Annotated in this window: 54 protein-coding genes and 3 pseudogenes (1 of these 57 only partly in view); 34 read left to right on the forward strand and 23 right to left on the reverse strand. The window is 66.2% G+C overall.

Annotated features, from left to right (window positions below; genetic code table 11):
* The coding region (locus RAH32_RS12140; protein WP_306608210.1) for a transposase at positions 1-315 on the reverse strand (315 nt) is incomplete at its 3' end.
* Between the two features lie 60 nt (positions 316-375).
* Between RAH32_RS12140 and RAH32_RS12145 the strand changes: the two are divergent.
* Positions 376-492 (forward strand): annotated as a pseudogene (locus RAH32_RS12145) (IS6 family transposase); the annotation flags it as partial.
* Between the two features lie 248 nt (positions 493-740).
* Here the strand turns inward: RAH32_RS12145 and RAH32_RS12150 are convergent.
* Genes RAH32_RS12150 through RAH32_RS12160 form a run of 3 tightly spaced genes read right to left on the reverse strand, consistent with a single transcriptional unit; the run spans position 741 to position 4,386 of the window.
* Positions 741-1,340, reverse strand: a complete 600-nt coding sequence (locus RAH32_RS12150) for a response regulator (protein WP_306608211.1) — start codon at positions 1,338-1,340, stop codon at positions 741-743.
* A 59-nt stretch (positions 1,341-1,399) separates the two neighbouring features.
* A complete protein-coding gene (locus RAH32_RS12155) occupies positions 1,400-3,913 on the reverse strand; it encodes a hybrid sensor histidine kinase/response regulator (RefSeq protein WP_306608212.1) in 2,514 nt (837 codons plus the stop codon).
* Positions 3,910-4,386, reverse strand: a complete 477-nt coding sequence (locus RAH32_RS12160) for a putative pterin-binding protein (protein ID WP_306608213.1) — start codon at positions 4,384-4,386, stop codon at positions 3,910-3,912. The genes RAH32_RS12155 and RAH32_RS12160 overlap by 4 nt, the downstream gene beginning before the upstream one ends.
* Positions 4,387-4,682: 296 nt before the next feature.
* Here RAH32_RS12160 and RAH32_RS12165 point away from each other — a divergent pair, with 296 nt between their 5' ends.
* From RAH32_RS12165 to RAH32_RS21710, 5 genes are all read left to right on the forward strand, one after another.
* Positions 4,683-5,357 carry a hypothetical protein gene (locus tag RAH32_RS12165; RefSeq protein ID WP_306608214.1) on the forward strand — a complete coding sequence of 225 codons (675 nt, stop codon included), beginning with the start codon at positions 4,683-4,685 and terminating at the stop codon, positions 5,355-5,357.
* Between the two features lie 207 nt (positions 5,358-5,564).
* Complete coding sequence (locus RAH32_RS21665) at positions 5,565-6,089, forward strand: DUF6878 family protein (RefSeq protein WP_425589725.1); 525 nt, start codon at positions 5,565-5,567, stop codon at positions 6,087-6,089.
* Between the two features lie 26 nt (positions 6,090-6,115).
* Positions 6,116-6,259, forward strand: a complete 144-nt coding sequence (locus tag RAH32_RS21670; RefSeq protein WP_425589728.1) for a DUF6915 family protein — start codon at positions 6,116-6,118, stop codon at positions 6,257-6,259.
* 160 nt (positions 6,260-6,419) lie between these two features.
* Positions 6,420-6,620 (forward strand): hypothetical protein, encoded by a 201-nt coding sequence (locus RAH32_RS12175; RefSeq protein ID WP_306608497.1) that lies wholly within the window; start codon positions 6,420-6,422, stop codon positions 6,618-6,620.
* A 150-nt stretch (positions 6,621-6,770) separates the two neighbouring features.
* Positions 6,771-6,938: a hypothetical protein gene (locus RAH32_RS21710; RefSeq protein ID WP_489681444.1), complete on the forward strand. Its 168-nt coding sequence runs from the start codon at positions 6,771-6,773 to the stop codon at positions 6,936-6,938.
* Between the two features lie 118 nt (positions 6,939-7,056).
* On the opposite strand, the gene RAH32_RS12180 is transcribed toward RAH32_RS21710, so the two are convergent.
* Together RAH32_RS12180 and RAH32_RS12185 are read right to left on the reverse strand one after the other, a co-directional pair.
* Complete coding sequence (locus tag RAH32_RS12180; RefSeq protein WP_306608215.1) at positions 7,057-7,308, reverse strand: PIN domain-containing protein; 252 nt, start codon at positions 7,306-7,308, stop codon at positions 7,057-7,059.
* Positions 7,309-7,428: 120 nt separating this feature from the next.
* Entirely contained in the window at positions 7,429-7,569 is a 141-nt protein-coding gene (locus RAH32_RS12185; RefSeq protein ID WP_306608216.1) for a hypothetical protein, read from the reverse strand.
* Positions 7,570-8,180: 611 nt separating this feature from the next.
* Between RAH32_RS12185 and RAH32_RS12190 the strand changes: the two genes are divergently transcribed.
* Together RAH32_RS12190 and RAH32_RS12195 are read left to right on the forward strand one after the other, a co-directional pair.
* Positions 8,181-8,543: a DUF736 domain-containing protein gene (locus RAH32_RS12190; RefSeq protein WP_425589726.1), complete on the forward strand. Its 363-nt coding sequence runs from the start codon at positions 8,181-8,183 to the stop codon at positions 8,541-8,543.
* A 386-nt stretch (positions 8,544-8,929) separates the two neighbouring features.
* On the forward strand, positions 8,930-9,202 hold the full coding sequence (locus tag RAH32_RS12195; protein WP_306608217.1) for a PIN domain-containing protein: 273 nt from the start codon (positions 8,930-8,932) through the stop codon (positions 9,200-9,202).
* Here RAH32_RS12195 and RAH32_RS12200 read toward each other — a convergent pair.
* The 6 genes and pseudogenes from RAH32_RS12200 to RAH32_RS12225 all read right to left on the reverse strand — a co-directional run bounded on the left by RAH32_RS12200 (position 9,189) and on the right by RAH32_RS12225 (position 22,678).
* A complete protein-coding gene (locus tag RAH32_RS12200) occupies positions 9,189-9,470 on the reverse strand; it encodes a hypothetical protein (protein WP_306608218.1) in 282 nt (93 codons plus the stop codon). The genes RAH32_RS12195 and RAH32_RS12200 overlap by 14 nt on opposite strands.
* A gap of 146 nt (positions 9,471-9,616) precedes the next feature.
* On the reverse strand, positions 9,617-9,868 hold the full coding sequence (locus RAH32_RS12205) for a hypothetical protein (protein ID WP_306608219.1): 252 nt from the start codon (positions 9,866-9,868) through the stop codon (positions 9,617-9,619).
* A 136-nt stretch (positions 9,869-10,004) separates the two neighbouring features.
* A complete protein-coding gene (locus tag RAH32_RS21675; RefSeq protein WP_306608220.1) occupies positions 10,005-10,214 on the reverse strand; it encodes a hypothetical protein in 210 nt (69 codons plus the stop codon).
* Between the two features lie 767 nt (positions 10,215-10,981).
* Positions 10,982-18,643, reverse strand: a complete 7,662-nt coding sequence (locus tag RAH32_RS12215; protein ID WP_306608221.1) for an RHS repeat domain-containing protein — start codon at positions 18,641-18,643, stop codon at positions 10,982-10,984.
* Positions 18,640-20,583, reverse strand: coding sequence for a SpvB/TcaC N-terminal domain-containing protein (locus RAH32_RS12220; RefSeq protein ID WP_306608222.1), 1,944 nt, complete (start codon positions 20,581-20,583; stop codon positions 18,640-18,642). The genes RAH32_RS12215 and RAH32_RS12220 overlap by 4 nt, the downstream gene beginning before the upstream one ends.
* Positions 20,584-21,527: 944 nt before the next feature.
* A pseudogene (locus RAH32_RS12225) lies at positions 21,528-22,678 on the reverse strand (IS3 family transposase).
* Between the two features lie 66 nt (positions 22,679-22,744).
* Here RAH32_RS12225 and RAH32_RS12230 point away from each other — a divergent pair.
* From RAH32_RS12230 to RAH32_RS12255, 6 genes are read left to right on the forward strand one after another with little or no spacing between them, the layout of a single operon-like run.
* The gene (locus tag RAH32_RS12230; protein ID WP_306608223.1) at positions 22,745-23,068 is read left to right on the forward strand and encodes a hypothetical protein; all 324 of its coding nucleotides are present in this window, start codon (positions 22,745-22,747) and stop codon (positions 23,066-23,068) included.
* A gap of 2 nt (positions 23,069-23,070) precedes the next feature.
* A complete protein-coding gene (locus tag RAH32_RS12235) occupies positions 23,071-23,460 on the forward strand; it encodes an oligopeptide/dipeptide ABC transporter ATP-binding protein (protein WP_306608224.1) in 390 nt (129 codons plus the stop codon).
* Positions 23,457-24,086 (forward strand): oligopeptide/dipeptide ABC transporter ATP-binding protein, encoded by a 630-nt coding sequence (locus RAH32_RS12240; RefSeq protein WP_306608225.1) that lies wholly within the window; start codon positions 23,457-23,459, stop codon positions 24,084-24,086. The genes RAH32_RS12235 and RAH32_RS12240 overlap by 4 nt, the downstream gene beginning before the upstream one ends.
* Positions 24,064-24,405 carry an ABC transporter substrate-binding protein gene (locus RAH32_RS12245; RefSeq protein ID WP_306608226.1) on the forward strand — a complete coding sequence of 114 codons (342 nt, stop codon included), beginning with the start codon at positions 24,064-24,066 and terminating at the stop codon, positions 24,403-24,405. The genes RAH32_RS12240 and RAH32_RS12245 overlap by 23 nt, the downstream gene beginning before the upstream one ends.
* Positions 24,366-24,893: an ABC transporter substrate-binding protein gene (locus RAH32_RS12250; protein WP_306608227.1), complete on the forward strand. Its 528-nt coding sequence runs from the start codon at positions 24,366-24,368 to the stop codon at positions 24,891-24,893. The genes RAH32_RS12245 and RAH32_RS12250 overlap by 40 nt, the downstream gene beginning before the upstream one ends.
* Complete coding sequence (locus tag RAH32_RS12255) at positions 24,890-25,357, forward strand: periplasmic substrate-binding domain-containing protein (RefSeq protein ID WP_306608228.1); 468 nt, start codon at positions 24,890-24,892, stop codon at positions 25,355-25,357. Before RAH32_RS12250 ends, RAH32_RS12255 begins: the two co-directional genes overlap by 4 nt.
* Positions 25,358-25,747: 390 nt before the next feature.
* Here RAH32_RS12255 and RAH32_RS12260 read toward each other — a convergent pair.
* From RAH32_RS12260 to RAH32_RS12300, 9 genes and pseudogenes are all read right to left on the reverse strand, one after another.
* Positions 25,748-26,198, reverse strand: a pseudogene (locus RAH32_RS12260) (transposase); the annotation flags it as partial.
* A gap of 211 nt (positions 26,199-26,409) precedes the next feature.
* A complete protein-coding gene (gene adh / locus RAH32_RS12265; RefSeq protein ID WP_306608229.1) occupies positions 26,410-27,936 on the reverse strand; it encodes an aldehyde dehydrogenase in 1,527 nt (508 codons plus the stop codon).
* 130 nt (positions 27,937-28,066) lie between these two features.
* Complete coding sequence (locus RAH32_RS12270; RefSeq protein WP_306608230.1) at positions 28,067-29,017, reverse strand: helix-turn-helix domain-containing protein; 951 nt, start codon at positions 29,015-29,017, stop codon at positions 28,067-28,069.
* 79 nt (positions 29,018-29,096) lie between these two features.
* Entirely contained in the window at positions 29,097-30,236 is a 1,140-nt protein-coding gene (locus tag RAH32_RS12275) for an ABC transporter ATP-binding protein (protein WP_306608231.1), read from the reverse strand.
* 21 nt (positions 30,237-30,257) lie between these two features.
* The gene (locus RAH32_RS12280; protein WP_306608232.1) at positions 30,258-31,793 is read right to left on the reverse strand and encodes an alpha-amylase family glycosyl hydrolase; all 1,536 of its coding nucleotides are present in this window, start codon (positions 31,791-31,793) and stop codon (positions 30,258-30,260) included.
* A gap of 3 nt (positions 31,794-31,796) precedes the next feature.
* Entirely contained in the window at positions 31,797-32,930 is a 1,134-nt protein-coding gene (locus tag RAH32_RS12285) for a carbohydrate ABC transporter permease (protein ID WP_306608233.1), read from the reverse strand.
* Positions 32,930-33,925 (reverse strand): carbohydrate ABC transporter permease, encoded by a 996-nt coding sequence (locus RAH32_RS12290; RefSeq protein ID WP_306608234.1) that lies wholly within the window; start codon positions 33,923-33,925, stop codon positions 32,930-32,932. Before RAH32_RS12290 ends, RAH32_RS12285 begins: the two co-directional genes overlap by 1 nt.
* A gap of 53 nt (positions 33,926-33,978) precedes the next feature.
* A complete protein-coding gene (locus RAH32_RS12295; RefSeq protein WP_306608482.1) occupies positions 33,979-35,316 on the reverse strand; it encodes an ABC transporter substrate-binding protein in 1,338 nt (445 codons plus the stop codon).
* Positions 35,317-35,412: 96 nt separating this feature from the next.
* Positions 35,413-36,465 (reverse strand): quinoprotein relay system zinc metallohydrolase 2, encoded by a 1,053-nt coding sequence (locus tag RAH32_RS12300; RefSeq protein ID WP_306608235.1) that lies wholly within the window; start codon positions 36,463-36,465, stop codon positions 35,413-35,415.
* 138 nt (positions 36,466-36,603) lie between these two features.
* Between RAH32_RS12300 and pqqA the strand changes: the two genes are divergently transcribed.
* The 12 genes from pqqA (at position 36,604) to RAH32_RS12360 (ending at position 45,551) form a co-directional block, all read left to right on the forward strand.
* A complete protein-coding gene (pqqA, locus tag RAH32_RS12305; RefSeq protein ID WP_076522366.1) occupies positions 36,604-36,696 on the forward strand; it encodes a pyrroloquinoline quinone precursor peptide PqqA in 93 nt (30 codons plus the stop codon).
* 71 nt (positions 36,697-36,767) lie between these two features.
* Positions 36,768-37,649: a pyrroloquinoline quinone biosynthesis protein PqqB gene (gene pqqB, locus RAH32_RS12310; protein ID WP_306608236.1), complete on the forward strand. Its 882-nt coding sequence runs from the start codon at positions 36,768-36,770 to the stop codon at positions 37,647-37,649.
* Positions 37,646-38,398 carry a pyrroloquinoline-quinone synthase PqqC gene (pqqC, locus tag RAH32_RS12315; protein ID WP_306608237.1) on the forward strand — a complete coding sequence of 251 codons (753 nt, stop codon included), beginning with the start codon at positions 37,646-37,648 and terminating at the stop codon, positions 38,396-38,398. Before pqqB ends, pqqC begins: the two co-directional genes overlap by 4 nt.
* On the forward strand, positions 38,395-38,712 hold the full coding sequence (gene pqqD, locus RAH32_RS12320; protein ID WP_306608238.1) for a pyrroloquinoline quinone biosynthesis peptide chaperone PqqD: 318 nt from the start codon (positions 38,395-38,397) through the stop codon (positions 38,710-38,712). Before pqqC ends, pqqD begins: the two co-directional genes overlap by 4 nt.
* Positions 38,709-39,845, forward strand: a complete 1,137-nt coding sequence (pqqE, locus tag RAH32_RS12325; RefSeq protein ID WP_306608239.1) for a pyrroloquinoline quinone biosynthesis protein PqqE — start codon at positions 38,709-38,711, stop codon at positions 39,843-39,845. Before pqqD ends, pqqE begins: the two co-directional genes overlap by 4 nt.
* A 2-nt stretch (positions 39,846-39,847) precedes the next feature.
* A complete protein-coding gene (locus RAH32_RS12330) occupies positions 39,848-40,624 on the forward strand; it encodes a quinoprotein dehydrogenase-associated SoxYZ-like carrier (RefSeq protein ID WP_306608240.1) in 777 nt (258 codons plus the stop codon).
* Between the two features lie 10 nt (positions 40,625-40,634).
* Positions 40,635-41,195: a cysteine hydrolase family protein gene (locus RAH32_RS12335; protein WP_306608241.1), complete on the forward strand. Its 561-nt coding sequence runs from the start codon at positions 40,635-40,637 to the stop codon at positions 41,193-41,195.
* A 120-nt stretch (positions 41,196-41,315) separates the two neighbouring features.
* Positions 41,316-42,023 (forward strand): response regulator transcription factor, encoded by a 708-nt coding sequence (locus RAH32_RS12340; RefSeq protein WP_306608242.1) that lies wholly within the window; start codon positions 41,316-41,318, stop codon positions 42,021-42,023.
* Positions 42,023-43,186 (forward strand): FIST N-terminal domain-containing protein, encoded by a 1,164-nt coding sequence (locus RAH32_RS12345; protein WP_306608243.1) that lies wholly within the window; start codon positions 42,023-42,025, stop codon positions 43,184-43,186. Before RAH32_RS12340 ends, RAH32_RS12345 begins: the two co-directional genes overlap by 1 nt.
* Complete coding sequence (locus RAH32_RS12350; protein ID WP_306608244.1) at positions 43,176-44,498, forward strand: ATP-binding response regulator; 1,323 nt, start codon at positions 43,176-43,178, stop codon at positions 44,496-44,498. The genes RAH32_RS12345 and RAH32_RS12350 overlap by 11 nt, the downstream gene beginning before the upstream one ends.
* Positions 44,499-44,595: 97 nt before the next feature.
* Positions 44,596-45,213 (forward strand): hypothetical protein, encoded by a 618-nt coding sequence (locus tag RAH32_RS12355; RefSeq protein WP_306608245.1) that lies wholly within the window; start codon positions 44,596-44,598, stop codon positions 45,211-45,213.
* Entirely contained in the window at positions 45,213-45,551 is a 339-nt protein-coding gene (locus RAH32_RS12360; RefSeq protein ID WP_306608483.1) for a hypothetical protein, read from the forward strand. The genes RAH32_RS12355 and RAH32_RS12360 overlap by 1 nt, the downstream gene beginning before the upstream one ends.
* Positions 45,552-45,601: 50 nt before the next feature.
* Here RAH32_RS12360 and ubiB read toward each other — a convergent pair whose 3' ends face one another.
* Both ubiB and ubiE read right to left on the reverse strand, forming a co-directional pair.
* Complete coding sequence (gene ubiB, locus RAH32_RS12365) at positions 45,602-47,140, reverse strand: 2-polyprenylphenol 6-hydroxylase (RefSeq protein ID WP_306608246.1); 1,539 nt, start codon at positions 47,138-47,140, stop codon at positions 45,602-45,604.
* Positions 47,137-47,883, reverse strand: coding sequence for a bifunctional demethylmenaquinone methyltransferase/2-methoxy-6-polyprenyl-1,4-benzoquinol methylase UbiE (ubiE, locus tag RAH32_RS12370; protein WP_306608247.1), 747 nt, complete (start codon positions 47,881-47,883; stop codon positions 47,137-47,139). Before ubiE ends, ubiB begins: the two co-directional genes overlap by 4 nt.
* A gap of 76 nt (positions 47,884-47,959) precedes the next feature.
* Between ubiE and mutM the strand changes: the two genes are divergently transcribed.
* The 8 genes from mutM to RAH32_RS12410 all read left to right on the forward strand — a co-directional run.
* Complete coding sequence (gene mutM, locus RAH32_RS12375; protein WP_306608248.1) at positions 47,960-48,805, forward strand: bifunctional DNA-formamidopyrimidine glycosylase/DNA-(apurinic or apyrimidinic site) lyase; 846 nt, start codon at positions 47,960-47,962, stop codon at positions 48,803-48,805.
* 68 nt (positions 48,806-48,873) lie between these two features.
* A complete protein-coding gene (locus RAH32_RS12380) occupies positions 48,874-49,650 on the forward strand; it encodes an enoyl-CoA hydratase (protein ID WP_306608249.1) in 777 nt (258 codons plus the stop codon).
* 156 nt (positions 49,651-49,806) lie between these two features.
* Positions 49,807-50,076 (forward strand): 30S ribosomal protein S20, encoded by a 270-nt coding sequence (rpsT, locus tag RAH32_RS12385; protein ID WP_306608250.1) that lies wholly within the window; start codon positions 49,807-49,809, stop codon positions 50,074-50,076.
* A 557-nt stretch (positions 50,077-50,633) separates the two neighbouring features.
* The gene (gene dnaA, locus RAH32_RS12390; RefSeq protein WP_306608251.1) at positions 50,634-52,022 is read left to right on the forward strand and encodes a chromosomal replication initiator protein DnaA; all 1,389 of its coding nucleotides are present in this window, start codon (positions 50,634-50,636) and stop codon (positions 52,020-52,022) included.
* 80 nt (positions 52,023-52,102) lie between these two features.
* Positions 52,103-53,221, forward strand: a complete 1,119-nt coding sequence (gene dnaN, locus RAH32_RS12395) for a DNA polymerase III subunit beta (RefSeq protein ID WP_306608252.1) — start codon at positions 52,103-52,105, stop codon at positions 53,219-53,221.
* The gene (recF, locus tag RAH32_RS12400; RefSeq protein ID WP_306608253.1) at positions 53,218-54,294 is read left to right on the forward strand and encodes a DNA replication/repair protein RecF; all 1,077 of its coding nucleotides are present in this window, start codon (positions 53,218-53,220) and stop codon (positions 54,292-54,294) included. The genes dnaN and recF overlap by 4 nt, the downstream gene beginning before the upstream one ends.
* Positions 54,295-54,388: 94 nt before the next feature.
* Positions 54,389-56,827, forward strand: a complete 2,439-nt coding sequence (gene gyrB / locus RAH32_RS12405; RefSeq protein WP_306608254.1) for a DNA topoisomerase (ATP-hydrolyzing) subunit B — start codon at positions 54,389-54,391, stop codon at positions 56,825-56,827.
* Positions 56,828-56,974: 147 nt separating this feature from the next.
* On the forward strand, positions 56,975-57,375 hold the 5' portion of the coding sequence (locus RAH32_RS12410) for an outer membrane protein (RefSeq protein ID WP_306608255.1). Its footprint extends 337 nt past the window's final position; only the first 401 of its 738 coding nucleotides appear in the window; it begins with the start codon at positions 56,975-56,977; its stop codon lies beyond the right edge, outside the window.

The following is a 57,375-nucleotide window of genomic DNA, read 5'->3' on the forward strand; positions in this document are numbered from 1 at the left end:
GCCATCAATGCGGGTCTGGCCCTTCTTCACCAGCTCCGGCTCGAAGCTGCTGTCGCGGTCACGGGGCACAGCCACCGGCAGTTCGCCGTCCTGGCCCTTCAGCACCTTCGTCGACGAGCCGTTGCGCCGGTTCGCCTGGCCGGGCGGTGCTTCCTTGCCTTCCTCATAGCCCAGATGCGCGGTCAGCTCCGCGCCCAGCATCCGCTCCATGAGCCGGATCTTCAGTTCCTTCATCAGCCCGGCATCGCCGAGCAGCTCCTCAGGGCGCTCAACACCCTTCAGCAGTTCATCCAGAAGTTCCTTGGAGATCGTCATGCATGCTTCCTTTCGGTGAAGCATGGACCGGATCACTCATACACAGAAGACCTGACACTCTCCTTCACATCAGCCGCCTCGACCACTGCGGATATCGAGACCATGAGCATGATCCGCAAGGGCCAGTTCAGGCCCGGGCTGCGTCCCTTTCAGCAGTTCTGCCAGGTGGCTGCCTGAAACCGAGAAAGCCAGCCGCTAGCTGCACCTGCTACAGCGGTTTGCGACAGAGCCACTCCTCCGAAGACGTCAGTCCTCAAATCGGTCCTAGCCTCTTATCACCGACCTGACAAAATTTGCGACAGATCAGCCTAAACTGTCATGAAAGGCCTCCTTTCCGATCAAGGGATTGCGGCTTCGCGGCGCAGGGTTCCCCAAGGTCATCCGGGCATCGACGGCGCGATCCCGCGCCTAACGACAAGGGGTCTTCACGAGGCGGTCACGGCCATCAGGGCGGCCTGGGTGCGGTTCCTGGCACCCAGCTTGCGGCAAAGGGTCTTGACGTGCAGCTTGATCGTCACCTCCTGCAGGTCCAGGTCGCGGGCGATTTCCTTGTTGGACTTGCCTTGTCGCAGGCCGGACAGAACCTCGGCCTCGCGCTGAGTCAGGTTTCCGCCGGGTGCGGCCGCTGTGGTTTTCATCAGGTCATAGGGCACGAAGACCCCACCGGCCTGCATTAGGTGGATCGCAGCCGCCAAGGCCCGCGCGCTGAGCGTCTTGGGCAGAAAGCCGCAGGCCCCGGAATCCAGCGCCTGCCGTGCAAGGGCGGCCGAGGTCGTGCCCGTCAGGATGGCAACCGGGCGGCCGGGAACCGCCTCGCGCATTTGTCCCAACCCCTTCAACCCGTCCATGCCCGGCATGTCGTAATCCAGAAGCACAAGATCGAACCCGCCCGGGCCTTGCCGGACGGCCTGCAGCGCCGCCTCGAGGCTGTCAACCTCGGTCACGTCGAAGGCGCCTTCCGCCTGCAGGAAGCTGGAAATCGCCTCGCGCACGAGGCTGTGGTCATCGGCAATCAGGATCTTCATCTGCCACGCCTTTCTGGGCGAATCGTGGCCAGGCTAGCAGAGGCTGGTTTCCAAAGTGTTCAAGACGCGGCATTTTCCGCCGGCTCCAGGCCGCCCGCTCCAAGGCATCGATCGAATTGCAGGGACAGATCCGCGATCTGCCGGGCCGTATCGCCCTTGTCCGCGCCGCCGCGCAGCGCCTGTTCCAGCCGGACCAGCGCCCCATGAAGGCCGGAAAATCCGCCCAAGGCGGCGCTGCCCGCCAGACGATGCGCAAGGGCGGCCCGGTCGCCCGCACCGCCCGCAAGCGCCCCGACGCCCGATCGCAATTCGCAAACGATCCTGTCCATCAGATCGGGCGACAGGCGGGAAGACCCTGCGACGAGCGATGGCGAAGGTCCGGCAAGGGCGGGGCGCGCGGCAAGGACCGCCGTCAGATCTGCCAGCTGCAGCGGCTTGACCAGGACGCGTTCCATCCCCGCCTCGCGGAACCGCGCGATGTCCTCGGGCATGGCATGGGCGGTCAGGGCGATGATCGGCGTGGCCGCGTTCGGCCCGGACTGGCGGATCCGGCGCGCCGCCTCGACCCCGTTGAGCCGCGGCATGCTGATGTCCATCAGGATCAGGTCGAAGGGACGGGCGGCGGCCAGCCCGCAGCCGGAAAGACCATCCTCGGCCTCGGTCACCTCGCAGCCGTGAAGGCGCAGCATGTCGCCGACCACCAGGCGGTTGATGGCGTTGTCATCCACGACCAGAACCCGGCGGGAACCGGATGTCGGCACGGCGGCCGGCGGCGCGGGAACCGGCACCGGCCCGGTTGCGGGCGGCAGGTCGAAGGTCACGGAAAAGACCGTGCCCTGGCCGGGTTCGCTGGCAACCTCGATCCGGCCATGCATGGCCTCGACCAGGGTCTTCACGATCGACAGGCCCAGGCCAGTGCCCGGGACTGTCCGGTCGAAGGTCGGGCAAAGTGTCACGAATTCGTCGAAGATGCGGCTCAGATCCTCCTCGGCGATGCCGATGCCGCTGTCCGAGACGCGCAGTTCGACCTGCCCCGGCCCGCCGCTGCGGTCCAGTTCGACCTGGATCAGGCCGTTTTCGGTGAACTTGATCGCGTTGCCCACCAGATTGACCAGGATCTGTTCGATCTGCGTGGCGTTGCCGTACAGAAGGCCGTCGTGATCGCCCGTGACATCGACCGTGATCCGATTTCCCCTGGCTTGGGCATGGGCCTGCAATCCCGCGACCGTGCCGCGCACGATCGCTGCCGGATCCAGCGGCCCGGCCGTGGCGCCGCCCGCCGCGCGCGAGGCGTCCAGCACGTCGTTCACATGGCGCAGCAGCATCCGGCCCGATTGCTCCATCGCGGCCAGATACTGCTGCTGGCCGGGTTGCAGCGGGGTCAGCTTCAGCAGATCCAGCGTGCCCAGGATGCCGTTCAGGGGCGTGCGCATCTCGTGGCTCATCACGGCGATCATGCGGGCCTTGGCCTTTTCGCCCGCGACGGCGCGGTCGCGGGCCAAGGTCAGTTCGGCTTCCTGCTGCACCCGGCGCGATACGTCCCTGACAAAGGCGACCAGCAGCGGGCCCGCCCGGTCCGAGGCTATGGCCCAGGACATCTCGACCGGGACGATCCGGCCCGACTTGTGCTGGGCGGTGGACTGGATGACCTCGGCTCCGGCACCAACCCCGGCCCCGGCACCCTCGCCCCGGGCGCGCCCCTGCTGCACCCCGGCCAGAAGCGCGCGCGCCATGCCGCGCTGTTCGGGCGGGGTCAGCAGTTCGACCAGGTCGCCCCCGATCACCTCGTCGGGCTCGTATCCATAGAGCCGCCGCGCCGCCTTGTTATAGCCGCGGACCCGCCCGTCGGGGCGGGCGAACAGGATGGCATCGGTCGAGGCATCGAACAGCGAGCGCATCTGATCGCCCGCAGCGGCAATCCTTTCGGTCTGCACCCGCGCGGCGCGGCCCATCACGAACAGCACCACCGTCGTGCAGACCAACACCAGAAACAGCGGCACCACCAGCATCAACAGCTGGAACAGCGCCAGCACGACGTGCTGGCGCCGCCCGTCGGATTCGCCCGCGAACTGCCGCACGCCCGCCAGGGACACCTGCCGCACCAGCGGCAGCGCGGCGCCAAACCGTGCTTCCAGCATGTCCAGGGCCGCAACCAGAGGCGCGTCGTCCCCGTCGATCAGGGGGACCGTCGCCTCCAACCTGGCCTGCAGGTCGTCCAGGACCGGCGCCACCCCGTCAAGCGCGCGCAGGTTGGCAAAGGCCTGGCCGGTCCGCAGGGTCTGGACGCGCGAATAAAAAATGTCGAAGCGCCTGCGCACGTCGTCGGCCCGTTCGGGGACGCCGGGTTCGGCGCGCAGCAGCAGGATCGCGCGTTCCAGGGCCAGGGCCTCGACCTCGGACTGGGCCAGGAACCATTGGGTGCTGTCGGAATTGGCGATGCCCAGGTCCTCGATCTGGCGGCGGATGTCGGCATGAAAGGTCCAGGCGGCCACCGCCAGCACGCCGACCAGCAGCGCGAACAGGGCCGGGACCAGGTTCGTGGCCAGTCCCCTGCGGCCACCCGCCCCCTTCATTGCCCGGCGGCCAGCCGGTCAAGCTGCCAGATGCTGCGGGAATAGGTCACCTCGGTCTGCAAGGCCGGGTCGGCATCAAAGGGATAGATGACCCAAAGCGGCCCCTTGTCGCGCACCGACATCACCTGCCCGTCCATCCGATAGGCGACGATCGGATAATCCGCCGTGACCTCGGCCACGGGGATTTCGACGGCATAGTCGTTGATCGCCTTGGCCACGACGCTGCCTTGGGAAATCCGCGCCGCATCCAGAAGCGTCTTCAGCGGCACGCCCTGGAAGCGCGTGCTGCCCTTTGTCCAGATCGTCGAGGTCTGAAACTCGGCCATCGGAAACGCTTCGAGCGCGGGCAGGTCATAGGTCTGCACGCCGGAAGGCCCCACGACCGTCAGCAAGGGCGCATCGCCGGCGGCCGCGACGGTCGCGGACAGGGCCGCCGCCAGGCCAAGGGCGGCGACAAGGGTTGAACGAAACATTGCACACTCCTGTTTTTGGTGGTGCGTGATCCTGCCACGGAACGGTGCGGGGCCCAGTGTCTCTTTGGAACAGAACCCTGTGCGAAAGAATAGGAATCTGGCTAAAGGTTTCAGCATCCCCAGGGATCCGGCCAGCGATCCGGCCAGCGCGGGGAAGATCTACTTCCTTCGGATAGGATGGCGCCGTTCGGATAGGGGGTGATGGCCTTCCGCGCCGCCCCTTGATGCTTTCCGATCCACGACGAAAGGCGGCCCCCATGGCATAAGGCGGTCATTCAGCAGATGGAGTGATGGTCATGATGTCCGATGTTGCCAGAACCGCCCGGGTCGCTGCCGATGCAGGCGTTGCGCAGCCGGTGATCTCGATCCTTGGAATCGACGGCCGGACGGTCTTTCAGGCCGCTGCGCTGCTGCGCGCCGGGTTTCGCGTGATCTGCGCGGACAGCGATATCGACAAGGTCGAGACGCTGGCGCAGCGCATCGCCCTGGGGATCGACACCGCCGCCATGGCCGTCCTGCGGGCCGGGCAGGCCCGGGGGAACCTGATGGTCATCGACGACATCTTCGCCGCCGTGCTGGAAAGCGGCGTGACCTTCATCTGCCAAGGTCCCGGGACGGATTTCCTGGGGCAGGAGGATACCCATGCGCTGAAGGCCATCGGGCGGACCATCGGCGCCGCCATTGCCCTGAAGGGGGATTTTCATGTCGTCGTGCAGCAGGCGGACATCCTGCCCGACCTGACCCGCAGCATCCTGATCCCCGCGATCGAGGCTGCGTCGGGCGAAAGATCGGGCATGGGCTTCGGCCTGTGCCATGCCTCGGGCGCGCTTGACGCCGCGGCACAGTCTCGCACGGACAGCCCCCTGCCCGCCCCGGCGGGGGATGCGGACGACCGCGCGGCAAGCTGCCTCGATGCGATCCTGGGGCAGCTGGGTGCGGCCGCCCTGTCCGAAAGGGCGGCCCTGCGCTGATTTCGGGCGAAATCCCGGTCGGGACAGCGCATCGGATGAGGAGGAGGGCCGAGCCACCCAAGCCGCGCGCTGAGAGCGGGCAGCTCCTGCCAGCAAAAGGGAGAGGCGCGCGGTGAGGGGCGAGCCGGACCGGCCAAAGAGAGAATACCGCCCGGCTTGGCCCCCTTCCTCTCTCAGAAGACAGACCCATGACCCGGAACGATCTCCTTGCCGGCAGGCCGCTGCGGCAGCCTCAGACAGTGCCGCGAGCATCGCCGCGCGCTTGGCGAATACGAGGCGCGCGAACAGCGCAAAGCCGCCATGCGCCCGGCCAACAAGGCCCTGTTGTTCGATGCCTTGGCCGCAGCCGGCACCGTCACCGTGACGTTCGACGGTACGGCGGCAGCGGCCAGATCAAGGATGTCACCGCGCAGCGCGGCGACGCGATCGCCGATCTTCCCGCGGGCCAGGTCGCCCAGATGTCGGCCGAATGGAACTCGGAGGCCGTGTCCAGCGCGGGTGAACCTCGCGGCCGCCATCGAGCAGCTTTGCCATGACCTGCTTCAGCAAAGCCATCCCGGCTGGGAAAACAACGACGGCGCCTTTGGCGAGTTCGTCTTCGACGCGGCGGCGCGCATGATCACGCCTGATCACAACAAGCGCTACACCGCCACCGAACTCTCACCCGCAGGTTCTGACGGAGGCCCTGATGGCACATCCTGTCATCATGCGCTGTCCTCGCCGCGCAAATAGGGCGGCAGCGTCGAGGATTTCCTGCCATTCACGCCTGGTTCGACGCCAGCAAGGCGATCACGGCCGACTTCCGGCAACGGGCGTTGCGCCACCACGCCGAGGGCATCTTCATGGCCCAGACGTTCCTTGGCGTCACGATCACCCTGGAGTGGCAAATCCCGACGCGGTGAGTGGGCGAGCAGCATGTCCGCGAGGATCGGGGCCACCTCCCGAGCTTTGCCGACTGGGCCGGGCCGATCCGCCCGGAGCCCTGGACGGGTCGAAACGAAAGGACCGAGCCGACCTGGATCGCGTCCCCGGCCCGGGCGACCCAGCCAAAAGCATCGCGCCATGAGCCAGTATATCGTCAGGATCGGGTTCTGGCTGCGGGCCTTCGAGGGCCTTACGATCGAGGCGGATACCGATGCCGATGCCGAGGCCATCGAGCCGGCCAAGGCTGCCGCCCTGCTCGCCCTGGTGTCGTCGGCCTTTCCCGGACATATGGATCCCGGTGATCGTCGGGAAGGCACATCGCTTATATCGACCGCCTGACCGACACCGCTCCCAGGCTATCGCCGACATCGTATTCGACGACGCCCGCATCCATCCACCGGCGCCTTCCTCCTCATCGCTCTGCACACCCTGTCCCGTGGCCCGGCTCTGACGGGGGCGGCGACTGGGATCCCGAGGCCGAGCGGGGCTTTGTGGTCTCGGTCCATCCCGACGACAGCGGCACCTGGCTCTGGATCCGCGACGACGACACGGCGACCCCGAAATGGTCATCACACGCTGTGCCGCATCCCCTGCATCTGGTTCAGCGGCTTCTGGTTTCAGGGTGACGGCGCCTGCTGGGAAGGATTCTACACCTAACGCGGCGGCACGGTTCACGATAGTCGCGCCCATGCCCCGCAGGACGGGGAGCTGCACCGGAACGCCGGCACCGTGCAGGAGATCCAGCGGCGCAATGTCTATCAGTTCCGCGCCGAGGTCAGCCACGGACAGTGTCGATCCCGGCAGCCTGCGCCGCTTTCACGAACCGGCGGTCGAAAGTCAGAAACACGTCGTGGTCCGCCGAACGGCCGAGATGCAGCGCATCGGCGAAGTCCATTCCCCGCTCGGCCAGATCCAGGGCGCCGGCAATCGTGGCTGCATCCTCGACCGTGACCTGGGGCAGGCCACCAAAGGCGCGCAAGGCCCGCGCGACTTCAGCGGGCTTGTGGCCATAGGCGCTGCGCAGCACTCATTCCGTTTCCAGCACCACCGTCACCGGCACGAACACTGGCTACCGTCCACGATCTCGCGCGCCCGGGCCGCTTGCTGGGGGTGATCGCCGGTCAGGTAACGGACAAGGATGTTGGTATCAATCGCGACCATGACGCCTGCGGGCCTCGGCCAGAACCCCGGCCTCCATCTCCTCAAGCGTTTTCGGCGCGCCTGCATGAGCCAGCATCCCGAACACGGTTTCCGACCGGGTCGGCGCAAAGGCAGGCGCAGGCCGCAAGAGGACGCCCTCCGAGGTGTCCTCGACGATCAGCCGCGTGCCGGCATCCCTGGCGCGCCGCTCCGGCCCTGAATGCCCGGCGCAGGATCGGGACCATGGCGGTTGCCTGTTCCTCGCTTCTCATCTCCAGGCGCACGGTGAGCAGGGCCGCGCCTTTCGGGTCGTTGCGAGGCTTCGTAATTCCTGCTCGCGCGCGCAAGACCCTGAGGCGCCATGTCAAGGCCGCCCATGACCTCGTGGCGGGCGGGCGGAGACAGGAACGAAGCGACACGGCGTCCGACAGCGCCCAACTGCGTCAGGCGACAGGATCAACCGCGGTAATGACCATGACGCGCTTTCTCACGGATCCTGGAGCAGCCCCCTGCCTCCTTGTTCCTTTTGCCTCAACCGCACCCTGGGCCTCGTGCATGGCCTGATCTGGCCGAAGACCGGCTGCGCTTCGCGGGCCTGGGCGCAACGGCGCTGTCGCAACCTTCTTCCCCTGCCGGCCGCAGGCGGCCGTCATTCCTTGCGCGGCAAGAAGGTTCCTCCTCTGCCGTCAGGCCCCCGCGGGACGCGGGGGTGCGCCGGCCCGCGTCCTCGATCGGGCGATCGCCATCAAGGCCGTAGTGGTGCGGCTGGACCCAAAGCAACGGAGACAGGCCATGGCCACCATCGGCGCCTTCAAGAAAACCGCCGCCGACGAATATACCGGCGACATCGTCACCCTGGGCGTGCAGGCCCGCGGCGTGCGCATCGTCCCCGACCTCCGCGCCTCGGGCGAGAACGCCCCCAGCCACCGCATCCTGGTCGGCCGCGCCGAGATCGGCGCCGCCTGGTCCAGGCGCTCGACCGAGGGCCGCGGCTACCTGGACCTCAAGATAGACGATCCGAGCTTCACCGCGCCGATCCACGCCAACCTCATCGCAGACGAAGACGGCGAGGGCGGGGGCCACTTGCTGATCTGGTCCCACGCCACTCGCCGGGGCGACTGAACCAAAGGAACCAAGGGTCCAAGCCGACAGGCTTGCGCCTTCTTCCGTATGGCTGCGCAAACCCAGACCGCCTCAGGCGTCCCGGGGCGCGGCGCGGAGATAATCCGTCATCGCGTGAGATACATCGGCATGGGACCACGGCCCCATGGCAGAGAACGGACCGAGGGTCCGGTCCTTGCGGACGATCACCGCCAAGGTGCCTGGCCAGCAATAAAGAACCTCACGTGATCCCTTGGTGATCCGGGGTTCTGATGTCTGAAGTGTTCTGAAGAGTTCCATTCAGCCACTATGACCGGGAACGATAAAAGGCTGGTAAAGATCACGGCGTCTGCATCAAGAAAAGTGCCCGTCCGTCCGCCTGCAAAGTCGACAGCCCTGACTGTCGCGTGTCAATCGACAGCAACATCGTCCTTTATCTGCTCGATGACAGCGACAAGGCGGACCGGGCCGCGGCCCTGATGGCGGGCGGGGGCACGATCAGCACCCAAGTCCTGAACGAGGTGCTGGTCAACTGCATCCGCAAGGCCGGCATGTCCTGGCAGAAGGCAGGCGAGTTTCTGTCCGGGATCCGTGCGGCGTGCCGGGTGACCGACCTGTCCCTTTCCGTCCACGATGTCGGTCGGGCGCTTGGCGCGCGGTACGGGTTTACGATGCGCTGATTGTCGCAGCCGCCCTGGTCAGCGGCTGCGAGCGGCTGTATTCCAAGGATCTGCACCACAGCCTGCTGGTCGAGGACCGCTTGCGGATCGTCAATCCGTTCCGTGAGAGCGGCGCCTGAAGACTGCCGCGGCGCAGGCTGTCCCGCTGGCCTGCGATCCTGGGTTCCAATGCCGCGACGGCGACGACCGTCCCTGCCGCCGCCGGTCTCCTGCTGCCCCATCTCGAAGGCCGCCAGCGGATCGATGCCGCCATCCTGCGCGGTGCCATGGAGGCGGCCTTTGGCAGCTCCGATGCTGCCGCGGCCTGGAACGGGAAGACCGCCTATGACGCCTGCGAGGTCGCGATCGTGCTTTTCCTGCGCCGATACAGCAGGGTGCCGACGCAGACCCGCCACTCCGAGGACTCCAGACCTATCAGCAGTTCCCCACACCGATCCCGCTCGGCTTCGCCGCAGCGACAGCGGCGGCGATCGCGCCAGCCTTGCCGGCCTGCCCCCCGTGCCCGGCACCCTCGACCAGATCATCCAGCATTTCGGTACGGATATCGTGACCGAGGCGACGAGGCGCTCGCGCTGTATCCTGCGCAAGCCGGGGAACGGCGCCGAAAGCTTCGCCGTCACCGACCGGCAGGTGATCCATACCCACCCGCACACCGGGGCGGACCATAACGGTTTCCCCTCACGCTGGAAGGCCGGGCTTGCGGAGGTGCCGGAGTTTGCTGACGGCACCCTGCATATGGTGACGGGCCTCTTGCTGCCGATCTGGAAGCGGTTGCCGGACGATTCGACCCGTGCCTACCGGCTCAGACGGAGGCGGGCGAGCGCATCATCGGCCGCAAGGTCTCGCCGGCCTGGGCTGCCACCGCAAGCGCGACGACCACCGGCAGTGCGACGATCACGCCGCAGGATGCCTTCGCGGCGCTGATGGACGGCCGGGCGATTCCCGATCCCGCCGAGGGCCTCCAGCTTCGCCGGGTCCGCGCATCGCCGGATCCCGCTTCCGGCCGAGACAAAGGGATTTCCCTGACGATTGCATAGATAGCATCTGAGTTTGTAGCCGGGGGAGGCGCTGTCCTGACATCCGGCTTTCTGTGACCAGCAATGGGTTGAGCCATAAACGAAGACGGAATGAAGGTTCGGTTCTCTCACCTGTCCCTTTCCGAGCGCCGCAAGACCGAACCCTGGCGGCATATGAGCTGGGCCCCGAAAAGGTGGCGCGCGGACTTGGCCCTGTCCGAGGTCCGGCCGGACGCCGGAGCAGATCACCGGCCGGATGCGCTACGAGAACGCTCCGCGTCGGGCCTGCCAGGAAACCATGTGTTGCCACATCTATTCCCAGGAAGGTCGCTAGGCTAAGCTGCGGCGTCACCTGCCCTGCGGCCGCCGGGTTACCGGCTGCGCCAGCGACCGCCGCCGAAGTTCGCGCCGGAACTCGGCATCCTGTTCCGCCCCGAGGTCATCGCGCAGTGCAAGGCAGTTCGGGCACTGGGATGGGACAAATCCGTCGCGCCCGATGGCGCGGCGCAAGCCTGTCGAACGAAGTGGCGCTGTTTTGGCAGAAAGACGGCTCCGCCCGATGGCGCCACCATGACCTGCGCAGCAGCCGCTTCCTGGTGGCGTTGAGGAACGAGGCAAAGCGCACCAAGCCGGTCACGGCGCAGATCGCCCGGGTATTGGCGCCCCTGCCCCGGCATCCCTGCCGATCCATGAGCCTCGATCGGGGCGCCGGATGTGTCGATCGCTCCCTCTTCACGCCGGGGTGGCGGGCAGGCCCTCACCGCTATGGGACCGGACTGCCGGTCTGGCTCATTCCCTGGAACGGATGGGCGCGCACCCCCTGCCCGGTCAGCGGGTCCAGTTCGATCATGCGCTGGATGCGGAAGGGCGGAAAGCCTTCTTCCAGGCTGATGTAGCGTCCATATTTGTTGATGGTGACCAGGATGTTATAGCTGAGAACAGGACGGTTTCGCAGCCTGGTGAAGACACCGCCTGCACCACCTTCGGCGGCCCCGCAGCAGGTCAGCAGGTGGTCATAGGTGAACCGTGTGCCCGGCACCGCCCGTTCCACCGCGCCTGCAAGCTGCTGCGGGCTGATCAGATACCGCTGCCCGTTGATCTGCATGGTAAATCCGGCCAGATCGTCGTTGCCGTGAAAACCGCCGATATGCAGCGAATCCGCCAGCACGCCGTCATCCATCCAGTTCCTGACCTTGGCCATGTGGCGGTATCGTTCCTGGCCAAAGAACACGCCGCGCGGGGTGCCGGACGCGTCCCGCATGATCAGCGGCAGGTCAAGCGAGGTTTCGACCAAGGCTCTTTCAGCCGCGGTCGCGGGGGCGCGGGCACGCGCCATCAGCATCATGCCGGCGTCAGAGGCGTCGGGGACAATGCCGCCCAGCAGCCCTGCGCGGGTCGTGGGGGCGGCCATCCCTTCCAGGGCGCCGCCGACCGCAGCGCCACCCACCGTGACGCCCAGGGCGAACAGGTTCTCGCCCACGCGTTCCCAGTCACCGTCCGCGCTGCCCAGGACGATCTGTTCGGCCGCGCCCAGGGTGCCATAGAACATGCCGTCCGACATCGTCATGAAGACGGCGCCCGGATAGCTGTGGCCTTGCGCCATATAGGCGTCGGTCGATGCGGCGAAGCCGCTTTTCGGGACAAAGCCGCAGGAATAGCCCCAAGAGCATTTCGCCATTGCGGCCCAGGCACCGAGATTGTCGTGGACCAGGAAATTCCAGGATTCCACGACCGCCCCGCCCGCAGCCTTCACGACCCCGGTGCGAATGCCCCAATAGGCCGAAACGCCCCGGATGAACGGGCTGCGCGTGTCGGGCGCGGGGGATACGCTGATGGTTTCCACGTCGCCGCCGCTGAAGATATCGCTGGCCGGGCTGTATTCTGGATTGGCCGCGAAAAAGTTCTTCAGCGTCTCGCGGCTGGTGGCGCCGACCACATCCGGCCCGTTCGGCCCGTCGACCCGCAGCCAGAAGTTGCTGGAGGTCGGATCCCCGCCCGACACCGCGCCGGTGATCACGCCGTTTTCGTCGAATCCGATCTGCCCCTGCGACGGCCCGCCGCCCTGGGCCTGCCGCTTGGCATCCTCGGCCGCCTCGGCATGGGTGCCCTGGTCATCCTCGGTCCTGAAGCTCTGCGCGCTGCCCTGGGCCTTGCCGAACAGCGGCAGGAAAAGGTCGATCGGGCGGCCAAGATCCAGGAACGTCAATCCGCCAGCTATGCCCAGGGAACTGCCCGCCCGTTCGGGGGGACCGTTGCCGATGGCGTATTGGACCGATTCATCCAGGGTCCAGCCCCGGGACAGGCCCGCCTTGATCCCGGCCCGCACCCCGGCGACATAGGCCGCTTGGTTGGCGACGCGGATCGTGCCGTTGTCCCAGGCCTCAACGTTGAAGGTCTCGATCGCGATCCCGTCGACGATGATCGTGGTGGGATCGGGCGGCGTGATGCCCAGATAGCCGGTGGAATCGCGCAGCGCGGCGGGGTTGTTGTGGGCATAGCGGAACGGGTCGATGGCGTCGTTGGGATCGCTGGCCGCCGTGACCCCCAGCGGATCGGGCGTGAGGAACCGCCCCGTTTCGGCGTCATAGACGCGCACCCCGGCAAAGCGCAGCGGCGTCAGCGCGCTTGACCACATCTGGTGGAAGCCGAAGTCCACCGATGCAGGCGCCCCCTCGCCAAAGGCGGACAGGGCATCGCCCGCCAGGGTGGCGGCATCGCCCTTGGCCACGGCCCAGGGGATGATCGCGCCGTCTCCGTCCAGCAGCGCCACCACGCCCCCGTTGGCGTCGCGCACGATGTCCAGGTAACTGCCGTCCGCGCGCCGCTGCGAATAAACCTCGCCCGGCAGGTCGCTGGCATAGAACAGGTCGGTCCCGTCCCCGGTGCTGCGGGCGATGCGTTGGCCGTCGGCGTCGAACAGCATCTCCTCTCGCTGGCCATCCGGCAGCAGGATCGCGCGCAGCTGGTCGCCCAGGCCCCAGTCGAAGGCCAGGCCGCGGTGATCGTTCACGGGGCGCCCGTAAGCGTCCCAGGTGATTTCCGCCTCGGCATCGCCGGTCACGCGCGACAGGCGATTGCCCGGCGCATAATCATAAAGCTGCCTGGCCGCGCCTGCGGAGGATTCCGTCACCTTGGATATGCGCCGCCCAAGCGTGTCGAAGGCGTAGCGGTAGCTGCGCGGGCCGGCGCCGCCGGTGGCGGTTTCCCCCGTCAGCAGGTCGCGCGCATCATAATCCAGGGCGATGGTCTGGACATCCGTGCCCCCGGCGCGGCGGTCCGTAGCCTGCAACCGCCCAAGCGGGTCATAGCGATAGGTTTCCGCGAACCCCCCCGTGCCCGCCTGGACAGTCCGCGTCCGTTCCCGCCCCGCCCGATAGCTGTGGCCGATGCTGACGCCGCCCGCGATGTCCACCGACAGGTAACGCCCGCTGGGATCGGGCTTGCCGAAGGTGGCGATCGGCGTAGAGCGCGGGCCGAAACCCAGGTCGATCCGTTCCAGATGGCCGTTTCCGTCATAGCGATAACTGACCCGGTTGCCCGACGGATAAGTCACCAGCCCCAGCCTGCCGGTCGGCGTATAATCCCATTCCAGCCGATGCGAGGTTCCGGTGGACAGCGCGGGCGCCCCCGCCGCCGTGACCGTCCTGGTCCGGGTGCGGCCGAAATCGTCATGGGTCCATTCGACCCTGGATTCCACCCGGCCGTTGCGCCGCAGGGTCGCGCCGGTCCGATGCCCCGACGCGTCATAGGCATAATCCAGCCGTTCCCGCCGGTCGCTGCCAGCCTGCGTGATCTCGGTCCGGGCCGGGCGCAGGTATCGGTCCAGGGTAAAGTCGCTGCGGATGGCGCTGGCCGACGGGCCGCGTTCCTTGGCCACCACCACCGGAAAGGCCGGGTCGTATTCGAACCGGATCTGCGTGACGCCCGCCGCGTCGATCCGGGACAGCAGCATGGTGCCGTCATCGGCGTAATGCGACAGCGTGGCATTGCCCGCCGCGTCGGTCTGGGCAAGCTGGCGTCCACCGGGGGTATGGGCAAAGCTGACCGACCCCGTGGCGCAGGCGGCCGGATCGGCCAGGCAGGCGGACTCGGACCCCGGATCCATCCAGTCCCATTCGCGGGCGATGCGGGTTGACCTGTCGGCATAATCGTAACGCTTGACCGCCGCCGTCACGCCGTCCAGGCCGATGCGTTCGGAGCGGACCATGCGCCCGTCGGCAAAGCTGTTCTGCTGATACCCCGAGGCCGCGTTCCCCGTCAGCCAGGCCCGCGCCATCGCATCGACATAGCTGTCGATGGTCTCGCCCGTGGGCGCGGTGACGCGGGTGCGCAGGCTGCCGGTGGGCTGACCGGTCACGGGATGGGGCGCGTCGCGGGTGTAGTCGATCCTGCGGGTGCCCAGTCCCGGCGGGGTCGTCGCCACCACGCGGCCATAGGCGTCGTATTCGTGGCAGGTGACATCGCCCGCCTCGTCCACGCTGCGGACCAGCCGGCCCATCTGGTCGTAACCCGCCTGGGTCCGCGCCAGCACCGCGCCGTCGAACAGCGTCTCGCGCGCGACCACGCGCCCGCGTTCGTCGTAAATCGACCGTATCCCCTGGCCGCGCCGGTCGGCGGTCGTCTCGACCTCGTCCCGCGGCGAATAGGTCAGGGTCTCGGTCAGCAGCGCGGCGGGGCGGGCAGCCGGGTCATGGCCGATCAGCTTGCGCACCAGCCGCCCTGCGTCATCATACCGGAAGGCGGTGCGGAGGCCGTTCACGGTGGATTCCGCGATCCGGCCATTGCCGTCGTATTCGTGGCGCGCAATCGTCAGGGGCGTGCGGCGGGCCGGATCGCCGATGGTTTCGGCCAGCAGGCGGTTCATCGCGTCAAAGCTGCGCTGCCGCACCTCGCCGTCGGCATCGGTGGTTCGGACCAGATTGCCGCGCAGGTCGTATTCGCGCCTTTCCGTGGCGATCCCGGCGCCAGAGTCCACATCCAGCCGGACCGGGCGGTCCAGCCAGTCATAGCCCATAGTGACGGTTTCGCCGGTGGGGGTGGTGCGGCGCGATTCCCGGCCCCGGTCGTCGAATTCGGCCAGGCTTTCGGTGCCGTCGGGGGCCTGCTGGCGAAACGGCCGGTCAAGCGCGTCGATCCAGACGGTATAGGCATTGCCCATGCCGTCCAGCGTCTGCACCGAACGTGGCCGGACCGCGATCTGCAGCATCCTGCCGGGGATCGTCACCCCGCCCGGCCGGTCCCCGAACGGTTCCAGAAGGTCATCGGGAAGCAAGGCGCCGAAACCGTCGTCATAAACGCGCTGTTCCTGCACCACGCCATCCGGTCCCCGGATTTCGGTCAGGCGGCCATGGGCGTCATACTTCTTGGTGACGCGGTTGCCCAAGGCGTCGGTGATCGTCAGCACCTCGTCCGTGTCGGAAAAGGTCGCGCGTTCCGTGGCGCGCTTGCGGATCGGCGGGCCCTGGCATGTGTCCCAGACCTCGGCTTCCGGCAGGGTGGTGGACACGCGCCGCCCCCAGGGATCGAAGCCATGGGTGGTGATGTTGCCAAGCGCGTCGGTTTCCTCGACCTGTTCGCCAAAGGCATTCAGGCGCGCGCTGTTCATCAGCACGCCGTTGCGCAGCAGCGTGGTGACCGTGCCCCGGCGCAGCAGGTCGATGGTCAGCCCGTCGCCCGTCGTGGTTTCCCGCCCCAGGTCGTAGGAATGGCTGACCAGCCGCCCGTCCGGCAGCACCTGTTCGCGCAACCGGCCAAAACGGTCGTGCCGCGTCCGCGTGCCCGGCACGCTATCCAGGGCCACGGCGGGGACCAGACCGGAATGCGTGGCGGTGCCGCCCAGGGTCGCCTGGCCTTCGGGGCCAAAGGGCAGGCTGGTGAATCCCTCCAGCCCCGACAGGGCGTCGTAAAGGGTGACGGTGGTCGCCGTGCGGGCAGGATCCGCGCAGGGATAGGCCTGGTCCAGGCTGGTGGTCCAGGTGTCGGGCGCCCCGGCCCTGCGTTCGCAGACGACCTGTTTCCAGGACCGCCCGAATTCGTCCACATAGGTCTTTGTCACCGTCTGCGGACCGCTGGCGCCGCTGCGGATCTGGACCGCAACCGGCCGGGACAGCCCCGCCTGTGGATGGTAATCCAGCCGCAAGGTGGACTGGCGCGCCGGATCGGGTCCGGGCAGCAGGCTGTCGATGATCTGGCTGCGCAGGCGGCCCAACCCGTCATGGCTGGACAGTTCCTGCCTGCCATGGACGGTTTCGCGCCGGATCTCGCGGCAGATGGGGTCGCGCTCGACCTCCTCCCACCCCAGGGGGGTGCTGCGGCGGGACACCTGGCCGCAATGGTCGATCAGGAAGGATACGGCCCGGACCTCTCCCCATTCGGTTTCGCGGGTGATGGCGCCGTCGGAAAAGGTCCGGCTGCGCGACCGGCTGCGGTCCACCGTGGGCAGCAGGCCCCCGCCGGTGCGCTGGATCTCTCGGCCCCAGTCGGTTCCGGCATAATCCGCCAGGGGATATTCGAAGAACCTGCGGATTTGCGGCAGATGGACCGGGATCGGCGCGTCCGGGTCAGCCCGGGCGCTGTCCGCCGCCACGTCCACGGTTTTCCGCGTATGCAGCCGCCGGGTGGCCAGGGCGTCGTTCCAGGGGTGATAGGAAAAGGTCGTGACCGTCGAATCCCGGGTCGTGGTGACATCGTTCAAGGCCCGTTCTTCCAGCAGCACGCCCGCCAGGTCGTCCCATGCAAATTCCGTTACGCGCAGGCGGTTGTTCGTGGCGAACAGGGGGGCGGCATCGTCGATGTCGTCGACCTGCCCCTGAAGCACCCTGCCATCGGCGGTTCGGGCCAGGATATCGCCGCCATCCGCAAGGCCAACTGGCGGCAACTTCCCCGCCGGTGCCGCCCGCTGCCGCGATTGCAGCGGCCGGCGCGCCGTGTCGGCCTGACGGTCGCTGGTCACGCTGTCCAGCAGCCCGCGCGGCCCTTCGCTGCCGTCGAAATTCGCGCATTCGTCGATGAAGCCTTGCGGGTCATCTTCGCCCGCGTCGGCTTCGAAATCGAAGGAACAGGTGCGATGGACGGGGTTGAAGAACGGCGCCACCGGATCAAGCGCGACCCGCTGCGCCTGCGCACGGTCCAGATGCACCACCAAGCTGTGCAGCGTGCCGTCCTGGTCGTATTCCGCCTGATGCGCGATGGCGCCCAGGCGGCGGTTGTCGGTGACGAATTCCGTGACCTGGACGATGCCGGACGTGCCCCAGGCCTCGGCCGTCTGGAACCCGGCAAGGCGGCCGCCGATGAAGGTGGGCGCGGTGAAGCGGAAATCGGTGCGCCCGTTCATCCCCTCGATGGAGCCGATGACCGGCAGCAGGCCCGCACCCCCCTGCCCGCCCTCGGCCACGACGCTCCAATGCAACTCGGTGCGGCCGCCATAGGGACCGATGATCGCCGTCAACCGGCCCTGCGGGACGGCAAGCGTGCTTTGGCGCCACTGCGGCAGGTCGCCGCCCGCCGTGGCGGGATCGGCGGGATTCTTCGGATTGGCCGCGACGAAGACATCGGCCAGGCCGTTGCCGTCGACATCGAAATACCCCCCCAGCACGGCGTCGTCGCGCATCCCGGCCCAGGGCGGCAGGGATGCCGACTGGCCGTTCCACATGGCGGGCAACTCGACGCTGCCGGCGGGACAGGTGGTGGAATCCTCGCGCAGGCCGTGGCCGGTTTCGTCGCTGTTCCTGTCGGGGATCGCATTGGCCCATCCGCTGCCGCAGATCTGCATCATCTCGGCCCGTCCGTCGCCGTCGAAATCGGCAAGCGTCTGGTGATTGACGGGCGGGGTGTATTCAAAGGTCACGGCGGGCGCGGTCTGCACCGCATTCAGGCCGAAATCCCGCGCGCGCGGGCCGCCATACCAGTCGTAAAGCCCGCCGATGGACAGGTCGCCCTGGAAGAACTGCCCCCGGCCATTGCCCAGATAAACCCGGTTGATGCCGCCGCAGCGCCCTCGGGCGTCCTGCCACAACGGGGTGTCGGTGCCCAGGTCAAGTGCGATGGCGGCTTCCTCGGGCCAGCTGAGGGCCACCACGCGGTCGGTGATGCCGTCGTTGTTCGCGTCCGCATAGGTCGTGTGCCGCCAGACCCAGGCGGCAGGCGACAGCGCATCGCCTGGATCGTCGGTGCCCTGATAGGCATTGTCCGAAAAGCCGCGATGCACGCCCAGGTCGGACAGGGCAAAGCGCGCAGGCGCGTCGCGCGCCATGCAGCCCGGGGGCGGGCTGGCGGGCGGCAGGTCGGCGGGCAGGGATTTCGCCTCCTCATCCGGGCCATAGACCTGCAAGGGCTTGGCCTGGGCAGAGGAAAAGAACGGCGCCGCGCCGCTGTTCAGGAAATATTCCGTATCGCCCGCCAGATCCGGCTTGCCGTCGGCATTCACATCCGCCAGCTGCAGATCGCGGAACGGATCGTGAAGGCCCAGCGACGACGCCCAGGGCAGATCCTGGCCCGTTCCCTCCCATCCATTTTGGTGCCCTTGTAGAAGCGCCGGTCCCGCGCCAGGTCGCTGCGGCCGTTGTCGACATCGCCCGTCACCAGATCCGCGATGCCGTCGCCGTCCAGATCGACGATCAGGTAATCGACGCTGCCCGCGACCTGCTGCAACGGTCCCAGCCGGTCGTTCAGTTGCGCGCTGCGGGTGGCGTCATGGACAAACCTTCGCCCCGTGCCGTCGGGTTCGTTCAGAAAGACGCGGTGATGGGACAGGCATTGCGACAGCGCGGTCCGGGGGATGTCCACGACGCCCTTGTCCACCTCGACAATGCCGACGCCGTCGGGGTCGCGACCGCCGCCGCCGCTGGAAGGCGGATCCGGCGGCTGCTCGGGCGGGGATGCCTCGCAATCGGTGTTCAGCGCGATCAGGTCGGGCCGGGCGTCGGCATCGACATTGACCAGGATGCTGGTGCTGGAAAAGGCCTTGTCCTGCATCTCATCGGAAAAATCGTAATGCGCGGGGACCTGGGTTTCCCCCTGCACCGACAGGGGTTCCCAATCGTCCCAGGCCAGGGATGACAACGCCCGGTCGGCGTATTCGAAGCCTTGCAGCAGCACCGATTCGGTCGCGCCTTCCTCGACTGACTCCTGCCGGACCGAAGCCAGCAGCGACCGCCCGTCGGACAGCGCCTGGCCATAGTCGAACACATAGCGGAAGGCCAGGTGGTCGCCATCGTCGCGGATCGCCTTCACATCGACGCGGGCCACGCGCTTGAACAGGGTGCGTTCCACCCCGTCCTGGCGTTCCGTGCGCAGGTCGGGGCGGGTTTCATAGACGATGTCGATGACATGGCTGCCGCCGTTATAGCTGATCCTGACCGGCAGCAGCTTGCGGCTGTCGCTGCCCAGCAGGATCCGCTCGGCCTCGGTCAGGAACTGATGGTCGGCCTGGACGCGCGGCGCCAGGGGCGCGGCCCGAACCAGGCGGTCCACATTGGCGTCCTTCGAACGGGCCGGGGCCGCCACCGCGATGCCGGGGTAACGATCCCGCATCAGCCGCCGGCTGCGCGTTTCCAGCGTATCCAGCAGGGTGCCCGCCGGCAGGGGCGCGGTGCCGCGCCGGAAGCTGTCATAGGCGATGTCGATGGCGTTGCCATGCGCATTCTCGATGCGGGTCAGATACCAGCGGACCGGTTCGGTGCAATCGGCCGTGACGTATTCGACGCCCTCCTGGCAGAATCCGGCATCGGCATCGGATCCATAGATGCGCGTGATGCCGTCGCGCCGCACTTCCCAGGCGATGATGCGATTGACGAAGAACCAGCTGACCTTCGGTTCATAGACGGTGAAGGCGTCGTGTTCGGACCGGTATGTGCCATCGCCGTCCGGGCCGGGCACCAGCAGCGCGCCGTCGATACGGAACTCGAACGCCTCGCTGGGATCGTCGATGACGCCATGCATGTCCGGCGTGCCGCCGCCTGCGGCCCGGCGTTCGACCGTGGACATGAAGCCCCATTGCCAGCCCGACCCGACGGGTGAATCGCCGCGCTGCGCGGAATAGACCAGGGCCAGTTCGGGTGCCAACCCGCCCCGGGCGGGCAGGACGGCAAGCGGCAGGCTGGGCGTGAAATCGCCCCGGAACAGGTTCACCCCGGCGGTGCCGGGCTGCGAGCCGTTGACGGGATCGGACCCCCGCGGCACCGGCAAAAGGCCGCTTCCCGACAGGTCGGTCGGGACCGGGCGCGACACCAGGTCGCCGCCGGTCAGGCTGCGCGCATCGGCGGGCAGGGCAAGGCCCGCCCCCAGCATAGCGCATAACAGCGCCTGCGCCAGGACGCTGCCCGCGCGCCGCTTTCTCCACCAATCGAGGGCAATTCCAGATCGCATGGCACGACATCGCCTTGACGGCACGGCATGATCTGTCGCGAGCCAAGGCATGACGCCGATGGATTTGCATCGATGCCTTGGCGGCGCCGCTGCGCCAGTCGTCTTGACAAGATTGGCACGGATCTTACCACAGCGGCCCGATTCGCCAAAGCCGGATCAGGGTTCGGGCCGGCAAGCGATGCAACTGTCCAGGCGCAAGGCATGCCCCCGCCTTCAGGGGCAGCCGAAGTTTTTGCCCTGTGCTTGCCGCCCCGGGCCATGGCCCCCGGAAGGCCATGTCAGGCGGATCCATACCCAAGCCGACCATCGAGATCCTCAGCTTCGTCGCCATCGTCTTTCTGGTAACGGTGGCTTTCATCTGAGGCGTGCTGCCGTTTTACGGGCGGTGCTGTGGCGGTGATCCTGGCGATCCTGTTCAATCCCTTGCAGCAAAGGCGGGTCGGACGGTTGGGGGGCGCGGCAACCTGGCGGCGGCGGCCAGCCTTCTGGCCTGCATCTGCATCGTGGCTCTTTCCGAGTCGCTGCTTCTGACGTCCATCGCCCAGGAAACCAAGTAACCTTATGACCGCATCAGCGCGCGCGATCTCGACCTGGGGGCGATGCTGGGACAGATCCGCGCCGCCCTGCCGACCCTGACCTGGGCAGCGCCGCAGATCCTTTTTCCCAGTTAGCATGGAAAGAAGGTCAAGCGGACAAACTAAGGATGCGTCGGAACAACAGCAAAGCGTAGCGGACTTCCTGTGCTTGTACGAGAATAGGAAAGAAATCCCTTATCCAGCTCATGACAACTTTGGGATCAGCCGGTCGCATGCGCATCAGGTGGGCACTTCATCTGACAGAAGCCAGATGCCTGCAGAGTTCACCGCCCTCTTATGAAGCGAAATCTCTCTGCAACTCTTGGCACAAGGATTGCTCCCTGACCTGCCCCCCGGGTCGTCCCTCGTTCATAACGAGAGTCCTTGGGGTTGATAGTTTTCGGCTTCGGGTGTGGCAAGCGCGCCGGACGCGTTGCCATCAAATAGCTCAAGCGCCCGGCGCGCTTCTGCGGGCGTCTTGTTGCCCGGCGAGGAATGCGGCCTGACGTGGTTATAGTCGTAGCGCCAGAGAGCCAGCTTGCGGCGGGCATCGGCCAGGCTGTCAAAGATATCTTCGTTGAGTCACTCGTCGCGCAGGCTGCCGTTGAATGACTCGTGTCGCCGTTCCGCTGCGGCTTTCCGGGATCGATGTAATGCCATTTCACGCGGTTTTCGTTGGCCCACTTCAGGATCGCCTTGCTGGTGAACTTGGTGCCATTGTCACTGACAATGCAGCCGGGTTTCCCATAGATCCTGACAAGAGCGTCGAACTCCCGCGCAACTCTGGCCCCCGAGATGCTGGTATCGGCAATCAGACCGAGGTTTTCGCGGCAGCAATCGTCGTTCACGGCCAGAATGCGGAACCTCCGGCAGGCTCCAAACGTATCCGAGAGGAAATCCAGCGACCACCGCTGGTTCGGCAGCAACGGAACGGGCATGGGGCTCCGGCTGCCGCGCGCCCGCTTACGGCCGCGCCTGCGGCGCACCGACAGACCTTCCTCCCGGTAAATGCGATAGAGCTTCTCGTTCATGACCATGGCCTTTGCGCTCCAGCATGATGCCCACACGCCGATAGCCGAAACGGCGACGCTTCTCGGCAATCTTGTGCATCTCCTTACGGATCTCCTGATTGCCGGACGCCCGTTCGCGCCGCACAGTCTTCGGATCGCCCCCGATCAGGACGCAGGCCCGGTGTTGAGAGATCGGATGATCGCGCATTGCCCGCAACACTGCGTCCCGCCGGTGCATCGGCGTCGTCAGCGCTTTCCCAGGAGATCCTTCAGCACTACGTTATCGAGCATCGTATCGGCCAGCAGGCGCTTCAGCTTTGCATTCTCGTCCTCAGGCTGCTTCAGCCTTTTGGCGTCGGACAGGTCCATCCCGCCATATTTGGCCTTCAGCTTGTAGAAGGTTGCGGGGTATGAGCCATGTTTCCGGCAGAAGTCAGCAGTGGGCAAACCAGCCTCCTGCTCTTTGATCATCCCGATAATCTGCGCCTTGGTGAAACGGCTTTTTCTCATCTCGTCTGCTCCTTCAGGTTGGCCAGACTCCACATCACGGCGAGGGAGCTTCCGGCGAAGGTCAGGTTGATCACCTGCCGCATGAATGACGGCGGCCCCGACCGCATCGCCTGCCGTGACCTGTTCGATGCGGCGACCCTGGGCGGCGCTCGCGCGCTTGGCCGCGGCGACCTGGGCGTGATGCGGCCCGGCGAGTTCCTGGGCGTCGTCGGCGAAAGCGGCGTGGGCAAGTCGATGACAGGGGCCGCGACCCTGGGCCTTCTGGAACGCCCCGGACATATCGCCGGCGGAGAGATGCGCCTGGCGGGCCGCCGCATCGACGGCCTGGGCGACCACGCGATGGAAAATTGTGCGGCCGCGAAATCGGGGCAATCTTCCAGGATCCCCTGACCTTGCTGAACCCCCTGTTCACGGCGCGCAACTGTCGGAAACGATCCGCCAGCACATCCGCGGCACCAGCCGCGCCCAAGGCCCGGGCCCGCGCCGTCGAACTGCTGCAGGAAGTGGGCATCCTTGTCCCGCAGAACGCGTGGATCATTTCCCACACCAGTTTTCGGGCGGCATGCGGCAGCGCGGCTTCGATCCCGGCGCTTGGGGCGCGTGTCCAGACGCTGCACCAGATCGACGGCGCGATGCCGCGGCTGAATGCGATCCCGCCCGGCTGCGCCTTCAACCCACGCTGCCTTCTGGCCGGACCCCGCTGCCGCCGCGACCGTCCCAACCCGGTGCCCACCCGGTCGGGCCAGGCCGCCTGCTGGCTTTACCAAGGAGGTGTCGAATGACTGCCACACAGACCGCAGCGCTGCGGGTCGAGAAGCTGGATCGTGTGTTCGACGTGTCGGCCCCGTTTCTCAGCCGCCTCCTGTACCGCCAGGAACGGCGCTACCTGCATGCCGTGAACGATGTCAGCGTCAGCGTGCCCAGCGGAGGCTGCCTGAGCCTGGTCGGTGAATCCGGCTGCGACAAGTCGACCGTCGCGCGACTGATAACGGGCATCTATCCGCCCAAGTCCGGCCAGATCCGCTTCGCACCGGGCAGGTCGGGACAGCCATTGTCGGCGCAGATGATCTTCCAGGATACCTATGCCTCGCTGAACCCCCGCTGGCGGGTCAAGAACATCATCGCCGAGCCGTATCTGCACCGCATCGTCGAGCATGCCGAAACCGAGGTCGTCTTCGCCGACCCCAAGCATCCCTGTACCCGGCTGCTGCTGGAAACGATCCCGGACGTGAACAGCCCCCACCGCGACCGCAAGATCGTCGCAGGCGAGGTGCCCAGCCCGCTGTGCCCGCCTTCGGGTTGCACCTTCCACCCGCGCTACCCGTTGGCACAGGACCGCTGCAAGATCGAACGCCCGTCCCAGGAAGCCCGGCCGGAGGGCGCCCGTGTCGCCTGCCATTTCGCCTGATGCCACCAACCAGAAGACAAAGCCACTGGACCCGAACTCGATCCCGTCAACCGCGAACCTGACCTTCCTGAACCACATCTGGGAAGGACTGGTTTGCTATGATCCCGCCTTTGGGCCGAAGCCTGCGCTTGCGACAGAATGGGAATTGGTCAGGGGGCCGGCCTGGCGCTTCAAGTTGCGCGAAGGGGTCAAGCTCCACGACGGCGCGGACATGACCGCAGACGACGTGGGGGCATCGTTCCAGCGTGCGGCCGACCCGGCCTCTCCGCTGAAAGCAACATGCCGTTGTTCAAGGACATCAAGAAGATCGATGACATGACGGTCGAGATCGGCATGACCACGCCCTCGTCGCTGTTTCTGAACGCCATCACCAAGATCTTCGTCTTCGACCAAGGCTGGCTGCAGGCCAACAACACCGAAAAGCCCACCGGCTTCGGTGCGGGCGTCGAAGGGTATGCAACGAACAACACGAACGGGACAGGCCCATTCAAGCTGGAAAGCCGCGCGCCCGACAGCAAGACCGTGCTTCTGGTCCACGACAGTTGGTGGGACGAACGCAAGCACAACATCGACCGCCTCGAATTCGTGCCGATCACGCCCGCCGCGACCCGCATCGGCGCCCTTCTGTCGGGCGAGGTGGACCTGATCGACAGCGCGCCCATGCAGGATCTGGAACGGCTGAAGGCGGATCCTTCAATCGACGTGCAGACGCTGACCGAACTGCGCACCGTTTTCGTGGCGATGAACCGCCGCGCAACGCTGCCCGACGGGCGGCTGAATCGCTGCGCTTCACCTATACCTGCATGAACGACGAAAGCATCAACAAGGAAGACCGGTGCCAGGGCATCGCCAACATGCTGGCCCGCGCCGGCCTGCAGGTCGACATGGGTCCGCGCCCGGTCCAGTCACCCAAGCGGCCGCAGGGCAATACCGAGATGTTCAGCCTGAGCTGGGCCAATGAGCCGACGCTGGACGCCTTCTTGTTGCTGTCGCAGGTCCTATCGACCCGGGACGGGTGCGTACGGGGTTGCGAACCATGGCGGCTGGTCGGTCCCGGAACTGGACGAGCTTGTAAGGCAGGCCGCCGAAGCCGTCGTCCGGCCGAGCGCCTGAAGCTTGAGGAGCAGGCCCTGCGGATTGCCAAGGAAGAGGTCCTGCTAATCCCGTTGCACCAGCAACCGATCGCATGGGCCAGTCGCGACCGCGTTGAGTCGATCGACCTGCGCGCCGACAACAAGCCGCGCGACTGGTTCACCACCGTCACTCTGTAAGCAGGCATCAGAACCGGCAACAAGACGGCGTCCGCCACCAGGCGCCATTCCGACCGATCCGGCCGGTCCATCCCGGTGATCGAGATGATGGTACGTGGCATCAATGTCGCGGTCACCACCGACGGCACTGCCCCCAGCCGGTATTTCGACATGCTCCAGACCGCATGTCTGTTCCAGTCTGTCCAGCACGTCTTGTGTCGGGGCGTTCGTTAAGACGCAGACAGCGGTTTCCCTCATCGACATGTCGAGCCCCACGAAATGCTTCATCTTCTTCTGACTGATAAAAGCGGTGGCGTAACAGGAAAGCTGCCCCATCGTACGCCATGTGGTTCCAAGCACACCCCTTCGCGTTCCGCAGGCGTCCGGGCACACAGTCCGGCCTCCCCTCTCCTCGGTATCGCGCTTCGGGCTGTATCGATAGCAGGTCTCGCTGACGCCAGGTGCCCGGCAGGGCGAGACCACGTCCACCACGGGTCCGAGGACCATGGTCGAGCGCGATGCTGACACCCTTTGTCGCCACCGCCTTCTCGGCCAAGCCCCGGCGCTGAGCTGGCTGCGTTACCTTTTCACGCGCCTTCCAGAGCAGATCGGCCTGCATGCCGAGATCGGCGAACATGTGCTCCAGTCGCCGGTTCTCATTCGGCGCTGCGCTCGGACCGATGGTGTTCACCGCTCACTCTGGCTCATCATGGATGCATCCATGCCGCCATATTGCGCGCGATTTGGACACTGTCACGCTGCTGATCCCATGCTCCCGGCACGACTCGGGCATGGGTAATCCACCCTCCACCTGACGCAGAACGCCCGTGATCCCGGCCTCGGTGAAACGGCTCCTTTTCACGGGAACCTCCTGATCCATCCCGCCGAGAAATTTCACTCGCGCATCCCTTAAGCACGGTGAGGATTACCCAAGGATTGCAGCCAGTGCAGTCGAAAACAAATCGCGCCGGCGGTCGCATCTCGGGCGGAATTGCCTGCCAGCCGAGATGCTGACCGGTCTTGCCGCATCGTTGCAAGTGAAGCGGGCGCATGGCCCGCTTCACCTCGGGCGATCAGAAGAAGCCCAGTTTCTTCGGGCTGTAGCTGACCAGCATGTTCTTGGTCTGCTGATAGTGGTCCAGCATCATCTTGTGGTTCTCGCGCCCGATGCCCGACTGCTTGTAGCCGCCAAAGGCCGCATGGGCCGGATAGGCGTGATAGCAGTTGGTCCAGACCCGGCCCGCCTTGATCGCGCGGCCGAAGCGGTAGCAGGTATTGGCCTCGCGCGACCAGATGCCCGCGCCCAAGCCATAGAGCGTGTCATTGGCGATCGACAGCGCCTCGTCCTGGTCCTTGAAGGTGGTCACCGACACCACGGGGCCGAAGATTTCCTCCTGGAAGATGCGCATCTTGTTGTTGCCGCGGAACACGGTCGGCTTGATGTAATAGCCGCCCGACAGCTCGCCGCCCAGATCGGCCGCCTCGCCGCCGATCAGCACATCGGCGCCTTCCTTGCGGCCGATGTCGAAGTAGGAAAGGATCTTCTCTTTCTGTTCCGACGACGCCTGAGCGCCGATCATGGTGGCGCTGTCGCGCGGGTCGCCCTGCTTGATCGCCTCGACGCGCTTCAGCGCCCGTTCCATGAAGCGGTCATAGATCGACTCCTGGATCAGCACGCGCGACGGGCAGGTGCAGACCTCGCCCTGGTTCAGCGCGAACATCGCGAAGCCTTCCAGCGCCTTGTCGAAGAAGTCGTCATCCTCGCGGCAGACATCCTCGAAGAAGACGTTGGGGGACTTGCCGCCCAGTTCCAGCGTGACCGGGATCAGGTTTTCGGACGCGTATTGCATGATCAGCCGGCCGGTGGTGGTTTCCCCGGTGAAGGCGATCTTGGCGATGCGCGGATTGCTGGCCAGCGGCTTTCCCGCTTCCAGGCCGAAGCCGTTGACGATGTTCAGCACGCCCGGCGGCAGCAGGTCGGAAATCAGGTCGGCAAAGACCATGATGGTTGCCGGGGTCTGCTCGGCAGGCTTCAGCACCACGCAGTTCCCGGCGGCCAGGGCCGGGGCCAGCTTCCACACCGCCATCAGCAGCGGGAAGTTCCAGGGGATGATCTGGCCCACGACGCCCAGAGGTTCATGGAAGTGATAGGCAACGGTGTCGTGGTCGATTTCCGAGATCCCGCCTTCCTGCGCGCGCAGCACGCCCGCGAAATACCGGAAATGGTCGATGCCCAGCGGCAGGTCGGCGGCCATCGTCTCGCGGATCGGCTTGCCGTTGTCCCAGGTTTCCGCCGTGGCCAGCAGTTCCAGGTTCTGTTCCATCCGGTCGGCGATGCGGTTCAGGATCAGCGACCGTTCGGCGGCCGAGGTCTGGCCCCACTTGTCCTTGGCGGCATGGGCCGCATCCAGGGCCGCTTCGATATCCTCGGCGCCCGACCGGGCAATCTCGCCGATTTCGGCGCCGGTGATGGGGGTTGTGTTGGTGAAGTACCTGCCCGACTTCGGCGCGGTCCACTGACCGCCGATGAAGTTGTCATACCGCTTGGCAAAGGGCATCACGCCCACGCCACGAAATTCATGCGTCTGGTCGTTCGGCATTTCTTCCTCCTCTGGATATGGCCCGGAGTCTCTCCCTCTCCGGGTATGGATGACAGCTTGGCGCCGGGACGATTCGTTGCAAGCGGCTTTCCCGTGCCGCAATGCGGAAGCTGTCTCATCGGTGAGACAGTCAGCCGGTTTTTTCAGCCAAACCCAGGCGCGCCATCCGACGATACATCGTGGCCCGCCCGATCCCCAGGGCACGGGCCGCAGCCGATATATTGCCATCGGCACGTGCAAGCGCCCGGACAACTGCGGCACGTTCGGCCTTGTCGAACCCCTTCAGATCGTCGTCGCGGCCCAGAAGGTCGGCGGCGGGGCGCGGGCGGATCGCACCTTCGCGTTCCAGGCCCAGGGCGCGCCGGGCGGCGCGGGTCGCACCGATGGCAAGGTCGTTCCTGTCCACGGCCAGCAGGACCGCCGCCGCATCGGCATTGTCGTCGGATGCCACGACAATGCGTGCGTCGGGAAAGCTGGCGCGGAAGAAGACCGCCTCGATGGCGCGGGCGGTCTGGGCGACCTGGGCGGAAATCAGCCGGTTGTATCGCTCGGTCTGGTCGGCGCGGGCGGAGCTGACATCCAGCGCGGCCAGCAGCCGCCCGTCCGGTCCCCAGATCGGCGCGTCCATGCAGGACATGGCCGTATTGCGGGTATGGAAATGTTCGTTGCGATGGATCGTGACCTGCCGCCCCTCGGCCAGGCAGGTGCCGATGCCGTTGGTCCCCTGGACCGCCTCGGACCAGACCGTGCCCTGCCACAGGCCCCAGTCGCGGAACTGTTCGGCATCCGCCCCGCCGACACGCTGGTCCATCACCACGCCCTCGGCATCGGTCAGCAGCACGTTGCAGCCGGACAGGCAGACCAGGTTGAACAACTGGTCCAGTTGCGGGCTGGCCACGCGCAGGAACTGGTCCATGGCCTGGCGGCGACGGGACAGTTCCTCCAGCGTCAGGCGTTCCGGGCGCCGGACATCGGACGGGTCCAGCCCGTGCTTCAGAAGCGAACGCCGCCACGACGCCGCCAGGGCCGAGGTTGCGGAATTCGACTGCGACTGACTTGCGACATAATCCGCGTGACGCATACCGGGCCGGCTCCTCCTCCGTCGTCGGTAGCGGACACTATAGCACGCAGTCTGGCAATTCGACCAAGGGCTAATTGTCTCAGGCGGGGGCAGGCGCCGGGACGCGGGGCTGATAGGGGGGCAGATCGACGCCCGCGCGATACAGAAGCGACTGGCCGTCATGGAACAGGTGCAGCGCTGCCGGGTCGGCGGTCAGGCGCACGCTGCGGCCGTTCAGGCCGGGATGGATGCCCGGAAGCTTGGCGATGACCGGCACGCCTTCGCCGCGCGTGCCGAAATACAGAAGGGTCACTTCGCCCAGGGCCTCGGTCAGATCGACGATGCCTTCAAAGATGGCCTGCCCCTCGGTTTCGCGCATGTCCTCGGGGCGGACGCCCAGGTTGACGCGCATCCCCTCGTCGCCTGCGCGGGTGGGAATGGCGACCTGCGCCACCCCGCCTCCGTCAAGCTGGACGGTGGTCATGGCGCCGGTGGCGGCGACGCGGCCGGGAAGCAGGTTCATGGCCGGGCTGCCGATGAACCCTGCGACGAATTCATTCACCGGGCGCTCGTAAAGCTCAAGCGGCGCGCCGACCTGGGCGATGCCGCCGCCGGCCAGCACGACGATACGGTCGGCGAGGGTCATCGCCTCGGTCTGGTCATGAGTCACATAGATCATCGTGCGGTCGGGCATGGAGGCCTTGAGCTGCGCGATCTCGATGCGTGTGGCGACGCGCAGCGCGGCGTCGAGGTTCGACAGCGGCTCGTCGAACAGATAGACCTTGGGGTCGCGCACGATGGCCCGGCCGATGGCGACCCGCTGGCGCTGCCCGCCCGACAGCGCCTTGGGCAGGCGGTCCAGATAGGGCGTCAGTTGCAGCATCCGCCCCGCGCGGTCGGTGGCCTCCTGCACCTCGGCCTTGGACTTGCCGGCGATCTTCAGCGCGAAGGCCATGTTGTCGCGCACCGTCATGTGCGGATAAAGGGCATAGGACTGGAACACCATCGCAATGCCCCGCTGGCTGGGCGGGATGTCGTTCATCCGCTGCCCGTCGATTTCCAGCGTGCCGCCGCTGATCCGTTCCAGCCCCGCGATCATCCGCAGCAGCGTGGATTTCCCGCAACCCGAGGGGCCGACGAAGACGATGAACTCGCCCGACCGGATGTCGAGGTTGATGTTCCGCAAGACATTCACGTCGCCATAGGACTTGGCGACATCGGTCAGTTTCAGATCGGCCATCGGCGTCCCCCCTGTTGAAGCCTATCCCTCGATGATCTGGACCTGCCAGGGGCGCAGTCCCCCCGCCTCCTCGGCCGACAGGTTTGCCCGGATCTGCAGCGATTGCTGGCTGTCGGCGCGGTTGAAGGTCAGGACCGGCCCTTCGGCATGGATGTCGGTCATGTCGCCGCCCCGCAGCGCCGAATGCTTGCGCCGCAGCCCGATGGCCCAGCGGTAATGATGCAGCATCGACTGGGCGTCGGCTTCCTGGCCCACGACGGTTCGTTGCAGATGGGCATGGGGCACGGGCAGCCAGGGCCTGGCCGTCGAGAAGCCGCCATTCACGCCCATGTCCCAGACCATCGGCGTCCGGCAGCCGTCGCGGCCCTTGAACTCGGGCCAGAACTCCTTGCCGTAAGGATCCTGTAGATCCTCATAGGAAATGTCCGCCTCGGGCAGGCCCAGCTCCTCGCCCTGATACAGGCAGACGGACCCCTTCAGGCACAGAAGCACCGTCGCATAGGCCTTGGCGGCGGGGTCGGTCAGGCTCCAGCGGCTGATATGGCGCACGACATCATGGTTCGACATCGCCCAGCAGGGCCAGGAATTCGGCGCCACCGCGTGCAGGCTGTCAAAGACCTGGCTGATGCGGGTCGCGGCCAGGTCGTTGCCGGACAGGAAATCGAAGACATAGGACATCTGCATCCGGCCCGCGACGCCGGTATATTCCTCGAGCAGTTCCAGCGAGCGTTCGCTGTCGCCGATCTCGCCGATCACGGCCGCGCCATAGCTGCGCAGCAGGGCGGCGAAGCGTTCCAGGAAGGCGATGTTCTCCGGCTGCGACTTGTCGTATCTGTGGCTTTGGTGGTTGTAGGGATTCACCGCCGGTGCCGTGTCGGCCTTGCGCAATTCCCTGGGCAGGGGCGGGTTGTCGCGCAGTTGCGCGTCGTGGAAATAGAAGTTGACGGTATCCAGGCGAAAGCCGTCCACGCCCCGGTCCAGCCAGAACCGCGCCATCTCCAGCATCTCGTCCTGCACTTGCGGGTTGTGGAAGTTCAGGTCGGGCTGGGCGGTCAGGAAGTTGTGCAGGTAATACTGTTCGCGCCGCGCTTCCCAGTGCCAAGCAGGCCCGCCGAAGATCGACAGCCAGTTGTTGGGCGGCGTGCCGTCCGGTTTCGGATCGGCCCAGACATACCAGTCGGCCTTCGGGTTGTCGCGGCTGGCGCGGCTTTCGACGAACCAGGGGTGCTGGTCCGAGGAATGCGACATCACCAGGTCGATCATCACCTTCAGGCCCAGTTCATGGGCGCGGGCGATCAGGGCGTCGAAATCCTCTAGGTCGCCGAACAGCGGGTCGATGCCCCGGTAATCGGACACGTCATAGCCGAAATCCTTCATCGGCGACGTGAAGAATGGCGAGATCCAGACCGCATCCACGCCCAGCGACGCGACATAGGGCAGGCGCTGCGTGATGCCCGGCAGGTCGCCGATGCCATCGCCCGTCGTGTCCTGGAAACTGCGCGGATAGATCTGATAGATGACTCCACCCTTCCACCAGTCGATTTTCACTTCCGTCAAGTCTCATCCACCTTTCACGGACCCGGCCAGAAGGCCGCGGACCAGATATTTCTGCATCGCGAAGAACACGATCAGCGGCACCGCGATGGAAATGAAGGCCGAGGTGGCGAGGATTTCCCATTCGCCCCCCTTGGACCCCATCAACTCGCGCAGCACGCCGGTCATAACCAGCTGCTCGCGTGTATTGCCAAGGAAGACGGTCGCCACAAGCAGGTCGTTCCAAACCCAGAGGAACTGGAAGATGGCAAAGGAGGCCAGCGCCGGAAAGGACAGCGGCAGGATGATCTTGCGGAAGATCTGGAACTCGGTCGCGCCGTCCACGCGGGCGCTCTCGATCACCTCTCGCGGCAGGCCGACCATGTAGTTGCGCAACAGGTATATCGCCAGGGGCAGGCCGAAGCCGGTATGGGCCAGCCAGATCCCCAGGTATCCCTTGCCGATGCCCAGTTCGTTGTGCAGCCGCAGAAGCGGGATCAGCGCCACCTGCAAGGGCACCACCAAGAGGCCCACTACGGCGGCGGTCAGCAGGGCGCGGCCCGGAAACTCCATCCAGGCCAGGGCATAGGCCGCGAAGGCCGCGATCAGGATGGGGATCACGGTCGCGGGAATCGTCACCGTCAGCGTGTTCATGAAGGCGCGGCCCAGCCCTTCGGCGGTCAGCACGCGGTTGTAGTTTTCCGTGGTCAGCCGGGCGGGCGCGCCGGTGGTGACGAAGATCCGCTCTCCCCTCCGCATCTCGAAGGGGGTGTCCGAGGTCAGGCGATAGCTGCCGTCCTCGGCCACGGTCAGTTGCCAGCCATCCTCGATCTCGGTCGTCTCGCCGGGCTGGAAGGCGGCAGGTTCGCGCGCGCGGATGCCCCAGCCGATCAGGCTCTGGCCTTCCTCCAAGACGGTGCCCTCGATGACATATTGCCCGTCCTGCTGGACCGCGTCGTCGCCCGTACCGGTGCGCACGAAGCCCGTCGCCTCTTGCGCCGAAAAGGACTGCCACCAGCCCGAGGTCAGGATCTGGTCCCGGTCGCGAAACGACGACACCAGAAGCCCCAGCGTCGGGATCGTCCACAACAGCACCAGCAGGAAGGCGGCGATGTTGACCGCCCAGACCAGCGAGGATTTCTGTCCGGCCATGCCTTCCATCAGCGGACCTCCCGGCGGGCGTTGACGATGTTCCAGATCATGATCGGCGTGACCAGCAGCATCAGGATGATGGCGATGGCCGATCCGCGCCCGTAATCGGGCGTGCCGCGGAACATCCAGTCATACATCAGGTTCGCCAGCACCTGCGTGCCCCATTGCCCGTTGGTCATCACGAAGACGATGTCGAAGACCTTGAGGACGACGATGGTGATGGTGGTCCAGACCACCGCGATGGTGCCCATGATCTGCGGCACCTTGATCTTGAAGAACACCTGCCAGGGGGATGCCCCGTCCAGGATCGCGGCCTCGATGGTTTCTTCGGGAATTCCGCGCAGGGCGGCAGACAGGATCACCATGGCAAAGCCCGTCTGGATCCAGACCAGCACGATCATCAGGAAGAAGTTGTTCCAGGGGATCAGCGTCAGCCACAGTTGCGGATCGCCGCCAAGCGCCTGGACGATGGCGTTCAGAAGACCGATCTGGGGTTCGCCGGGCGCGCGGTATTCATAGATGAACTTCCAGATCACGCCCGCGCCGACGAAACTGATGGCCATGGGCATGAAGATCAGCGACTTGCCGATATTGCCCCATTTCAGCCGGTCGGTCAGCTGCGCCGCGATCAGCCCGAACAGGGTGGACAGCGCCGGCACCACCAGCAGCCACAGCATGTTGTTGCGCATGGATTCGCGGAACTTGCCGTCGCCCATGTGCCAGGCGTAATTCGACAGGCCCACGAATTCGCTGCCCCGCGCATTGTGCATGGACCGCCACAGGCTGTCGAAGATCGGATAGACCAGGTAAACGCCCAGGAAAAGGATCGCCGGCCCCAGAAACAGCCAGGGCCGGATCTGGTTGGCCTTGCGGATATTGTCGCCCGCATTGGGGCCGCGCGGCGGATAGATGCGGTCCAGGATCCAGTTCGATCCCCAGAACCACGCCACGCAGCCGAAGACGCCGACGACGATCGTGCCGATGGCCAGCCAGAACAGTTCCATCCTTCCCCCTCACCCCTGATGGAAAGCGGCGGAAGGCCCGCCGCAACCGGCTGTCAGTTCAGCGCGGCCCAGGTTTCCTGGACGCGATCGGCAACTTCCTGGGCCGAGGCGCCGCCCACGAAATCCACCATGGCCGTCCAGAATGCGCCCGCGCCGATGGCACCGGGCATCAGGTCGGACCCGTCAAAGCGGAAGGTCGTGGCATCCAGCAGGATCTGGCCCATCTTGCGCCGGGTGTCGTCGGCATAGGCCTCCATGTTCACGCCGGTGTGGGGCGTGGTGAAGCCCGACTGCGCCATCCACAACTCGTGCGCGGCCGGCGTCTTCAGGAAGTCGATGAAGGCCATCGCGACCGGATTGTCGGAAAAGACCGCGAACAGCGTGCCGCCGCCCAGGACCGGCTGGCCCAGGCTGCCATCGGCCGGGGCCGGGAAATAGAAGAAGTCGTAATCCTCGCCCACCATCATGTCTTCGGGAAAGAAGGACGGGATGAAGCTGGCCTGCCGGTGCATGTAGCAGGCGGGCGGGCTTTCAAAGAGACCGTTCGGGCTTTCGCGGAAGTCGGTCGAGGAGACCGAGGCAGGACCCCCCGCCACGAAATCCTCGTTCTTGGCGAACCAGCCGAACTCCTCGATGGCGGCCACCACCTTGGGATCGTTGAAGGGCAGCGCGTTCGTGGTCCAGGCGTCGTAATCCTCGGGCGTGTTCAGGCGCAGCATCAGATCCTCGACCCAGTCGGTCGCGGGCCAGCCCGTCGCGCCCCCCGACCCCAGGCCGATGCACCAGGGGGTTTCCCCGTCGGCGGCGATCTGTTCGGTCAGCGCCTTCAGTTCCTCGTAGGTTTCGGGGAGCTCGTAGCCCGCATCCTCGAAGTTTTCCGGCACATACCAGACCAGCGACTTCACGTCCGCCTTGTAGGGGAAGGCAAAGAACTTCTCGGCCCCGTCAGCGCCCGCATAGGTGCCAAGCGCGGCCCAGCTGTCGCCTGCCGCGTAATTGTCGCGCACCCATTGCGCCGTGTCTTCGCCCAGGTCGCGCAGGTGCCCCTTGGCGGCCAGTTCCGCCGCCAGCCCCGGCTGCGGCAGCACGGCCATGTCGGGGGGCGATCCGGCCTCGCTGTCGATGACGATCTGCTGCTCGAAGCTGTCGGACCCGGAATAGTTGACGGTCGCGCCCGTCGCATCCTCGAAATAGTCGACGATCGAGGTGAACAGTTCCTGGTCCGGCCCCAGCCAAGGACCCAGGATCGTGACGCTCTGGCCCTGGAGGTCGGCATGGGCTGCGCCGAAATCCTCGAGGCTTTGCCAATTGATGCGGTCGTCGCTGCCCTTCTCGATCACAAGCTGCGCTTGTGCGCCCCCTGCCAGCAACGCGGCGATGGCCACGGTCATATGGAACGATGTCCTCACGTCTCCCCTCCCTTTTCGCAACCAGTGTGCGAGCATTTGGTGTGATGGTCGCTTGATAAGACCCGTCCTGTCAAACCCTTACTCCCATTCCAGTTCCTTGAAGGCTGCGGTGGCGTCGCGTGCCGCCGATTCTGGGAAGGAAGCCCATTCCCCGGCAAAGGGCTGCAGGGCCTCGACGATGACCGGCACGGCCTGGGACATCGGCAGGCCGTCGCGGACCGCCTGGCGGGTCGCCTCGGCCAGGGTTGTCAGGAAATCCTGCTGGGCGGTGACGGCCTCGGACCAGTTTGCGGCGACGGGGCCGTGGCCGGGCACTACCGGTCCGCCGGCCTGCGGCGCCGCCATCCAATCCAGCCAGCCGGGCAGCGACCCGTCCACGATCGGCGTCAGCCCGCGAAACACCAGGTCGCCCGCGAAGAAGGTGCCGGTCGCCCGGTCCAGCACCGTCAGGTCATTGTCGCTATGCGCCGTGGCCACGGCTTTCAGCGTCAGGACCCGCCCGCCCAGGTCGATGTCCCGGCTGTCCGCGACCGCGACATCCGGCAGGACGACCCGGGTGCCCGCCATGGCACCCGCACCGTAAAGCCGGACAAGGTTTTCCAGGTAAGTCGGACCCCGCCCCTGCAAGGCGTCCGCCAAGCCTTCATGCCCGACGATTGTCGCACCCGCTTCGCGAAAGACCTCGGCGCCCAAGGCATGGTCGGGATGCATATGCGTGACGATCATGTGGCTGATCGGCTTGTCGCTGATCCGGCGGATGGCCGCGAACAGCGCCTCGCCCTGCCGGCGCGAGGCACCCGCGTCGATGACGGCGATGCTGTCCCGGCCGATGACGAAGCCCAGATTGGCGATCCATCCGTCGGGGCTGTCCTCGAACTGGGCAACCTGGCCGACATGGACGTGAACGCCGTCCGCGACGGGCTGGACCGGAAGGGCGGGCAGGTCGGCTGCGGGCGCGCATCGCGTGCCGTCCAGAATCCAGTCCGGCCGGCCTTTCAGCCAGCCGGCGGCGATTCGCGGTGCGGCTGCCGTGCAGGCCTCGGTTGTCTCGAAAGGCTCGCCAACCAGCGTAACCGCCCCGCAGGACCCAGAATTCGCCGCCAGACAGATGGACAAAATGGCATAAAGCATTGCCGATACTTCCCAAGACGACCGCAGGATGGCCAACTTTTCGTGACCCTGCGACCTTAGTCGTGTTGAAAGGCGTTGTCTCTCCTCTAACATACAACGCAGTCGCCGTGATGGCGGCCGTGGATTTGGAGGAAATGCATGGCTTGGACGAAACCGACCCTGAAAGAAATCGCCTGCGGCATGGAAATCAACATGTACGCCCCGGCCGAGGACGAACCGGTCCTGTTCTGAGGCACTTGCTTCAGGCATCATGAACGGCCCCGTCCGACACCCTCGGGCGGGGTCTTTTCGTCAGGGACATCATGAAGATCATCTTGCTGGGCGCCGGGGCTGGCGGCGGGCTGCCGCAATGGAACTGTGGTTGCGACAACTGCAATGCCGCACGGGCCGGGCGCATCCCGGCGATGACGCAAAGCTCGATCGCGGTCAGCGCGGATGGGAAGACTTGGGCGATCCTGAACGCCTCACCCGATATCCGCGCGCAGCTGGCGGCCACGCCCGCGCTGCATCCGACCGGGTTGCGCGACATGCCGCTGCATTCGGTGCTGGTGACGAATGGCGATATCGACCATGTGGCGGGGCTGCTGACGTTGCGCGAAAGCCAGCCCTTCACGTTGCTCGCGACACCTGCGATCCACGAGGTGCTGGCCCAGAACCCGATGCTGTCGGCCCTGCGCGGCGATCTGGTGGCGCGGCAGCCCGTGGCCCTGGACCAGACGGTCGAGATCGCGCCGGGTCTGACGGCGACGCTGTTCGCCGTTCCCGGCAAGGTGCCGCTGTATCAGGAAGGCGAGGTCGTCGAGACCGGCTTGGTGGGCGAGACGACGGTGGGCGTGGAACTGGCGGCGAACGGACGCCGGGCGCTGTATATCCCCGGCTGCGCCGAACTGCCCGGCTGGCTGTCAGACCGCATCGCCGGGGCCGACCTGCTGATGTTCGACGGCACGCTGTGGGACGATGACGAGATGATCCGCATGGGCCTGGGGCAGAAGACCGGCCGCCGCATGGGCCACATGCCGGTGATGGAAACCATGGCCGCGATGCGGGATCTGCCTGTCGGGCAAAGGGTCTTCGTCCACATGAACAATTCCAATCCGCTGACCGACCCGGCCAGCGATCAGACGCGCGAAGCAGAAGCCAGCGGCTGGCAGATCGGCCGCGACGGAATGGAGATCACGCTGTGAAAGACATCCAGGACCAGCCCCAGTCGCGCGAGGAGTTCGAGGCCCGCCTGCGGGCCATCGGCGCCAAGCGTTATCACGACCGCCACCCTTTCCACGAACGCCTCCATGGCGGCCATTGCACCCCGGACGAGGTGCGCGCCTGGGTCATCAATCGCTGGATGTACCAGTCGCGCATCCCGATGAAGGACGCGGCCTTCATGTCCCGCGTCGAGGATCCCGATCTGCGCCGCCACTGGCGCAAGCGGATCGAGGATCACGACGGCGGCGTGACCGAAGGCGGCGGCATCCGCCGCTGGCTGGCGCTTGCGCAGGCGGTGGGGCTGGACCCCGATTACGTCGCCAGCGGCGTGGGCATCATGCCCGCCACCCGGTTTGCGGTGGATGCCTATGTGCGCTTCGTGCGCGACATGCCCCTGCTAGACGCGGTGGCTGCCAGCCTGACGGAACTGTTCGCGCCGAAAATCCATGCCCAGCGGATCGAAGGACTTCTGGCCCATTACGATTTCGCTGACGACAGCAGCCTGTCCTATTTCAGGAAGCGCCTGACCGAAGCGCCCGAGGACGTGAAGTTCGGGCTGGATTACGTGCTGACCCATGCCGACACGAAGGAAAAGCAGGATGCGGCGGCGGCGGCGCTGATCTTCAAGACCGACGTTCTGTGGGCGCAGCTTGATGCGCTGTGGCACGGCTATGTCGAAGGCAACATCCCGCCGGGCGCCTGGCGGCCGGGCGAAGGAATGGCGCCATGACCGCCCAGCCAGCCAGCATCCGGCCAGCCCCCCTGGTTGCCCCCGACGACATCCCCTATCTGCCGCGCGGGGTGCGGTTGCAGGATGACCGGGTGCGCGGCATTCGCGTGCTGCAAGCCCCCGAACGGGCCATGCAACTGGATGCCATCGGCGACGCGATCCTGGGCGAGTTGGACGGCAGCCGCAGCATGGCGGCCATCGTCAGCGGCCTTGCCGCGCGCTATAATGCGCCGGAAGACCAGATCGCGGGCGATGTGCGCGACTTCCTGACCGGGCTGATCGAACGCCGCATGGTCTTTGTGAGGCAGCCATGAAGGACCAGCAGCACCAACCCCGCGACCTGGACGGCAACCCCGTTACCCCCGGCCTGCCCATGGCGATGCTGGCCGAGGTGACGCATCGCTGTCCCTTGGCCTGCCCCTATTGTTCCAATCCCGTGGAACTGACCCGCGCCGCGCAGGAACTGACGGCCGACGACTGGGGCCGCGTGTTCCGGCAGGCCGCGGATCTGGGGGTCTTGCAGGTCCATATCTCGGGCGGGGAACCGGGCGCGCGGCGCGATCTGGCGCAGATCGTGGCCCATGCCCGCGATGCGGGGCTTTACGTCAACCTTATCACATCCGGCATCGGCATCACGCGTGAGCGGCTGGAGGAACTGGACCGCGCGGGCGTGGATCACGTCCAGTTGTCCTTGCAGGGCATCCGCCCCGACATGGCCGACCGCATCAGCGGCCATCCGGGATCCTGGGACAAGAAGATGCACTTCGCCGAATGGGTCAAGGACATCGGCTTTCCCCTGACCATCAACGCCGTGGTCCACCGCCAGAACCTGGAACGCCTGCCCGACATGATCGACCTTGCCGAGACCTTGGGCGCACGGCGCATCGAGGTCGCGACCGTGCAGTTCCACGGCTGGGCGGATCTCAACCGCAAGGCGCTGATGCCCACCCGCGAACAGGCGGCCTTTGCCCGGCAGGTGGTGAACGACGCGCGCGTTCGCCTGCGGGGCCGCATGGTCATCGACTATGTTCCCGCCGATCACCACGCTGTCTTCCCCAAGGCCTGCATGGGCGGCTGGGGATCGACCGGGCTGAACGTCGCGCCCGACGGCACGGTGCTGCCCTGCCACGCCGCGCAATCCATTCCCTGGATGCGCTTTGAAAACGTCCGCGACCGCGACTTGGGCGAGATCTGGCAGAACTCGGACAGCTTCAACGCCTTTCGCGGCACCGGCTGGATGCCTGAACCCTGCCAGTCCTGCGACCGCAAGACCATCGACTTCGGCGGCTGCCGCTGCCAGGCCATGGCGCTTGCAGGCGATGCGCGGGCGACCGACCCGGTCTGTTCGCTGTCGCCGCTTCACGCCCAAGTGGTGGCCCGTGCCGAGGCCGATGCCGGTGCGGATACCGCCAACCTGATCTATCGCCGCATGAGGAAAGGAGACTAGCGATGAAGGCCCACATCCTTGCCGCGCTGCTTCTGGCCACGCCCGTGGCGGCACAGGACAACCCCCTGCAGAATTCACCCACCTGGGACGATCTGCGCGATTCCGTCCTGGGCCTGTCGGCCGAGGTTCCGCTGGATCTGGCGGTGCTGGATCTGGAGGCCCCCGTGCGCGCGCACGAGGCCGCGATCGTGCCCATCCGCCTGACCCAGCCCGAGGATGCCCCGCCGGTGCAGGCGGTGACCCTGGTGATCGACGAAAATCCCGCGCCGGTGGCTGCCGAATATACCTTCGGTCCCGCCATGGCCCCGCTGGATTTCGAGTTCCGGGTGCGCGTGGACAGCTATTCGGATGTGCGCGCCATCGCCGATACCGGCAACGGCAACCGCGTGATGGCGGGGCGCTTCGTCAAGGCCTCGGGCGGCTGTTCCGCCCCCGCCGGCAAGGACATGGCCGAGGTCGAGGCGACCATGGGCCAGATGCGGTGGAAAAGCGACCAGCAGGACGGCCGCGCCATCGGCACGCTGATGATCCGCCATCCCAACTTTTCGGGGCTGCAACGCGACCAGGTGACGCTATTGAACATCCCTGCCCATTTCATCGACCGGCTGGAGGTGCGGCAGGGCGATGAGGTGCTGTTCACCTTGCAGGCTGGCATCTCGATCAGCGAGGATCCGGTGTTCCGCTTTGCCTATCGGTCCAACGGTCAGCCCATCCGCGTCCATGTCGAGGATACGGAAGGCAATCGCTGGGACCAGACCTTTGATGCCGTCAATGGATAAGGAAACCATCATGACCAGACGCGCCGCCATCGCCGTGGATATCCAGAACGACTATTTCCCCGATGGAAAGTTCCCGCTGGAGGGGATGGAGCAGGCCGCCGCCAAGGCCCGCTCGGTTCTGGACGCCGCCCGCGAACGCGGCGACCTGATCGTGCATGTGCGCCACGAATTCGCCGATCCCTCGGCGCCGTTCTTCCATCCCGGGAGCCACGGCGCCGAAATCAATCCCGCCGCCGCGCCCCGGGGTGACGAGATCGTGGTGACCAAGAACAACGTCAATGCCTTCAAGGACACCGACCTGAAGCGTATCTTGGACGACAACGGCATCACCGACGTCGTGATCGTCGGCGTCATGAGCCATATGTGCATCGACGCCGCCACCCGCGCCGCATCCGACCTGGGCTACAAGACCACGGTGATCGCCGATGCCTGCGCGACGCGCGATCTGGAATTCCAGGGCACGACCGTCCCGGCGGCCCAGGTCCATGCCGCGATGATGAGCGGGCTGGCCTTCGGCTATGCGACCGTCACCGACGCACAGGACTGGATCGCCGGCCGGACCACCGCCTGACCGGTCCCGCCGACCGCGACTTTTGTCGCAGATGCGGGCTTGCTTTGCGGGGGCAGTGGCCTACACTCGGATCAAGAATGCGGAGGGGAGACCGCAGGACCATCCGAGGAGGGAAACCACATGACAGCCGCAGCCATGCAGGCGCGATCGCCGCAGACGCCACGGCAAAGTGCCGATCAGGTGCGTGAGATCCTGATCGTGGACGACCACCCGCTGATGTGCGACGCGCTTGCATTGACGCTGAAGATCAGCTTCGGTCTGAAGAATGTCCGCACCGCCCGCAGTCTTGGCGCGGCCCTTGAAGGGATCAAGGCGCAGGGCGCCCCGGATGCGGTGATCCTGGACCTGAACCTGCCCGACGCGCGGGGGGCCGAGGGCATCGTGACATTGCGCCGGCAGTTGCCCGACGTGCCGATCACGATGATTTCCGCCGACATGGACAGCGCGATGATCTCGGCCGCAATGGCGGCGGGGGCGCAGGGCTATATCAGCAAGTCCCTGGGGCGCGAAGCCCTGGTGGACAGTCTGCGCCGCATGTGGGAAGGCGAACATGTCACGCCCGAAGGCTATGCCCCCGACCAGGCCGACGCCGATGACGCGGCCAAGGCCGAACTTGCCCGCCGCTTCGCCACGCTGACGCCGCAGCAGATGAAGATCCTGCGGTTGATCTGCCAAGGCAAGGCGAACAAGGAAATCAGCTATGACCTGTCCATCGCCGAGGCGACGGTGAAGACCCATATCACGGCGATCATGTCCAAGATCAACGCGCGCCGCCGCACCCAGGCGGTGCTGCTTGCAAATACGGTCCGGCTGTTCGAGGCGGGCTGATGGATACCGGCCCGGTCGCGAAGGAGGGCGCCATCGGGCCGGTGGCCGTGCAGGCCGACCGCGGACAGGCCGATTGCGGCCGGATCCTGCTGGACGGCCTGCGCGGAGCCGATCCGGGCCTGGTCCTGATCTTCGGCGCGGATGGCGCCGAACTTGCCGCGCTTGACGCGGTGCTGCGCGCGGGCCTGCCCGACGGTTGCCTGATCGCGGGATGTTCGTCCGCCGGCGAGATCGGCCCGTCGGGCTATGCCTCGGGCAGCATCGTGGCGATCGGCTTTCCCGCGGCCCATTTCCGGGCCTCGGCCCTGATCCTGCCGAACCTGGATGCCCTGCCGGTATCGGACTGGATGGCGGCGCTGCGCCGGTTGCAGGCAGGATTCGGCCCCGATCCGCAACGGGCGCTGTTCGGGCTGTTGCTGGTCGATGGGCTGGCGGGGCAGGAAGACGTGCTGGTCGCCACCATCGACGCGGCCCTGCCATCCGTTCCCACCCTTGGCGGGTCTGCGGGCGACGGGCTATCCTTCCAGCAGACCTGGCTGCTGGCGCAGGGACAGGTCATCACCAATGCCGCCGTCTTCCTGCTGGTCGAAACCGATCTAGCCGTCAGCGAGGTGACCTTCGCCCATTTCAGCCCCACCGCTACCCGCGTCGTGGTGACGGCGGCGATCCCCGAAAAGCGCCGCATCCTGGAACTGAATGCCGAACCCGCGGCCGAGGAATATGCCCGCCTGACCGGGATCGCGCCCGATGCGCTGACACCCAGCGAATTCGCCCGCCACCCCCTGCTGCTGCGGATGGGCCGCCATCACCACGTCAGGGCCATCAGCGCCCAGACAGCCGATGGCGGGCTGTCCCTGATGTCGGCCATCGACACCGGCACTGTCCTGACCCTTGGGCGGGCCGAGGACATGACCCAGGGTTTCGCCGAGGCGCTGGCCTCCCTTCCCCGTCCGCCGCTGATGGTGCTGGGCTTCGACTGCATCCTGCGCAGGCTGGCCCTGGAACGCGAGGGGCTGCACGACCAGATGTCGGAACTGCTGGCGCGCTATCGGGTCGCGGGCTTCAACACCTATGGCGAACAGCACAGCGGGATGCATGTGAACCAGACCTTCGTGGGCCTGGCCTTCATGCCCAATACGGACGCGCCCGCCCATGCTTCGTGACGATGACGGGCCGGAACGCCGGGTCGAAAAGCTGTCCCGGATCAACCAGGTGCTGATCGACCGCATCGACCGGCTGGAGGAATCGCGCGGTTCCGCCTGGTCGATGTTCCAGGCGGCCGTCGCCCTGGAACAAGAGGTGATGGTCCGCACCCGCGATCTGGAACGCGCCCTGGCGGATCTGTCGCAGCGCAACCGCGAACTGGCCGTCGCCCGCGCATCGGCGGAAGAAGCCAACAGGTCCAAGACCCGGTTCCTGCGGGCCGCCAGCCACGACCTGCTGCAACCCCTGTCGGCGGCGCGGCTGTTTCTGGCGGCCCTGGCCGACACGCCCCTGAACGAACATCAGCGCGAACTGACCGACCGTCTTTCGGGCGCCTTCGAATCGGTGGAACAGCTGATGCACGCGGTGCTGGACATTTCCCGCCTGGACAGCCAGCGGATCGAGTTTCATCGCCAGCCCGTGCCTCTTGGCGATCTGTTCCGAAAACTGGCCATCGAATACGCGCCCCTGGCCGAGGCGAAGAACCTGCGTTTGTCCTTCGTGCCGACCGACGCGGTCGTGGAAAGCGATCCGGTCTTTCTGCGCCGCATTGCGCAGAATCTGGTGTCGAACGCGATCAAGTACACCCACCGGGGCGGCGTGGTCGTGGGGGCGCGACGGCGCGGACCTTTGTGCTGGCTTTGCGTCTATGACACGGGCGTGGGTATCCCCGCGGTGGACCGCAACCGGATATTCGACGAATTCCAGCGCCTTGGAAACGATGCGCGCACGCCGGGCATGGGGCTGGGCCTGTCCATCGTGCGACGTGCCTGCGCCAAGCTGGACCACCCGATCCGCCTGGATTCCGAGGCGATGCGCGGCACCGTTTTCCGTGTCGGACTGCCGCTGGTCCAGCAGGCCAACCGCCCCGGTCCCGACCAGCCCGCCCGTTCCACCCTGCCCCTGCGCGGCCGCGTCGCCCTGGTGGTGGAAAACGACCACGGCATGCAGCGCGGATACGAGATGATCCTGCGCGACCGCCTTGGCATGGTCGCCCGCGTGACCGGCGGCACGGCCGAGGCTCTGGCGACCATGGGCGACGACCCGCCCGACGTGATCCTGGCCGATTACAACCTGGAAAACGGCGATACCGGCGTCCAGGCCATCGCGGCGCTGCGCCAGTCGGCGGGCCAGGCCATACCGGCGGTGATGATCACGGCCCATCGCGATCCCCAGATCGCCCGCAGTTGCGCGGCGATGCATGTGCATCTGATGGAAAAGCCCGTCCGCCCCATCGAACTGGCCGAAATGTTGGGCGGGATCCTGGGGTGACCTGGATGATCTGCGACCAAAGGCCGAGGGATCGGGGGCTGGGCTTGTCCCCGGCCACCGCCTTGGCAACTCTGACACCGCATGTGGGAGGAATACCATGAGAAAAGCCATTGCCGCGGCCCTGTGGCTGGGCCTGTCCGCGCTGACAACCGGCCATGCCCTGGCGGGCGAGGCCGGGGATGCCGTCTTCGCCGAACGCGGCCCCTGGTCGCTGGACGGTCAGGAACTGCAATGGTCCGTCCATGTTGAGGGACCGGATGCGCCGGGCTTTCTGCGCGTCAACGACGGCAGCGTGATCCTGGCCGAGGCCATCGATCCGTCCGACCAGCAGCCGGTCCTGCAACTGACCCAGAAGACCGACACCCGGACCCGCCAGATCGGGCCTTTCCCGATTTCGGGCGGCGATCCGGTGCTGACCTTCTTTCTGGAACAGACGGCCCGCGACATGGCGGGGCTGACCGGCGGCAGCCCGCATTACATCCGCAACCGCATCAAGGACGCGCTGTTCCGCGGCGGCCAGATCACCCGGCAGGGCGAGGCATCGGTCGCCACCTTCACCCCCTTTGCCGAAGATCCGAATGCGGCACGCATGGGCGGGTTCCAGACGCTGACCCTGACCTTCGTCCTGGGCGATCCCAAGCAGCCGATCCGCGAATTGCGCGCCGAAACCCAAGGCGCGCAGCCCGGCTATCTGAACCGGATGGCCTTGCAATGATGCTGCGTCTGATCGCGCTTGGCACGGCCCTGGCTGCGGCCGCCCCGGCCCATGCGCAGGCGGTGAACGATTATCCGACCAACGCGCGGGCGGAATATGTCTTTGCCTGCATGGCCACGAACGGCCAGACCCGCGACATGCTGGACCGCTGTTCCTGCGCCATCGACCAGATCGCCGAAGTCCTGCCCTACGAGGATTACGTCCAGGCCGAGACCGTCCTGCGGATGCAGCAGACCACCGGCGAACGGTCCGGCATGTTCAAGAGCATGGCCCAGATGACCGAGATCGTGGCCGGGCTGAAGCGCGCCGAGGCCGAGGCCGAAATCCTGTGCTTCTGAGCCATCCCTTCGCCCGGTAAGTAACGGGCAGGCCGATCGACCGGCCCCTGTCAGACCAGCGCCATCCCCAGGGCCGCCCCCGCCCCCAGCGCCAGCACCACCGCCAGCCAGACCGGCGCGCCGCGCCGGACCAGAATGGGCTGGACCGGGCGCGCATCCTCGGGGTGGGCGCGTTCCCACAGGGCCTGTTCCACGATGCGCGGCAGAAGCGGGCCATATCGTCCAACGGTCTGCGCCACGCGCGCCATGTCGCCCGCCAGCGCCTTGGGTCCGATGTTCGACCGGATGTAGTCGGACACCACGGGCTTGGCCGCGTCCCAGATGTTCAGCTGCGGATCGACCGACCGGGCAACACCTTCGACCACGACCATGGTGCGTTGCAGCAGGATCAGCTGCGTCTGCGTCTGCATCCCGAAGCGTTCCGTCACCTCGAACAGATAGGCCAGCAGGTTTGCCATCGAAATCCGGCTGGCATCGGCACCGAAGATCGGTTCCCCCACCGCGCGCAGGGCGCGGGCGAACTGCGCCTCGTCCCGGTCGCGGGGAACATAGCCCGCCTCGAAATGGACGCGGGCGACGCGGCGGTAATCGCGCTGGATGAAGCCATACAGGATCTCGGCATAGATGCGGCGGGTGTATTCGTCGATCTCGCCCATGATGCCGAAGTCATAGGCCAGCACGTCGCCATTCGCCGCGACCTTCAGGTTGCCGTGATGCATGTCGGCATGGAAGAAGCCGTCGCGCAGCGCGTGCTGCAGGAAAAGCTGGATCACCCGCGCGGCGATCCGGGTGGTGTCATGGCCCGCCGCGACCAGTGCGGCGCGATCGCCCATCGGCAGCCCTTCCGCCCAATCGGACGTCAGCACCCGGCGCGAGGACAGGTGCCAGTGCGGCTGGGGAATGGCAAAGCCCGCGTCGCCCTTGGTGTTTTCCGCAAATTCGGACGCATTGGCGGCTTCCAGCCGCATGTCCTGTTCGGCGGTCACGGTGGATTCGAAATGGCGCACCACCTGACGCGGGCGCAGGCGGCGGCTGCCGGGCGACAGGAATTCGATGATGCCTGCGGCAAAATAAAAGGCGTCGATGTCGCGGCGGAAGGCGCCGGCGATGCCGGGGCGCAGCACCTTGACCGCGACCTCCTGCCCCGTCTCGCGGATCCGCGCGCGGTGGACCTGGGCGATGGACGCCGCCGCCACGGGTTCGGAAAACTCCGAAAACAGCTGACCCATCGGCTGGCGCAGGTCGGCCTGGATGATGTCCTTGGCAATCTCGGTCGGGAAAGCCGGCAGGCGGTCCTGCAGCATCCGCAACTGCTGGGCCATCTCGACGCCCACAACATCGGCGCGGGTGGACAGGATCTGTCCGAACTTGATGTAGGCAGGGCCAAGCGCGGTGATGGCCCGCGTGATCGGCGGCAGGTTCGGATCGCCCTTGTAGCCCAGCCAGCGGAACGGCCAGCCCAGGACGCGGGCCGCGATCCGCAGGCGGGGCGGCGCCTCGACTGCGTCAAGGACGGCGCTCATGGCGCCGGTGCGTTCGAAGGTGGCGCCCGTGCGGATCAGGCGCAAAAGGTTATGCGGACCCCTCACAGCTTCCAGCCCGAATGCAGCGCAGCGATCCCCATCGACAGGTTGCGGTATTGCACGCGATCAAAGCCCGCCGCGCGGATCATGTCGGCGAAGCTGTCCTGGTCGGGAAACTTGCGGATCGATTCGACCAGGTATTGATAGCTGTCGCGATCCCCCGTCACCGCCTGGCCCATCGCCGGAATGACGTTGAAGCTGTAGCGGTCATAGGCCCATTGCATCGCGGGCACCGGGATCTGGCTGAATTCCAGCACCATCAGCCGCCCGCCGGGCTTGAGGACGCGGTAAGCCTCGGCCAGGGCGTCGGGAATCCGGGTGACGTTACGGATGCCGAAGCTGATCGTATATCGGTCGAAGCTGTTGTCGGCAAAGGGCAGCGCCATCGCATCGCCCGTGACCCAGGACAGCCTGTCGCCCTTTTCCACCGCATCGGCACGCTTGCGCCCCTCGACCAGCATGGATTCGGTCATGTCGCAGACGGTGACGCGGGCCGCCGGCGCGCGGTCCAGAAAGCGGAAGGCCACGTCGCCCGTCCCGCCCGCCACGTCCAGAAGGTGCTGGCCGTCGCGCGGGGCCAGCCAGTCCATCATCGCGTTCTTCCAGACCCGATGGATGCCCGCGCTCATCAGGTCGTTCATCAGGTCATAGCGGCTGGCGACCGATGAAAAGACCCCGTGGACCATCCCGGCCTTGGCATCCTCGTCCACGGTCTGGAAACCGAAATGGGTCTGCTTCTTGTCGCTCATGCCGCTTGCCGATCCGCTGTTTCATCGCCAGATAAGCCCGACGCATCGGCCGCACAATGCAGCGAAAGGTCCGGGATTGCCAGAACTGCCCGAAGTCGAAACCGTCCGCCGCGGCCTGTTGCCGCACCTGGAAGGACAACGCATCGCCCGGGCCGAGGTTCGCCGCCCCGACCTGCGATGGCCGCTGCCGGTCGATCTGGTGCAGGTGCTGACCGGGGCCACGATCACCGCGCTGCGGCGGCGGTCGAAATATCTGCTGGCGGATCTGGACCGGGGCGGCACGCTGCTGATGCATCTGGGGATGTCGGGGCGGATGCTGGTCCAGGGCGGCAGCCTTGGCGATTTCCACCGCGATCCGGCGATCTTGCCGCGCCACGACCATGTGGTGCTGGTGACGGACGCGGGCGCGACCATCACCTTCAACGACGCCCGCCGCTTCGGCATGGTGGACCTGATCCGCGAGGGGACGGCGCATCCGCTGCTGGATCACCTGGGGCCGGAGCCTTTCGAGGACGCCTTCTCGCCTGCTTACCTTGCCGCCGCCTTCGCGGGCCGCAAGGTTCCGGTCAAGCAGGCGCTGCTGGATCAGCGCATCGTCGCGGGCCTGGGCAACATCTATGTCAGCGAGGCGCTGCACCGCGCAGGCATCGACCCGCGCCGGGCGGCGGGGCGCATCGGGGCCGCGCGCATCGCCGCGCTTGTGGGCCATATCCGCGACGTGCTGACGGACGCCATCGCGGCGGGCGGGTCCAGCCTGCGCGACCACCGGCAGGCCACGGGTGAATTGGGCTATTTCCAGCACAGTTTCCGCGTTTATGACCGCGAGGGCGCGCCCTGCCCCACGCCCGGCTGCACCGGCACCATCCGCCGCATCGTGCAGGGCGGGCGGTCCAGCTTCTTCTGTCCGGCGTGCCAGCGGTAGGCCGCTTGGCTTTCCGGCGCGGCTTTTGATAGGGTCCGCCGAAATGTCTTTGCAATGGGGACGCCGCCATGGCCTATGAAACCATCATCGTCGAGATCGAGGACAGCGTCGCCCTGATCCGGCTGAACCGCCCCGAGGCGCTGAATGCGCTGAACACCGCGCTGATCACGGAACTGGGCCAGGCTCTGGCAGATGCCGACCGCAACGACAAGATCCGCTGCGTGGTCCTGACCGGCAGCGAAAAGGCCTTTGCCGCCGGCGCCGACATCAAGGAGATGTCCACCAAGACCTTTGTGGACGCCTATGACGAGGATCTGTTCGGCGCCAAGATCGACGCCATCACCCGCATCCGCAAGCCGATCATCGCCGCCGTCAGTGGCTATGCCCTGGGCGGGGGATGCGAGCTGGCGATGATCTGCGACTTCATCATCGCCGCCGACACCGCCAAGTTCGGCCAGCCGGAAATCAACCTGGGCGTCATCGCCGGCATCGGCGGCACGCAGCGGCTGACCCGCTTCGTGGGCAAGTCCAAGGCCATGGACATGCACCTGACCGGCCGCTTCATGGACGCGGCCGAGGCGGAACGGTCAGGCCTGGTCAGCCGCGTGGTGCCCGCCGCCAAGCTGATCCCCGAGGCCATGGCCGCCGCCCGCAAGATCGCCGAGAAATCGCAGATCTCGGTCAAGGCCGCCAAGGAAACGGTGAACCGCGCCTACGAGACGACCATGACCGAAGGCATCCTGTTCGAGCGCCGCAACTTCCAGGCGCTGTTCTCGACCGAGGACCAGAAGGAAGGCATGGCCGCCTTCCTGGAAAAACGCGAACCGCAGTTCCGCGACCGCTGATTTTTCCCTTTCCTTGGCGGGCCATTTGCCCTATACGCCCCGGCTTACATGCGCGTGGGCCCGCTTAGGCAAGAATCATGACCGCTTCCCGCTGAAGCGGTTCCTTGGGTCTTTTGCGCGAACGAAACGCTGAAAGACCGATAGGATCCAGAACCCATGGCCAATACGCCCCAATCCAAGAAACGCGCCCGCCAGATCGAACGTCGCACCGAGGTCAACAAGGCCCGCCGCTCGCGCATCCGCACCTTCCTGCGCAAGGTGGAAGAAGCCATCGCCTCGGGCAATGCCGACGCGGCCAAGACGGCGCTGCAGGCGGCCCAGCCCGAACTGATGCGCGGCGTGACCAAGGGCGTGGTCCACAAGAATACTGCATCGCGGAAAATCTCGCGCCTGGCGTCGCGCGTGAAGGCACTGTCGGCGGTCTGATCCTTGCGCCCCTCGGGGGCGGAATCCGCTTGAAATCATGGCCCCGCCAAGGGCGATTCCAGACATCGGGTGCGGTTCCTTGCCGCGCCCGATTTTTCTTTGCCGCAGCTGCGAAATGTGGCAAAAATGCCTACATATCAAGGCGTTCAAGATTCTTTCCTTTTGAGTCAAGGACCTCGCAGATTCGATTTCGCAAAGCCCCTGTCAAGCGCAGAGTTCGGTTGCAGCCCAAGCGGCGCCATGGATAACCTGATGATGCGATTCACGTCGCTGTGTTGGGGACGGGCCGGTCGGGCTGCGGATTTTTCCGCATCGACAGGTCGGGCACCGGGGCAACAGGCGCCCCGCAAGCCCTCGGGATTCTTGCAGACGGCTGCCACTGGCTGCATGGAAGCTCGTGTCTAGGATTGGAATTCGGGCGCAAGCCTCGTCATGTGACCCTGTTTGGGCCGCAGGATGGGGTGTTGTCTGCAGTTCCATCGTCCGACCCGCGTCGCGGATCCTGTTTCGCCGGAAGGTCCGGCGAAGGCTGGGGACAGGATAGATAGGGCAAGACCATGGACGAGATTTGGGGCCAGGCATGTGCCGCGCTTGAAACAAGCGTGGGACCGAACAACTTCAACCATTGGATCAAGCCGTTGCGCCTGACGGGCGTGGATGCGGGAATCGCGCATTTCGCAAGCCCGACGCGCTTCATCTCGGACTGGGTGAACCGCCATTTCGCCAAGGATATCCTGGGGGAACTCAGCCGCCACGGCCAGCCGGTCGAACGGCTTCGCTTCGATGTCGTCCCGCAGACCGCGCCGGGCCGAACCCGTCCTGCCGCCACCGCTGCCGCGCCCGCGAAGCCCCTGCGCCCTGTCGCCTCGGCCGCGGCGCCCGCCTCTGCGCGGGTGGGACGCGCCGATCTGGGGGCACCGCTCGATCCCCGCTATACCTTCGGCAATTTCGTCGTCGGAAAACCCAACGAACTGGCCCATGCTGCCGCGCGCCGTGTGGCCGAGGGGGGGCCTGTGGGTTTCAACCCGCTGTTCCTTTATGGCGGCGTGGGCCTGGGCAAGACGCACCTGATGCATGCCATCGCCCATGACTACCAGACGCGCCATCCGATGGCGCAGGTCCTGTATCTGTCGGCCGAACAGTTCATGTACCGCTTCGTTCAGGCGCTGCGCGAAAGCTCGATCATGGATTTCAAGAGCATGTTCCGCAACGTGAACATGCTGATGGTCGACGATGTGCAGTTCATCGCCGGCAAGGACAGCACGCAGGAGGAATTCTTCCACACCTTCAACGCCCTGGTCGATCAGGGCAAGCAGATCGTCATTTCCGCCGATCGCGCCCCGGCCGAGATCAAGGGCCTTGAGGAACGCATCAAGTCGCGCCTGTCCTGCGGGCTGATCGTGGACCTGCATCCCACGACCTATGAGCTGCGGCTGGGCATCCTGCAATCCAAGACCGAAGGCTTCCGCGCCCAGCAGCCGGACCTGGAAATCGGCACCGGCGTGCTGGAATTCCTGGCCAACCGCATCACCACCAACGTCCGCGTGCTGGAAGGTGCGCTGCAGCGCCTGTTTGCCCATGCCAGCCTTTTGCGCCGCGAGATCACGCTGGAAGTCGCCCAGGAATGCCTGGCCGACATTCTGCGCACCAACGACCGCAAGATCTCGATCGACGACATCCAGCGCAAGGTGGCCGAACATTACAACATCCGCCTGGCCGACATGGTGGGCCCCAAGCGCGCCCGCAACGTCGCCCGGCCCCGGCAGATCGCCATGTATCTGGCGAAGCAGCTGACCAGCCGGTCCCTGCCCGAAATCGGCCGCCGCTTTGGCGGACGCGACCACACCACGATCATGCACGGCATCCGCAAGATCGAGGAACTGGTCACCGAGGATCAGGCCCTGGCCGAGGATGTCGCCCTTCTCAAGCGTCTGCTGGAAGCATAAGCGACTTGTGAGGGCGCGCCGGTCTGGTTACAAATCAGGTCCGTTCACGGGCCGGATGGCCGAAGGCACAGGGAAAAGCGATGAAATTCTCGATCGAGCGTGCGGTTCTGGTCAAGGCCGTGTCTCAGGCCCAGTCGGTTGTGGAACGTCGCAACACCATTCCGATCCTGGCCAACGTCCTGATCGAGGCGACGCCCGACGGCGTCAGCTTCCGCGCCACGGACCTGGACACCGAGGTCGTGGACCAGGCACCCGCCCAGGTCGAACGCCCGGGCGCCACCACCGTCAGCGCGGTCATGCTGAACGAGATCGCGCGCAAGCTGCCCGACGGCGCCCTGGTGCAGATCAGCACGGATGAGGCCGCGGGCCGGCTGTCGGTGCAGGCGGGGCGGTCAAGCTTCAATCTGGCGACCCTGCCGCGCGAGGATTTCCCGGTCATGGCGTCCTCCGAATACAGCGTCAACTTCAAGGCCAAGGCCGACGTGCTGCGCCGGTTGTTCGACAAGGCCAAGTTCGCCATCTCGACCGAGGAGACGCGCTATTACCTGAATGGCGTCTATATGCATGTGGCCCAGGTGGACGGCCAGCCGATGCTGCGCTGCGTGGCGACTGACGGGCACCGCCTGGCACGGATCGACGCGCCCCTGCCGGTCGGCGCGGACGAGATGCCGGGCGTGATCGTGCCGCGCAAGACCGTTGCCGAATTGCGCAAGCTGCTGGACGACGACGATACCGATATCGCGGTTTCGGTCAGCGAGACCAAAGTGCGCTTCGCCACGCCCACGCTGACGCTGACATCCAAGGTGATCGACGGAACCTTCCCCGATTATTCGCGCGTCATCCCGCTCAACAATGCCCGCAAGCTGGAGGTGGATGCGACCGATTTCGCCCGCGCGGTGGACCGGGTGGCGACGGTCAGCAGCGAACGGTCGCGCGCGGTCAAGCTGGCGCTTGACCAGGACCGGCTGATCCTGTCGGTGAACGCCCCCGATGCGGGCGCGGCCGAGGAAGAGCTGATCGTGGCCTATGCCGACGACCCGCTGGAGATCGGCTTCAACGCCAAGTATCTGCAGGAAATCGCGTCCCAGGTGGACCGCGACAATGCGGTGTTCCTGTTCAACGGATCGGGCGACGCTGCCCTGATCCGTGAAGGCGGGGACCAAAGCGCGGTCTATGTCGTCATGCCGATGCGGGTGTGACGCTCAGCCAAGTCTCGCTGGCGCAGTTCCGGTCCTGGTCCCGGCTGGACCTGGGCCTGGACCATCGGCCCCTGGCGATCTTCGGCCCGAACGGATCTGGCAAGACCAATATCCTGGAAGCCGTGTCGATGCTGGCACCGGGCCGCGGGTTGCGTGCGGTGCCCGCGCCGGACCAGGCGCGGCAGGGCAAGGATGCGGGCTGGCGAATTCGGGCGATGATCGACGGTCGTCCGGTCGAGACCGCAGCCCAGCCCGGCCAGCCGCGCGGCGTCAGCATCGACGACAAGCCGGTGGCGCAGACGGCGCTGGGGCGCCTGCTGCGCATCCTCTGGCTGGTGCCCGCCATGGACCGGCTGTGGTCAGACCCGCCCGAGGCGCGCCGCCGTTTCCTGGACCGCGTGACCCTGTCCCTGTTTCCCGATCACGCGGATCTGGCCCTGACCTATGACCGGGCGATGCGGGAACGCAACCGCCTGCTCAAGGACCAGATCGGCGACCCTGGCTGGTATCGCGCCCTGGAGGCGCAGATGGGAGAGGCAGGCGCGGCCCTGACCCGAAACCGCCACGATGCCCTGCAAGCCATCATGGCCGCGCAGGAGGGCGGCGATTTCCCCGCCGCCCTCCTGGCCCTGCTGCCGGGCGAAGGCCAGGCTGACGATCCCGACGCGGGCTCCATCACCGACCGCCTGGCCGCCATGCGCCCGCGCGACATGGCTGCGGGCCGCACGCTGACCGGTCCGCACCGCGCCGATCTGGGCGCGCATTGGGGGCCGCAGGACATGCCCGCCGCGCTGTCGTCCACCGGGGAACAGAAGGCGCTTCTGCTGTCGCTGATCCTGGCCAATGCCCGCGCCCTGTCCGACCAGCCGGTCGTGCTGCTGCTGGACGAGGTCGCGGCCCATCTGGACGCCGACCGCCGCGCGGCGCTTTATGACCGCATCTGCGGCCTGCCTGCGCAAAGCCTGCTGACCGGCACAGGACCAGAGCTTTTCGACAGCCTGGGACCACGGGCGCGGCGCCTGTCGGTGACGAAAACGGACGGGGTATCACAAGCTGTGGAACAGGGCGACTAAACGCCGCCAAAAAGGCAGAAAAATCCCGTCTTTCCCGTGACTTTCCTTGTCCGAACGCTTATATCGGCTGCACAGGAACAGGACAATCTCACCCATGACCGCAACAGCCGCGCAGACCGCCGAATACGGCGCCGATTCCATCAAGGTTCTCAAGGGATTGGAAGCCGTCCGGAAACGGCCGGGCATGTATATCGGCGACACCGACGACGGCTCGGGCCTGCACCACATGGTTTATGAAGTCGTCGACAACGGCATCGACGAGGCTCTGGCCGGTCATGCCGACTATGTGAAGGTGAAGATTCACGCCGACAACAGCGTTTCCGTCCGCGACAACGGCCGTGGTATCCCCGTGGACATGCATCCGACCGAGGGCGTTTCCGCGGCCGAGGTCATCATGACCCAGCTTCACGCGGGGGGCAAGTTCGACCAGAACAGCTACAAGGTTTCGGGCGGGTTGCACGGCGTGGGTGTGTCGGTCGTGAACGCGCTGTCCGACTGGCTGGAACTGCGCATCTGGCGCAATGGCAAGGAACATTACGCGCGCTTCGAGCATGGCGACACCGCCGAACACCTGCGCGTCGTGGGCGACGCGGAACCCGGCGAAAAGGGGACCGAGGTGCGGTTCCTGGCATCGGCCAAGACCAACGATCCGGCCGGAACGTTCAGCAATCTCGATTACGTCTACAAGACGCTGGAAAACCGCCTGCGGGAACTGGCCTTCCTGAACAGCGGCGTCCGCATCATCCTGGAAGACGAACGTCATGCCGAGGTCCAGAAGACCGAACTGTTCTATGAAGGCGGCGTGCGGGAATTCGTGAAGTTCCTCGACCGGTCCAAGACCGCCGTGATGCCCGAGCCGATCTTCATGACCGGCGAGCGCAACGGCATCGGGGTCGAGGTCGCGATGTGGTGGAACGACAGCTACCATGAAACGGTGCTGCCCTTCACCAACAACATCCCCCAACGCGACGGCGGCACGCATCTGGCGGGCTTCCGGGGCGCGCTGACGCGCGTGATCACGAAATACGCCCAGGACAGCGGCATCGCGAAGAAGGAAAAGGTTGATTTCACCGGCGACGACGCGCGCGAGGGGCTGACCTGCGTGCTGTCGGTCAAGGTGCCCGATCCCAAGTTCTCCAGCCAGACCAAGGACAAGCTGGTCAGCAGCGAAGTTCGCCCGGCGGTCGAGAACCTGGTAGGGGAGAAGCTGGCCGAGTGGTTCGAGGAAAACCCGGCCGAGGCGAAATCCATCGTCGGCAAGATCATCGAGGCGGCGCTGGCCCGCGAAGCCGCCCGCAAGGCCCGCGAACTGACCCGCCGCAAGACCGCGATGGACGTGGCCTCGCTGCCCGGCAAGCTGGCCGATTGCCAGGAAAAGGATCCGGCGCTGTCGGAACTGTTCATCGTCGAGGGTGACAGCGCGGGCGGTTCCGCCAAGCAGGGCCGGTCGCGCCAGAACCAGGCCGTCCTGCCCCTGCGCGGCAAGATCCTGAACGTGGAACGGGCGCGCTTCGACCGGATGCTGTCGTCCGAGATGATCGGCACGCTGATCACCGCGCTTGGCACCGGGATCGGGCGCGACGAATTCAACCTGTCTAAGCTGCGTTACCACAAGATCGTCATCATGACCGATGCCGACGTGGACGGCGCGCATATCCGCACGCTGCTCTTGACCTTCTTCTTCCGGCAGATGCCCGAACTGATCGACGCAGGGCACCTCTATATCGCGCAGCCGCCGCTTTATAAGGTGTCGCGCGGCCGGTCCGAGGTCTATCTGAAGGACGAGGCCGCGCTGGAGGATTACCTGATACAGCAGGGGATTGAGGGCGCCGTGCTGAAGCTCGCCTCGGGAGAGGAGATCGTGGGCGCCGATCTGGCCCGCGTGGTGGGCGAGGCGCGCATTGCCCGCCGCCTGCTGCGCGCCTATCCGACGCATTACCCGCCCCATATCACCGAACAGGCGGCGATTGCGGGCGCCCTGCTGCCGGGCCGGATCGACGGGAACGCCCAGGGCGCGGCCGATGCCGTGGCTGCCCGCCTGAACATGATCGCCGAGGAATACGAACGTGGCTGGACCGGCCGCCCGACGCAAGACGCGGGCATTCGCCTGTCCCGCACCCTGCGCGGGGTCGAGGAAAGCCGGACGCTGGACGGCCAGATGCTGCGCAGCGCCGAAAGCCGCCGCCTGGGCGAAATGACCCAGGCCTTGCAGGACGTCTATGGCCAGGGTGCGCGGCTGGTGCGCAAGGACCGCGACCAGCCGATCTTCGGCCCGCTGGGGCTGTTGCAGGCGATCTTCCTGGAAGGCGAAAAGGGCCTCTCGCTGCAACGATACAAGGGATTGGGCGAGATGAACCCCGAACAGCTGTGGGAAACCACGCTGGATCCCGGCGCGCGCACCATGCTGCAGGTCCGTATCGAAGACGTCGCCGAGGCCGAGGATCTGTTCACCAAGCTGATGGGCGACGTGGTCGAACCCCGGCGAGAGTTCATCCAGCAGAACGCGCTGAGCGTCGAAAACCTGGATATCTGACGCAACCTGTGGCGCAACTGCCGCGGCTTCCGGCCGTCCACGGCCGCTCTGCAGAACCTGACATGCGGCGTGGTTGCCGCATGGACAACTTGCCAGTATCGGTGGTCCGAAATGGCGATTCGTATCGCCCCGGTTGAGGATTGGTTGATGGGTTACAAATCTTTCATGGCGCTCTGCGCCCTGGGCATGATCCCGGGGGCGGGGGCTTTTGCAGGCGGCTATGTCGCCCCGGCTGTCGAACCGGCCATCGTGGCGCCTGTGGTCCAGGCAACCCCGGTCAGCGATTGGGCAGGGGGCTATGCCGGTGGCTCGCTGGGCTACAGCTTCGGCGCCGATGACGAGATAGGGCTGGATCTGTATGACGGCGGCGACCTGATCGAACGCAACTCTGGCCTGGGTGTAGTCGATGTGAAGGGACCGACCGTGGGAGTTCACGCGGGTTATCGCTGGCAGCGCGACAATTGGGTGTTCGGCCCGGAATTGTGGCTTGAAGGCGGCAGCGTGGATGCCACGGACAATGTCTTCCCGGACGGCCTCGAAGTGGAATC

Origin of the sequence: Paracoccus yibinensis, from assembly GCF_030846195.1 — a bacterium.
In the GTDB taxonomy this organism is placed as follows: Bacteria; Pseudomonadota; Alphaproteobacteria; order Rhodobacterales; family Rhodobacteraceae; genus Paracoccus; species Paracoccus yibinensis.

Excerpts from the sequence above, each read along its gene's own strand:
- RAH32_RS12150 (WP_306608211.1), bottom strand. The coding sequence starts at position 1,340 with ATGAAGATCCTGATTGCCGATGACCACAGCCTCGTGCGCGAGGCGATT.
- RAH32_RS12155 (WP_306608212.1), bottom strand. The coding sequence starts at position 3,913 with ATGAAGGGGGCGGGTGGCCGCAGGGGACTGGCCACGAACCTGGTCCCG.
- RAH32_RS12160 (WP_306608213.1), bottom strand. The coding sequence starts at position 4,386 with ATGTTTCGTTCAACCCTTGTCGCCGCCCTTGGCCTGGCGGCGGCCCTG.
- RAH32_RS12165 (WP_306608214.1), top strand. The coding sequence starts at position 4,683 with ATGATGTCCGATGTTGCCAGAACCGCCCGGGTCGCTGCCGATGCAGGC.
- RAH32_RS12175 (WP_306608497.1), top strand. The coding sequence starts at position 6,420 with ATGAGCCAGTATATCGTCAGGATCGGGTTCTGGCTGCGGGCCTTCGAG.
- RAH32_RS12200 (WP_306608218.1), bottom strand. The coding sequence starts at position 9,470 with ATGGCACCGCGCAGGATGGCGGCATCGATCCGCTGGCGGCCTTCGAGA.
- RAH32_RS12205 (WP_306608219.1), bottom strand. The coding sequence starts at position 9,868 with ATGGTCCGCCCCGGTGTGCGGGTGGGTATGGATCACCTGCCGGTCGGT.
- RAH32_RS12220 (WP_306608222.1), bottom strand. The coding sequence starts at position 20,583 with ATGCGATCTGGAATTGCCCTCGATTGGTGGAGAAAGCGGCGCGCGGGC.
- RAH32_RS12240 (WP_306608225.1), top strand. The coding sequence starts at position 23,457 with ATGACTGCCACACAGACCGCAGCGCTGCGGGTCGAGAAGCTGGATCGT.
- RAH32_RS12250 (WP_306608227.1), top strand. The coding sequence starts at position 24,366 with ATGCCGTTGTTCAAGGACATCAAGAAGATCGATGACATGACGGTCGAG.
- RAH32_RS12255 (WP_306608228.1), top strand. The coding sequence starts at position 24,890 with ATGAACGACGAAAGCATCAACAAGGAAGACCGGTGCCAGGGCATCGCC.
- adh (WP_306608229.1), bottom strand. The coding sequence starts at position 27,936 with ATGCCGAACGACCAGACGCATGAATTTCGTGGCGTGGGCGTGATGCCC.
- RAH32_RS12270 (WP_306608230.1), bottom strand. The coding sequence starts at position 29,017 with ATGCGTCACGCGGATTATGTCGCAAGTCAGTCGCAGTCGAATTCCGCA.
- RAH32_RS12275 (WP_306608231.1), bottom strand. The coding sequence starts at position 30,236 with ATGGCCGATCTGAAACTGACCGATGTCGCCAAGTCCTATGGCGACGTG.
- RAH32_RS12285 (WP_306608233.1), bottom strand. The coding sequence starts at position 32,930 with ATGGAAGGCATGGCCGGACAGAAATCCTCGCTGGTCTGGGCGGTCAAC.
- RAH32_RS12290 (WP_306608234.1), bottom strand. The coding sequence starts at position 33,925 with ATGGAACTGTTCTGGCTGGCCATCGGCACGATCGTCGTCGGCGTCTTC.
- RAH32_RS12295 (WP_306608482.1), bottom strand. The coding sequence starts at position 35,316 with ATGACCGTGGCCATCGCCGCGTTGCTGGCAGGGGGCGCACAAGCGCAG.
- RAH32_RS12300 (WP_306608235.1), bottom strand. The coding sequence starts at position 36,465 with ATGCTTTATGCCATTTTGTCCATCTGTCTGGCGGCGAATTCTGGGTCC.
- pqqA (WP_076522366.1), top strand. The coding sequence starts at position 36,604 with ATGGCTTGGACGAAACCGACCCTGAAAGAAATCGCCTGCGGCATGGAA.
- pqqB (WP_306608236.1), top strand. The coding sequence starts at position 36,768 with ATGAAGATCATCTTGCTGGGCGCCGGGGCTGGCGGCGGGCTGCCGCAA.
- pqqD (WP_306608238.1), top strand. The coding sequence starts at position 38,395 with ATGACCGCCCAGCCAGCCAGCATCCGGCCAGCCCCCCTGGTTGCCCCC.
- pqqE (WP_306608239.1), top strand. The coding sequence starts at position 38,709 with ATGAAGGACCAGCAGCACCAACCCCGCGACCTGGACGGCAACCCCGTT.
- RAH32_RS12330 (WP_306608240.1), top strand. The coding sequence starts at position 39,848 with ATGAAGGCCCACATCCTTGCCGCGCTGCTTCTGGCCACGCCCGTGGCG.
- RAH32_RS12335 (WP_306608241.1), top strand. The coding sequence starts at position 40,635 with ATGACCAGACGCGCCGCCATCGCCGTGGATATCCAGAACGACTATTTC.
- RAH32_RS12340 (WP_306608242.1), top strand. The coding sequence starts at position 41,316 with ATGACAGCCGCAGCCATGCAGGCGCGATCGCCGCAGACGCCACGGCAA.
- RAH32_RS12345 (WP_306608243.1), top strand. The coding sequence starts at position 42,023 with ATGGATACCGGCCCGGTCGCGAAGGAGGGCGCCATCGGGCCGGTGGCC.
- RAH32_RS12350 (WP_306608244.1), top strand. The coding sequence starts at position 43,176 with ATGCTTCGTGACGATGACGGGCCGGAACGCCGGGTCGAAAAGCTGTCC.
- RAH32_RS12355 (WP_306608245.1), top strand. The coding sequence starts at position 44,596 with ATGAGAAAAGCCATTGCCGCGGCCCTGTGGCTGGGCCTGTCCGCGCTG.
- RAH32_RS12360 (WP_306608483.1), top strand. The coding sequence starts at position 45,213 with ATGCTGCGTCTGATCGCGCTTGGCACGGCCCTGGCTGCGGCCGCCCCG.
- ubiE (WP_306608247.1), bottom strand. The coding sequence starts at position 47,883 with ATGAGCGACAAGAAGCAGACCCATTTCGGTTTCCAGACCGTGGACGAG.
- RAH32_RS12380 (WP_306608249.1), top strand. The coding sequence starts at position 48,874 with ATGGCCTATGAAACCATCATCGTCGAGATCGAGGACAGCGTCGCCCTG.
- rpsT (WP_306608250.1), top strand. The coding sequence starts at position 49,807 with ATGGCCAATACGCCCCAATCCAAGAAACGCGCCCGCCAGATCGAACGT.
- dnaA (WP_306608251.1), top strand. The coding sequence starts at position 50,634 with ATGGACGAGATTTGGGGCCAGGCATGTGCCGCGCTTGAAACAAGCGTG.
- dnaN (WP_306608252.1), top strand. The coding sequence starts at position 52,103 with ATGAAATTCTCGATCGAGCGTGCGGTTCTGGTCAAGGCCGTGTCTCAG.
- gyrB (WP_306608254.1), top strand. The coding sequence starts at position 54,389 with ATGACCGCAACAGCCGCGCAGACCGCCGAATACGGCGCCGATTCCATC.